The 57,671-nt window shown below is 30.6% G+C and carries 51 protein-coding genes (1 of these 51 running past the window's edge); 33 read left to right on the top strand and 18 right to left on the bottom strand.

Going from position 1 to position 57,671, the window contains the following annotated elements:
- A protein-coding gene (locus tag G6N05_RS14480) for a hypothetical protein (protein WP_166131312.1) crosses the window boundary here: on the bottom strand, window positions 1-225 show its beginning. It extends 966 nt beyond the left edge of the window; 225 of the gene's 1,191 nt are visible here — the first part of the coding sequence; its start codon is at window positions 223-225; the stop codon falls past the left edge of the window.
- Window positions 226-491: 266 nt separating this feature from the next.
- Here G6N05_RS14480 and G6N05_RS14475 point away from each other — a divergent pair, with 266 nt between their 5' ends.
- The 11 genes from G6N05_RS14475 to G6N05_RS14425 all read left to right on the top strand — a co-directional run bounded on the left by G6N05_RS14475 (window position 492) and on the right by G6N05_RS14425 (window position 10,255).
- Window positions 492-1,226: a hypothetical protein gene (locus G6N05_RS14475; RefSeq protein ID WP_166131309.1), complete on the top strand. Its 735-nt coding sequence runs from the start codon at window positions 492-494 to the stop codon at window positions 1,224-1,226.
- Between the two features lie 434 nt (window positions 1,227-1,660).
- Window positions 1,661-1,978 (top strand): hypothetical protein, encoded by a 318-nt coding sequence (locus G6N05_RS14470; RefSeq protein ID WP_166131306.1) that lies wholly within the window; start codon window positions 1,661-1,663, stop codon window positions 1,976-1,978.
- 95 nt (window positions 1,979-2,073) lie between these two features.
- Window positions 2,074-2,739, top strand: coding sequence for a sensor histidine kinase (locus tag G6N05_RS14465; protein WP_225875182.1), 666 nt, complete (start codon window positions 2,074-2,076; stop codon window positions 2,737-2,739).
- A complete protein-coding gene (locus G6N05_RS14460; RefSeq protein WP_166131299.1) occupies window positions 2,736-3,365 on the top strand; it encodes a response regulator transcription factor in 630 nt (209 codons plus the stop codon). The genes G6N05_RS14465 and G6N05_RS14460 overlap by 4 nt, the downstream gene beginning before the upstream one ends.
- Before the next feature lie 224 nt (window positions 3,366-3,589).
- Window positions 3,590-4,147: a hypothetical protein gene (locus G6N05_RS14455; protein WP_166131295.1), complete on the top strand. Its 558-nt coding sequence runs from the start codon at window positions 3,590-3,592 to the stop codon at window positions 4,145-4,147.
- A gap of 89 nt (window positions 4,148-4,236) precedes the next feature.
- On the top strand, window positions 4,237-4,662 hold the full coding sequence (locus tag G6N05_RS14450; protein WP_166131291.1) for a DUF6146 family protein: 426 nt from the start codon (window positions 4,237-4,239) through the stop codon (window positions 4,660-4,662).
- Between the two features lie 2 nt (window positions 4,663-4,664).
- Window positions 4,665-4,979, top strand: a complete 315-nt coding sequence (locus G6N05_RS14445) for a DUF6787 family protein (protein WP_166131288.1) — start codon at window positions 4,665-4,667, stop codon at window positions 4,977-4,979.
- A 1-nt stretch (window position 4,980) separates the two neighbouring features.
- Window positions 4,981-5,661 carry a hypothetical protein gene (locus G6N05_RS14440; RefSeq protein ID WP_166131285.1) on the top strand — a complete coding sequence of 227 codons (681 nt, stop codon included), beginning with the start codon at window positions 4,981-4,983 and terminating at the stop codon, window positions 5,659-5,661.
- Window positions 5,662-5,759: 98 nt separating this feature from the next.
- On the top strand, window positions 5,760-8,591 hold the full coding sequence (gene uvrA, locus G6N05_RS14435; protein WP_166131281.1) for an excinuclease ABC subunit UvrA: 2,832 nt from the start codon (window positions 5,760-5,762) through the stop codon (window positions 8,589-8,591).
- A 13-nt stretch (window positions 8,592-8,604) separates the two neighbouring features.
- On the top strand, window positions 8,605-9,456 hold the full coding sequence (locus G6N05_RS14430) for an alpha/beta hydrolase (protein WP_166131277.1): 852 nt from the start codon (window positions 8,605-8,607) through the stop codon (window positions 9,454-9,456).
- A gap of 73 nt (window positions 9,457-9,529) precedes the next feature.
- Window positions 9,530-10,255 carry an LOG family protein gene (locus G6N05_RS14425; RefSeq protein ID WP_166131274.1) on the top strand — a complete coding sequence of 242 codons (726 nt, stop codon included), beginning with the start codon at window positions 9,530-9,532 and terminating at the stop codon, window positions 10,253-10,255.
- Between the two features lie 88 nt (window positions 10,256-10,343).
- Here G6N05_RS14425 and G6N05_RS14420 read toward each other — a convergent pair whose 3' ends face one another.
- From G6N05_RS14420 to G6N05_RS14385, 8 genes are all read right to left on the bottom strand, one after another.
- Window positions 10,344-11,357: a DUF6588 family protein gene (locus G6N05_RS14420; protein ID WP_166131269.1), complete on the bottom strand. Its 1,014-nt coding sequence runs from the start codon at window positions 11,355-11,357 to the stop codon at window positions 10,344-10,346.
- Between the two features lie 3 nt (window positions 11,358-11,360).
- The gene (gene gyrB / locus G6N05_RS14415; RefSeq protein WP_166131265.1) at window positions 11,361-13,301 is read right to left on the bottom strand and encodes a DNA topoisomerase (ATP-hydrolyzing) subunit B; all 1,941 of its coding nucleotides are present in this window, start codon (window positions 13,299-13,301) and stop codon (window positions 11,361-11,363) included.
- 373 nt (window positions 13,302-13,674) lie between these two features.
- On the bottom strand, window positions 13,675-15,291 hold the full coding sequence (asnB, locus tag G6N05_RS14410) for an asparagine synthase B (protein ID WP_166131262.1): 1,617 nt from the start codon (window positions 15,289-15,291) through the stop codon (window positions 13,675-13,677).
- 231 nt (window positions 15,292-15,522) lie between these two features.
- Window positions 15,523-15,975: a hypothetical protein gene (locus tag G6N05_RS14405; RefSeq protein ID WP_166131256.1), complete on the bottom strand. Its 453-nt coding sequence runs from the start codon at window positions 15,973-15,975 to the stop codon at window positions 15,523-15,525.
- Window positions 15,976-16,022: 47 nt separating this feature from the next.
- The gene (locus tag G6N05_RS14400; protein ID WP_166131252.1) at window positions 16,023-16,472 is read right to left on the bottom strand and encodes a hypothetical protein; all 450 of its coding nucleotides are present in this window, start codon (window positions 16,470-16,472) and stop codon (window positions 16,023-16,025) included.
- A 105-nt stretch (window positions 16,473-16,577) separates the two neighbouring features.
- Complete coding sequence (locus G6N05_RS14395; RefSeq protein ID WP_205729770.1) at window positions 16,578-18,368, bottom strand: porin family protein; 1,791 nt, start codon at window positions 18,366-18,368, stop codon at window positions 16,578-16,580.
- 59 nt (window positions 18,369-18,427) lie between these two features.
- The gene (locus tag G6N05_RS14390; protein ID WP_166131248.1) at window positions 18,428-19,288 is read right to left on the bottom strand and encodes a hypothetical protein; all 861 of its coding nucleotides are present in this window, start codon (window positions 19,286-19,288) and stop codon (window positions 18,428-18,430) included.
- Window positions 19,289-19,344: 56 nt separating this feature from the next.
- The gene (locus tag G6N05_RS14385; protein ID WP_166131244.1) at window positions 19,345-22,356 is read right to left on the bottom strand and encodes a tetratricopeptide repeat protein; all 3,012 of its coding nucleotides are present in this window, start codon (window positions 22,354-22,356) and stop codon (window positions 19,345-19,347) included.
- A 149-nt stretch (window positions 22,357-22,505) separates the two neighbouring features.
- Between G6N05_RS14385 and G6N05_RS14380 the strand changes: the two genes are divergently transcribed.
- The 7 genes from G6N05_RS14380 to G6N05_RS14350 all read left to right on the top strand — a co-directional run bounded on the left by G6N05_RS14380 (window position 22,506) and on the right by G6N05_RS14350 (window position 29,678).
- On the top strand, window positions 22,506-23,189 hold the full coding sequence (locus G6N05_RS14380) for a cell division ATP-binding protein FtsE (protein WP_166131240.1): 684 nt from the start codon (window positions 22,506-22,508) through the stop codon (window positions 23,187-23,189).
- Window positions 23,190-23,244: 55 nt separating this feature from the next.
- The gene (locus G6N05_RS14375; RefSeq protein WP_205729769.1) at window positions 23,245-23,775 is read left to right on the top strand and encodes a DUF4199 domain-containing protein; all 531 of its coding nucleotides are present in this window, start codon (window positions 23,245-23,247) and stop codon (window positions 23,773-23,775) included.
- Window positions 23,776-24,717, top strand: coding sequence for a glycosyltransferase family 2 protein (locus G6N05_RS14370; protein WP_166131235.1), 942 nt, complete (start codon window positions 23,776-23,778; stop codon window positions 24,715-24,717).
- 95 nt (window positions 24,718-24,812) lie between these two features.
- Window positions 24,813-25,310 carry an ORF6N domain-containing protein gene (locus G6N05_RS14365; protein WP_166131231.1) on the top strand — a complete coding sequence of 166 codons (498 nt, stop codon included), beginning with the start codon at window positions 24,813-24,815 and terminating at the stop codon, window positions 25,308-25,310.
- A gap of 4 nt (window positions 25,311-25,314) precedes the next feature.
- Complete coding sequence (locus G6N05_RS14360; protein ID WP_166131228.1) at window positions 25,315-27,042, top strand: phospho-sugar mutase; 1,728 nt, start codon at window positions 25,315-25,317, stop codon at window positions 27,040-27,042.
- A complete protein-coding gene (locus tag G6N05_RS14355) occupies window positions 27,042-28,871 on the top strand; it encodes an ABC transporter ATP-binding protein (RefSeq protein WP_166131224.1) in 1,830 nt (609 codons plus the stop codon). The genes G6N05_RS14360 and G6N05_RS14355 overlap by 1 nt, the downstream gene beginning before the upstream one ends.
- A gap of 105 nt (window positions 28,872-28,976) precedes the next feature.
- Window positions 28,977-29,678, top strand: a complete 702-nt coding sequence (locus G6N05_RS14350; RefSeq protein ID WP_166131219.1) for a hypothetical protein — start codon at window positions 28,977-28,979, stop codon at window positions 29,676-29,678.
- A gap of 152 nt (window positions 29,679-29,830) precedes the next feature.
- Here the strand turns inward: G6N05_RS14350 and G6N05_RS14345 are convergent, their stop codons facing one another.
- The 3 genes from G6N05_RS14345 to G6N05_RS14335 all read right to left on the bottom strand — a co-directional run bounded on the left by G6N05_RS14345 (window position 29,831) and on the right by G6N05_RS14335 (window position 34,800).
- Entirely contained in the window at window positions 29,831-30,523 is a 693-nt protein-coding gene (locus G6N05_RS14345; protein ID WP_166131216.1) for a hypothetical protein, read from the bottom strand.
- 129 nt (window positions 30,524-30,652) lie between these two features.
- Window positions 30,653-33,121: a TonB-dependent receptor gene (locus G6N05_RS14340; protein WP_166131212.1), complete on the bottom strand. Its 2,469-nt coding sequence runs from the start codon at window positions 33,119-33,121 to the stop codon at window positions 30,653-30,655.
- Window positions 33,122-33,123: 2 nt separating this feature from the next.
- Complete coding sequence (locus G6N05_RS14335) at window positions 33,124-34,800, bottom strand: M23 family metallopeptidase (RefSeq protein WP_166131207.1); 1,677 nt, start codon at window positions 34,798-34,800, stop codon at window positions 33,124-33,126.
- A gap of 285 nt (window positions 34,801-35,085) precedes the next feature.
- On the opposite strand from G6N05_RS14335, the gene G6N05_RS14330 reads away from it, so the two are divergent.
- Window positions 35,086-35,763, top strand: a complete 678-nt coding sequence (locus G6N05_RS14330) for a hypothetical protein (RefSeq protein WP_166131204.1) — start codon at window positions 35,086-35,088, stop codon at window positions 35,761-35,763.
- A 369-nt stretch (window positions 35,764-36,132) separates the two neighbouring features.
- Here G6N05_RS14330 and G6N05_RS14325 read toward each other — a convergent pair whose 3' ends face one another.
- The 4 genes from G6N05_RS14325 to G6N05_RS14310 all read right to left on the bottom strand — a co-directional run bounded on the left by G6N05_RS14325 (window position 36,133) and on the right by G6N05_RS14310 (window position 41,898).
- Complete coding sequence (locus tag G6N05_RS14325; RefSeq protein ID WP_166131200.1) at window positions 36,133-37,611, bottom strand: oligosaccharide flippase family protein; 1,479 nt, start codon at window positions 37,609-37,611, stop codon at window positions 36,133-36,135.
- Window positions 37,612-37,735: 124 nt separating this feature from the next.
- Entirely contained in the window at window positions 37,736-39,028 is a 1,293-nt protein-coding gene (locus G6N05_RS14320; RefSeq protein WP_166131197.1) for a glycosyltransferase family 4 protein, read from the bottom strand.
- A 59-nt stretch (window positions 39,029-39,087) separates the two neighbouring features.
- Window positions 39,088-41,517 carry a YfhO family protein gene (locus G6N05_RS14315; protein ID WP_166131194.1) on the bottom strand — a complete coding sequence of 810 codons (2,430 nt, stop codon included), beginning with the start codon at window positions 41,515-41,517 and terminating at the stop codon, window positions 39,088-39,090.
- Between the two features lie 123 nt (window positions 41,518-41,640).
- Window positions 41,641-41,898: a DUF4834 domain-containing protein gene (locus G6N05_RS14310; RefSeq protein ID WP_166131190.1), complete on the bottom strand. Its 258-nt coding sequence runs from the start codon at window positions 41,896-41,898 to the stop codon at window positions 41,641-41,643.
- A gap of 94 nt (window positions 41,899-41,992) precedes the next feature.
- Between G6N05_RS14310 and G6N05_RS14305 the strand changes: the two genes are divergently transcribed.
- The 13 genes from G6N05_RS14305 (at window position 41,993) to G6N05_RS14245 (ending at window position 52,378) form a co-directional block, all read left to right on the top strand.
- Window positions 41,993-42,949: a transporter gene (locus G6N05_RS14305; protein WP_166131187.1), complete on the top strand. Its 957-nt coding sequence runs from the start codon at window positions 41,993-41,995 to the stop codon at window positions 42,947-42,949.
- On the top strand, window positions 42,949-44,067 hold the full coding sequence (locus tag G6N05_RS14300) for a GTP cyclohydrolase (RefSeq protein WP_166131184.1): 1,119 nt from the start codon (window positions 42,949-42,951) through the stop codon (window positions 44,065-44,067). The genes G6N05_RS14305 and G6N05_RS14300 overlap by 1 nt, the downstream gene beginning before the upstream one ends.
- 16 nt (window positions 44,068-44,083) lie before the next feature.
- Window positions 44,084-44,656, top strand: a complete 573-nt coding sequence (locus G6N05_RS14295; RefSeq protein ID WP_166131181.1) for a hypothetical protein — start codon at window positions 44,084-44,086, stop codon at window positions 44,654-44,656.
- Between the two features lie 12 nt (window positions 44,657-44,668).
- Complete coding sequence (locus G6N05_RS14290) at window positions 44,669-44,986, top strand: YbaB/EbfC family nucleoid-associated protein (RefSeq protein ID WP_166131178.1); 318 nt, start codon at window positions 44,669-44,671, stop codon at window positions 44,984-44,986.
- Window positions 44,987-45,138: 152 nt separating this feature from the next.
- Window positions 45,139-45,558 (top strand): SET domain-containing protein, encoded by a 420-nt coding sequence (locus G6N05_RS14285; protein WP_166131174.1) that lies wholly within the window; start codon window positions 45,139-45,141, stop codon window positions 45,556-45,558.
- The gene (locus G6N05_RS14280; RefSeq protein WP_166131170.1) at window positions 45,555-46,061 is read left to right on the top strand and encodes a GNAT family N-acetyltransferase; all 507 of its coding nucleotides are present in this window, start codon (window positions 45,555-45,557) and stop codon (window positions 46,059-46,061) included. Before G6N05_RS14285 ends, G6N05_RS14280 begins: the two co-directional genes overlap by 4 nt.
- Window positions 46,062-46,424: 363 nt before the next feature.
- Window positions 46,425-46,847: a hypothetical protein gene (locus G6N05_RS14275; protein WP_166131166.1), complete on the top strand. Its 423-nt coding sequence runs from the start codon at window positions 46,425-46,427 to the stop codon at window positions 46,845-46,847.
- 43 nt (window positions 46,848-46,890) lie between these two features.
- The gene (locus G6N05_RS14270; protein WP_166131162.1) at window positions 46,891-47,163 is read left to right on the top strand and encodes a hypothetical protein; all 273 of its coding nucleotides are present in this window, start codon (window positions 46,891-46,893) and stop codon (window positions 47,161-47,163) included.
- A gap of 403 nt (window positions 47,164-47,566) precedes the next feature.
- The gene (locus tag G6N05_RS14265; RefSeq protein ID WP_166131157.1) at window positions 47,567-48,112 is read left to right on the top strand and encodes a GNAT family N-acetyltransferase; all 546 of its coding nucleotides are present in this window, start codon (window positions 47,567-47,569) and stop codon (window positions 48,110-48,112) included.
- Between the two features lie 401 nt (window positions 48,113-48,513).
- Entirely contained in the window at window positions 48,514-48,963 is a 450-nt protein-coding gene (locus G6N05_RS14260; protein WP_166131152.1) for a hypothetical protein, read from the top strand.
- 198 nt (window positions 48,964-49,161) lie between these two features.
- Window positions 49,162-49,998, top strand: coding sequence for a tetratricopeptide repeat protein (locus G6N05_RS14255; protein WP_166131148.1), 837 nt, complete (start codon window positions 49,162-49,164; stop codon window positions 49,996-49,998).
- 82 nt (window positions 49,999-50,080) lie between these two features.
- Window positions 50,081-51,349, top strand: a complete 1,269-nt coding sequence (locus tag G6N05_RS14250; RefSeq protein ID WP_166131144.1) for an SMP-30/gluconolactonase/LRE family protein — start codon at window positions 50,081-50,083, stop codon at window positions 51,347-51,349.
- A 303-nt stretch (window positions 51,350-51,652) separates the two neighbouring features.
- The gene (locus tag G6N05_RS14245) at window positions 51,653-52,378 is read left to right on the top strand and encodes a hypothetical protein (RefSeq protein ID WP_166131139.1); all 726 of its coding nucleotides are present in this window, start codon (window positions 51,653-51,655) and stop codon (window positions 52,376-52,378) included.
- 405 nt (window positions 52,379-52,783) lie between these two features.
- Here the strand turns inward: G6N05_RS14245 and carB are convergent, their stop codons facing one another.
- A complete protein-coding gene (carB, locus tag G6N05_RS14240) occupies window positions 52,784-55,639 on the bottom strand; it encodes a carbamoyl-phosphate synthase large subunit (RefSeq protein ID WP_166131135.1) in 2,856 nt (951 codons plus the stop codon).
- Between the two features lie 99 nt (window positions 55,640-55,738).
- A complete protein-coding gene (gene rpmH / locus G6N05_RS14235) occupies window positions 55,739-55,900 on the bottom strand; it encodes a 50S ribosomal protein L34 (RefSeq protein ID WP_091315350.1) in 162 nt (53 codons plus the stop codon).
- Between the two features lie 149 nt (window positions 55,901-56,049).
- Between rpmH and G6N05_RS14230 the strand changes: the two genes are divergently transcribed.
- Window positions 56,050-56,565, top strand: coding sequence for a DUF2892 domain-containing protein (locus G6N05_RS14230; RefSeq protein WP_166131131.1), 516 nt, complete (start codon window positions 56,050-56,052; stop codon window positions 56,563-56,565).
- Window positions 56,566-57,671: the final 1,106 nt, after the last annotated feature.

The raw sequence follows: 57,671 nt of genomic DNA, 5'->3' as shown, positions 1-57,671 counted from the left end.
TAGTGGTCTGAATATTCCATTTCCGCCATTTACATCATTGCCACCTAAAGTTGACCCTTGAAAACCGATAGCTGGATTAGCTGCTGTGTTTCCAGAAGCTGCTAAAATTCTTGAACCTCCAGCATTAGGAGAAAACAATGAAGTTCCTGTGATTTGTTGTGCGGATACTTCTGATACGGATAAAGCAATGATCAAAGTTGCACATGTAGTTTTAAAATTTTTCATAATTTTTTTATTTAGTTTCCCCTACTCTATAATTGGCTTTTCGGGTTCCGCCCATTTTTATTTTTGCTCGAAAAGAACATGACAAAATTGCGTTCGGAATGCGAAAAAATTGATGAGTAAAGCACTAGAATTAATTTGTTGAATCACTAAAAAAATATCCGTTATTTAACGGTAATTAAAATGCGTAAACAACTAGTACTTCATTTATAAAAAATTGATTTCTTTGTATCGATTTAAAAACTAATATTTAAACTAAAACAAAAATTATGACATTAATTACAATTTTAATTACCGCTATTATTTCAGCAGCAGCCATGTATTTTTATCTAAGAAGAAATCAAGTGAGTCCTACAAAAAATTCACAGATTTGTAATGATTACAGTAATTACAAACCGAGTACTTTACAAACAGGTCTTGTAGGTGATATGATTTCTATTTACAGAAAAAAACAACACAAAACGATTACTACTAATTTACTTCCAGAAGATGCGCACACGATTTGGTTTGACTTAGAAACCATCAAAAAGTTCATTTTTCATTTTGAAAAAAATGTTCAAAAAAATGGAATTTCAAATGCTGAAAAATTAGGATTACGCATCTATTATGCTTCTTATCCAAAAAAAGAAACATGGAAGAATGAACAATATCAAGAATTAACTGGTTTTTTAGGCAATCCACTTACTGAAAAATATGAAGAAAAACATACCTTAGTTATGTTACCTACTATAAACATTAATGGTAAAAATACTGATTTTAATCCTTTAAATATTGATACCTATACTACTGGATTACCCATTTATAAAAGACCAAATTCGGATATTGATACCTTTGTAGATCAATCGGTTGCTGCTAAAGTTTCTGTTATGGCACTTACCGCGGATTCTAATAAAACGAATTCGACAGGTAGTCAAACACAAACGGTTACTACAGGAGGTACTATGGCTCAAAATCATGGTGCGTTATATCCACCATTCAGTGTAGATGGTGCGGCTTTTCCATGATCAAATTAATTATTTCTATTTCTATTGAAAAATAAAATTTCAATTTTTTAAAACCTTATTTTAATAGTTATATTGCCGAACATAAAATACCCTTTATAAACATGACGCCAATACAAACCATTTTATACCAATTTCTCGATATAACGGAAGGTATCGCTGCAATAACCGGAATAATTTATTTTAAAAAACTTAAAAACAGTTATTGGAAATGGTTTGTTTTGTATTTACTTTTTATTGTTATTGCAGAAACATTTAGTAAGTATTATTTAATTGATCTTCCTAAAATAAGAAAATATTATTATGATTATTTTGTTATACCTATAGAGTTTTTATTTTTTTATTGGCTATTTGCCAAAAAATCTTTAAACTCAAATCGCTTATTTAACTGGAGTTGTTTTATTTATTCCATATTTTATATCTTACACTTGTTTCATATGGATCAAGTAAGAATAATAAGTTCTATGAGCTACACGGTTGGTGTTTTTTTATTAGCGATAATGGTTTATTTAGAATTTATTAAACAAATTAAATCAGACGAAATCATTCATTTTCAAACTAATAAAATGTTTTATATAAATATGGGAGTGATGTTGTTTTATGTAGGAACTTTGCCTTTTTTTGCTTTTGACAAATTTATTTATGAACACTTATTTGAGGTATGGAATTATTATTTTACGTTTTTTTTAATTTCAGTTAACTTGATGTATATTCTCTTTACTTTATCATTCATATGGGGAAAATCGAAACCATAGTACCAATTATTTTATTTAATTTATTTTTTCTTCTTTTTATATTGGGAATTTCAATTTTCATTCATCAGTATAAATTAAAAAAGAAAGAACATCTTATGCTTCTAAATCATAAAGAGGAAGAACATAAGCAAGAACTGTTAACCACACAGTTAGAAATTCAGGTACAAACCATGGAACATATTGGTAGAGAAATTCATGATAATATTGGACAAAAATTAACCTTAGCGAGTTTATATACACAACAATTAAGCTATGAAAACAAAGCGCCTCACATAAGTGAAAATATTGAAAGTATAAGTCAATTAATTAATAATTCATTATCTGAATTAAGAGAACTTTCCAAATCTTTAACAAGTAATTCAATAGAAAGTCTCACATTAATCGAATTAATCGAACAAGAATGCTTTAAAATAAACGCTTTACAAATTTGTCAAGTACACTTTACCTACAAACTAGAAATTACTAATTTAAATTATCAAATAAAAAGTATTTCTTTACGGATTATTCAGGAGTTTTTACAAAACAGTATTAAACATTCGAAATGTAAAAACATTACTATTGACTTATATTTTAAAGAGAAATTAATGTATCTTATTTTGAAAGATGACGGCATTGGTTTTAATAGTAACAAGCTTAAAACAAAAGGAATAGGCTTAAACAACATGAAGAAAAGGATTGAAATTATTGGTGGAACTTACACTTTAGAAAGTAAAACAAAAGAAGGAACTCAGGTAACTTTACTAATACCTATAAAAGAATGAAAAAAACAATTGTTATTGTAGATGATCATATTTTAATTGCGAAGGCTTTAAGCGGAATTATTGCCAATTTTGAAGATTTTGATGTACTTTATGAATGTGAAAATGGTTTAGATTTACAAAAAAAAATAGTCAAATCAAGTCCAATTCCTGATATCGTTTTATTAGATATAAGTATGCCTGTAATGAATGGTTTTGAAACTGCATTATGGCTAAAAGAGCATTATCCTCAAATTCAAATTATGGCTTTAAGTATGCAAGACGACGAAAAAAGCCTAATAAAAATGGTGAAAAATGGCGCTAATGGCTATTTATTAAAAAACACACATCCCATAGATTTAGAAAAAGGGTTACTTACCATGACTAAAACAGGTTGCTTTTATCCGGATTGGGTTGCCACAAAAGTTATTGCGAGTTTAAATAACGAAAATAAATCTATCAAATTTTCTGATAGAGAAAAAGAGTTTTTGAAATATGCAAAAACCGAAATGACGTATAAAGAAATTGCTGAAAAAATGTTTTGTAGTCCAAGAACTGTAGAAAGTTATAGAGATAGTTTATTTGAAAAATTAGAGATTAGAACAAGAGTTGGATTAGCTGTATATGCTATAAAAAATGATTTAGGTTAAACAAAATAACAGAATTAAAGCCAGTACTTTACAGAGAATACTTAAACTAATAAATAACCAACAAAATTGTTTGTTTTTAAATAACTCAATAAAAATGAAAGTACAAAATCAAACATTAGATGTAACTATTTTTAAATGTTTTCATTTGAAAGATAAAATTTAAAGTTAAAACCAATTCATTTATTTTTTTATTATCTTTATTCCAACTAAAAAAATAAAAACCTATGTTTGATCAATTAACTGAATTAGTAAAACAGTATGCAGGTGATGCCGTTGTAAACAACCCTGCCGTACCAAATGAACAAAACGAAGCCGTATTGGAAGAAGCCAATGGTTCTATCCTTTCGGGTTTAAAGGATATGGTAGCTAGTGGAAATATTGGCGATTTAGCAGGAATGCTTTCAGGTAAAACACCAATTGACATGAATAATCCTGTAGTAGCAGAATTAGCTGGAAAAGTAACTGGAAATTTAGGTGAAAAATTCGGATTATCTCCTGATGCTGCTGGAAGTGTGGCTGGTGGATTAATTCCTCAAGTTTTGAGCGGACTAGTAAACAAAGCTAAAGATCCAAATCAACCTGGATTTAATATTCAAGACATAATTGCTGGAATTTCTAACGGTCAAGGTGGCGGATTAATGGATATGGTAACCAAATATGGCGGACAGTTTGGTTTAGACCAAGATGGTGACGGACAAGTTGGAATGAGCGATGCCGTTGCTGCTGTTACTAAAAAATCTGGTGGCTTAGGCGGATTATTAGGAAAGCTTTTTGGAAAATAAATTAGAACAAAATTTTATTTAAATTCAATATAAATTAGTCTCGATTTTTCGGGACTTTTTTTTATCTTTATAACTTGAAAAACCAAGTCATGAAGAAGTTACTTTTTTTTGGTATTATTGCTTCCTTTTTCATATTTTCTTGCAACTCAAATAAAAAATTTAGTTCAGAAAATACAGAAAAACTAAAAAGTGACACCATTCATATTTCAAATCCAGATTTAGAATATGATGTGATTATTATTGATGCAGGTTTTTCAACTTGGTTTAATTCCTATGCAAAGCCAAAAGGCTTTTATTCTCAATCTTATTTAGAAGCGAGAAATAGAACTTGGATAATGGAATGGAACAATAGAGCCAGAAATCCTATAAGATATGGAAACATATTCGACATGACAATAGATTATGACAATACAACAAACTATGGTTATCACGTAAACTATATGATTTATAACTATTTGGTTTATTTTCAATTAACAAACAAACAACAATTAGGCGGATTTCAAGCTAGATTATAAATATGAACAAATTGAAGCAACGTTGGAAAATTACAAGTAATTTTCAGCTTTTTATTATACTTTTAGTTTTCGCCATTACGGGCTCTACTTCTGCATTAATTGCTAAACCCATATTAGCTTTTATCGGTATTACCAAAGAAAGTGTTAGCTTATGGTTGTATTGTCCGCTTTATATAATTGTTATTTTGCCTTTTTATAAAATAATACTTTTGATAATCGGAACACTTGCAGGACAACACACTTTCTTCTGGAATTTTATCAAAAAAATGTTAGACAGAATGGGTTTAGGATTTATCCATAGAATTTTTGAGAAATAGTATGAAAAATAAATTAATTAGAATTTTTAGGGTTATTTTTTTAACTAGTTGTTTTTTTAATTGTAAAGAAGAAGTAAATACTGTAATTAATGAATCAACATCTCAAAAACATTTAAATTTAAATGCAACTGATTCATCTAAAACAACAACTAAAGATAGTATTGAATTAACAATATTAGTTAGAAAAGTTTATAACTGGCATGAAACAAAATTTCTTGAAGATTTTCCTTATAAACATCAAAACGATACAATTTTCACAGGAATAGACTGGGAAGAATATAATAAAAACATCAAACTTCATAAAAACACAAATTTATTTACGGACGAGTTTTTCAGAAGACATAAAAGCATCGCAAAAATAATTGACAATTCAATCAAAAAAGCTGGCATTGAGTGGAGAAATAGTAATGATGGAATTCCTTTATGGCACTCAAACGCAGATGATTGGTGTGCTTGCCAAGATAATCCTGATGATTATTGGAAAATCTTAACAATAGATAGTTTGAAAATAAATAACAACTTAGCTAGTTTTATTTGGACTTGGGATAAAAAAGATGTTAAAGACAAACATGAATATTTAGTTACTGCTAAAAAAATCAATAATGTCTGGAAAATAAATAGTTTAGAATGGCAAAATCAGAATTATTCAGTTGAAGAATTCGATAAAATGATGAATGATTAATAATTCAATTAGCTTTCTCATTTTATCTTTTTTATTCACAATTATACAACTAATTTCTTCTCAAAAAATCGTACTTTTGCAAAAATCTACTTAGTTGTATGCAACACACAGAAAATTCTATTGAAATTATTGGGGCTCGTACTCATAATTTAAAAAATATTGATGTTACTATTCCTCGTGAAAAATTAGTCGTAATTACTGGTTTATCAGGCTCTGGGAAGTCGTCATTAGCGTTTGATACGATTTATGCTGAAGGGCAACGTCGCTACATCGAAACCTTTTCTGCGTATGCGCGACAGTTTTTAGGCGGATTAGAACGACCTGATGTAGATAAAATTGACGGATTGTCTCCAGTTATTGCCATCGAACAAAAAACAACAAACAAAAGTCCACGTTCTACAGTTGGAACTATTACCGAAATTTACGATTTTCTTCGTTTATTATTTGCTCGTGCTTCAGACGCATATAGTTACAACACAGGCGAAAAAATGGTTTCGTATTCAGATGAACAAATTAAAAATTTAATTCATGAAGAATTTGACGGGAAAAAAATCAATATTCTTGCTCCTGTAATTCGTTCACGTAAAGGACATTACAGAGAATTGTTCGAACAAATTGCCAAACAAGGTTTTTTAAAAGTTCGTGTAAACGGAACGATTAAAGATTTAGAATATGGCATGAAAGTGGATCGTTACAAAACCCACGATATTGAAATTGTTATCGATAGAGTGGCTGTAAAACAAGACGAAGACACCGATAAAAGATTAACTGAAAGCATCAAAGTAGCCATGCATCATGGTGACGATATTATGATGGTTATCGAACAAGATAGTCAGGAAGTTCGTTTTTATAGTCGAAGTTTAATGTGTCCGACTTCTGGAATTTCGTACCCAAATCCAGAACCAAATAATTTCTCTTTCAATTCACCAAAAGGTGCTTGCCCGAACTGTAACGGTTTAGGAGTTGTTAATGAAATCAATCTTCAAAAAATTATTCCTAATCCAAAAGCAACTATCAAAAGTGGTGGATTTGCTCCATTAGGCGAATATAAAAGCACATGGATTTTTAAACAACTAGAATTAATTGGCGAAAAATTCGGATTTAAAATTACGGATGCTATTGAAACCCTTCCAGCGGAAGCGATGGATATGATTTTATATGGTGGAAACGAAAAGTTTTCAGTGGTTTCTAAAGTCATGGGAATTACAAAAGATTATAAAATTGATTTCGAAGGAATTTCAAATTTCATTAAAAATCAGTTTGAAGAATCAGAATCGACTAGTATCAAACGTTGGGCAAAAGAATTTATGGACGAAAACGAATGTTCTGAATGTCATGGAACGCGTTTACGTAAAGAAGTTTTATATTTTAAAATCAACGAAAAAAGTATCGGCGATTTAGTTCACATGGATATTGTGGAATTAAAAAAATGGTTTGCTGATTTACCTGAACATTTATCAGAAAAACAAGTTGCCATTTCACACGAAATTCTGAAAGAAATAACAGCCAGAATTAATTTCTTATTGGATGTTGGTTTAGATTATTTGTGTTTGAATAGAAGTTCGAAAACCCTTTCTGGTGGTGAAGCACAACGTATTCGTTTGGCGACACAAATTGGTTCGCAGTTAGTCGGCGTTTTATATATTTTGGATGAACCAAGTATCGGATTGCACCAACGTGATAACGAAAGATTAATCAAATCATTAGAAAGCTTACGCGATATTGGAAATTCAGTTATAGTTGTGGAACACGATAAAGATATGATTGTTCGTGCCGATCACGTAATTGACATTGGTCCGAAAGCAGGAAAATATGGTGGACAAATTATTAGTCAAGGAACGCCAGCAGAATTATTAAAAGAAAATACCATTACTGCTCAATATTTGAACGGTAAAATGGAAATTGAAGTTCCGAAAACCCGTAGAGAAGGAAACGGAAAGTTTTTAAAACTATCTGGTGCAACAGGAAATAACCTGAAAAATGTAACAATAGAAATTCCTTTAGGGCAACTGATTTGTGTTTCTGGAGTTTCTGGAAGTGGAAAATCGACGTTAATTAATGAAACGCTCTACCCTATTTTAAATGCGCACTTTTATAATGCGGTAAAAAAACCAGCGCCTTATAAAAAAATTGAAGGATTAGAACATTTAGATAAAGTTATTGATATTGACCAAAGTCCGATTGGAAGAACACCTCGAAGCAATCCAGCGACGTATACAGATGTTTTTTCTGAAATCAGAAGTTTGTTTACGATGACTTCTGAGGCGCAAATTCGTGGCTACAAACCAGGTCGTTTTAGTTTTAATGTCAAAGGCGGAAGATGTGAGACTTGTGAAGGCTCTGGAGTGAGAACGATTGAAATGAGTTTCTTACCAGATGTTTATGTAGAATGTGAAAGTTGTCAAGGAAAACGTTTTAATAGAGAAACCTTAGAAATTCGTTTTAAAGGAAAATCGATTTCAGATATTTTGAATATGACGGTGGATGAAGCTGTGGAATTCTTTGAAATGATTCCGAAAATTTATCGAAAAGTAAAAACCATTCAAGATGTTGGTTTAGGTTATATTACGTTAGGCCAACAGAGCACAACACTTTCTGGTGGAGAAGCGCAACGTATTAAATTAGCGGGAGAATTATCTAAAAAAGATACTGGAAATACGTTTTATATTTTAGATGAACCTACAACTGGTCTGCATTTCGAAGACATTCGTATTTTAATGGATGTGATCAATAAATTGGTAGATAAAGGAAATACCGTTTTAATTATTGAACACAATCTAGATGTTATTAAATTAGCCGATTATATCATTGACATTGGTTTAGAGGGCGGAAAAGGCGGCGGAGAAGTTTTATGTAAAGGAACACCTGAAGAAATCATTAAAAATAAAAAAAGTTATACCGCTCATTTTTTGAAAAAAGAATTATCATAAAATAGACTTCAAAATGAAGATAAACATATTTATTTTAGTAATCATATCACTATTTATTTCTTGTAAATCGAATAAAGCTATAGTAGAAACGGAATCTCAATATTTTACAGATTCTATGTATAGCAAGTCATTATTAGAATACAGAAAACATAATATTTACTTGCCGAAAGGTTTTAATTCGAAAAAAAACTATCCAATTGTATATGCAACAGATGGTTTTACTATTAATGAAAATTCTTTTTTAAAGAAAAGTTTAGATTCTTTAATAGAAAATAATCTAATAAAACCAATAATTTTTATTGAAAGTCATTGTAATACAAAAATTGCAGACAGTACAAGTTCTACTTTTGCAGATGGAAGAAAAGTAAAATTAAATTTTAGAAATTTTGAATATGTAAATAATGATTCCGACACACAAGAGCTAAAGCATTTATCGAATAGATTTAAAAATCATATGTTTTATTTTGAAAATGAACTCTTAATAAGCATAGAAAAAAAATTGTATCAAAAAAAGTTAAAAAAAGATAGATTTTTTTATGGATATTCAAATGGTGCTGGTTTTGGAATGGAATTATTAAATAGAAATACAGAGTTAATTGGAACGTATTTATGTTTTTCAACATTTGGAGGTGGAATTAAAACCAATACATGGAAAAAGGAAATAAAATATCCAAGTCTTTATATGATTTATGGAAGTAAAGAACCCGATTTTCTTAAAGAAGAAAGTCAAATTATGAAAAAAATGTATTTAGATTCAAATTCATTTGCAGAAATCCGTTCGTTTGAAGGTGGACATGATTATAAAATATGGAATCAAGAATTAATTAAATTATTGACAAAATTATTTTCTATAAATAATAAATAACTATCTTAGCGGTCGACTACTTCACACAACAACACTGCTAAAAAATAAATTTAAACTTATTATTACGTATAGTATGGCAGCAGATCAATATCAAAATGATGATGAAAGAATCCAAGATAAATTAAAACAAAAAACTTGGAACGAAATTAGAGCAAACGATTCTTGGGCAATTTTTAAAATTATGTCGGAATTTGTAAATGGATACGAAACTATGGGTCGAATTGGTCCTTGTGTATCTATTTTTGGTTCAGCAAGAACAAAACCAGACGATAAATATTATTTATTAGCAGAAAAAATTGCCTTTAAAATTTCTAAAGCTGGTTACGGTGTCATTACCGGTGGAGGACCTGGAATAATGGAAGCTGGTAATAAAGGTGCTCACCACGGTGGCGGAACTTCTGTAGGTTTAAATATTGAATTACCTTTCGAACAACATTACAATCCTTATATCGACAGAGATAAAAACTTAAATTTCGATTACTTTTTCGTGAGAAAAGTAATGTTTGTAAAGTATTCTCAAGGGTTTGTAGTGATGCCAGGTGGTTTCGGAACTTTGGATGAAATGTTTGAAGCGATTACTTTAATTCAAACTAAAAAAATTGCCAAATTCCCTATTATATTAGTTGGAACAGAGTTTTGGACTGGCTTAATGGATTGGGTAAAAGCAGTTATGATTGATAAATTTAAAAATGCTTCACCAGAAGATTTAAATTTATTTAAAATTGTAGATACGGAAGATGAGGTTGTTGAGGTTTTAGATACTTTTTACAAAAAGTACGAATTATCTCCAAACTTCTAGCTTCGAGAACCTCAGCTACCAAGTTCGAGAGCCTCAGCTACCAATTTAAAAATATAAAAAATCCCATCTGTTCAAGATGGGATTTTTTTTAATTCACTTTATAAGAAACACCAGCATTGAAATTTACAAACTTTCCGAAAGCAAAAGCACTTAGAATACTAAAATCTTTTAAACTATAATTAACGGCAACTTCTCCAATATAGTTAGTTTTTCTTTTTTCAATAGTGTTTAACAATTGATTAATAATATACTGTGCAGGAATTATGTTTTCAATTTCGCCTTTTTCGCCACTTACCACATAATTGAAATTACTTGTATTTACTATAAAACTTCCCAAAATCTCAAACCTTTTAATTTCTTTTGAAACGGATAATTGATAATGATAGGTGTCTACAATTCCGTTCAAGTTATTAATTCCTAAATTCCCGTAAGATGTATTAACATCTAAAAAATCGAAACTAATATCTTCATTAGAATAAAATGACATCGCAGAAATGTGAATTTTTTTACTTTCCAATTTAGGAAAATACTGACTCAAATTATGTTTTAATCCGAAACCATACACTTTGTAATAACCTCTTTTTAAATTGGTTTTAGTTGAAAAACGACCAATAATTTCTGAACCACTTGGCAAAGCAAAAGAAACATCCAAATACGGATAAGTAATTGTTTCTTGATTGACTCCTTTTGGCGTTTTCAATCTAACTTGTTGTCCATCTAAATCACCAACTAAATAAAATGAATCGTCATTTCCTAAAGCGGTTGGCACCTCAGCAGAAGCTTCAGTTCCTTCTAGCTTTAAAAATTTAAAATCAGAATTATTAATGATAAAACTTCTATCCGACTTAGGTACAATAAACGTATTACCATGTAAACCTACAGTAATTTGCCAATTTTTTTTCCTTTTAGCTGAATTCATCCAAGCTGAGGAAGCTTGATACACCGCGCCATCAGTAGCTGGAATTAGATACTGCTTTGAATACAAAAGGGCATCTTCTAAAAGATACCCTATTTGTTCAAATTGTGTTGGAGTTGGTGTTTGCGCTTGTATTGAATTAGAAAATCCAAAAAACAAGATACAAATTACAAAACTACGCTTCATATATTATACGTCAATTTTAGCGTAAGCTGCATTTTTCTCGATAAATTCTCTACGTGGTGGTACTTCATCACCCATTAACATAGAGAAAACTCTGTCAGCTTCACCTAAATTATCAATAGTTACTTGACGGAAAGTTCTGAATTCAGGATTCATTGTAGTTTCCCACAATTGTTCTGCGTTCATCTCTCCAAGACCTTTATAACGTTGAATACTTGTGCTTCCTCCCATTTCTAATGAAATTCTATCACGTTGGTCATCGTTCCAAGCATATTGTTTTTTGTTTCCTTTTTTAACTTGATATAAAGGTGGTGCTGCAATATAAACGTGACCGCCTTCAATTAATTCTTTCATGTATCTAAAGAAGAATGTCAGAATTAATGTAGAAATGTGAGAACCATCGACATCGGCATCACACATAATAACTACTTTATGGTAACGTAATTTTGATATATTTAATGCTTTACTATCTTCTTCTGTACCAACCGTTACACCTAAAGCAGTAAATATGTTTCTAATCTCTTCGTTTTCAAAAACTTTATGTTGCATGGCTTTTTCCACATTCAAAATCTTACCTCTTAAAGGTAAAATGGCTTGGAAAAATCTATCACGACCTTGTTTTGCTGTTCCACCTGCAGAATCTCCCTCTACTAAGTAAATCTCGCATTTTTCAGGATCTTGTTCAGAACAATCAGATAATTTTCCTGGTAATCCGCCACCACCCATTACGGTTTTACGTTGTACCATTTCACGAGCTTTTTTCGCTGCGTGACGTGCTTGAGCTGCTAAAATTACTTTTTGAACAATTGTTTTAGCGTCATTAGGATTTTCTTCTAAATAGTTCTCCAACATTTCTGCAACGGCTTGCGAAACGGGTGAAACTACTTCTCTATTTCCTAATTTAGTTTTAGTTTGCCCTTCGAATTGTGGTTCCTGAATTTTTACAGAAATAATAGCTGTTAATCCTTCACGGAAATCATCACCCGCAATTTCAAATTTTAATTTTTCTAATAAACCAGAAGCATCGGCATACTTTTTCAATGTACGAGTTAATCCCATACGGAAACCTTGTAAATGCGTTCCTCCTTCGTGAGTATTGATATTATTTACGTAAGAAAAAATATTTTCAGTGTACGAAGTATTATAAATTAAAGCTACTTCAACAGGAATTTCCCCTTTTTCATTTTCCATGCTAATTACATGAGAAATAATTGGCTCTCTGTTTCCGTCTAAAAACTTAATAAACTCTTTTAAACCTTCTTTTGAATGAAACGTTTCAACTGGTTGACTTCCGTCATCAGCTAAATGTCTTTTATCCGTTAATGTGATTGTAATTCCTTTATTCAAGAAAGATAATTCACGTAAACGAGCCGCTAACGTATCGTAAGAATATTCTAAAGTTTGTGTAAAAATCGTAGCATCAGGTTTGAAAGTAACAATTGTTCCTCTTTTCTCTGTTGTTCCAATTTGTTTTACAGGATATAAACTTTTTCCTTTTTCGTATTCTTGTTCATATACTTTTCCATCTCTGTGAACTGTAGCACGTAAGTGGTCAGAAAGTGCATTAACACACGAAACCCCAACTCCGTGAAGTCCTCCAGAAACTTTATATGAATCTTTATCGAACTTTCCTCCTGCTCCAATTTTAGTCATTACAACCTCTAAAGCAGAAATTCCTTCTTTTTTGTGAATGTCAACTGGAATACCACGACCATTATCTTCAACTGTAACAGAATTGTCTTCGTTGATAGCAACATGAATCGTATCACAATGTCCAGCTAAAGCCTCATCAATGGAGTTATCTACAACTTCATAAACTAAATGATGTAATCCTCTAACACCAGTATCTCCAATATACATTGATGGACGCATTCTTACATGCTCCATTCCTTCTAATGCCTGAATACTGTCTGCTGAATAACTACCTTTTTTATTTTCTTCACTCATAATAAATTGTTCTTATAAACTATTTTTATATCAACAAATATAACGAATTGATTAAAAAATCGGAATTAAAAACTGCTTAAAACGTATTTAAGTTATCAACATTTGTTAATTTCTGACAATCTCTTCTTAAATAAGCCAAAAAGAGTGTAAAATTAGATTTTAGTGTTTTTTTATTTCAAAACCAAATGGAAGAAAATAAAAAAAGGCTCTTAAAACTAAAATTTAGAGCCCTTTAAAAGTTAAATTGATTCAATTATTAAAACCTGTTTTTATTAAATGTTACTATTTCGTCATTTTTAAGTTATTTAAAAAAAAGAGCATCAAGAAAAAAATCTTGACACTCTCCTATTAAACACAACACAACTTGTCTTTTTTATACTTTTTCTATTTCCGATGCAATTAAAACATCAGCTTTAACGTGAGCTGAATTAGCTCTACCACTTGGATCTTGGTTTTCTTGCCATTTCGGAATCCATTTTCTTACTGTTTCTGCCGCACTAACTTGTGGATAGAAGTTCTGGAAAATTCTTCTGTAAAAGAACGCTTCTTTTGTAGTTGGTGTATTGTATGGAAACAATTTTGCCGCTTTATCAAAATCTTCATCCGTTACTTGAGACGTACAATATTCAATTAATGTATCAATCCAGTTATATCCTACTCCATCTGAGAATTGCTCTTTCTGACGCCATAAAACTTCATCTGGAAGATACGGTTTTTTTGGTGTATCAAACGCTTTTCTTAAAATATATTTTTCAATGCCATCATATGTTTTTGGCTGTTTTTCTTCTGGTTTGATTTTTATGGCTAATTCTAAAAACTTTTTATCTAAAAACGGGACACGAGCTTCTAATCCGTGTGCCATTGTAGATTTATCGGCGCGTAATAAATCGGCTGTAAATAATTTTTGCACTCTGTCAATTGTTTCTTGCTGAAATTCTTCAGGACTTGGCGCATTTCTAAAATATAAATACCCGCCAAAAACCTCATCAGCACCTTCACCAGACAATACCATTTTAATTCCTTGTTCTGTAATTGCTTTAGATAAGAAATACATTGGCGTACTTGCACGAATTGACGTTACATCATACGTTTCTAAATGCCAAATTAGTTTTTCTAAAATTTCAATTCCTTGTTCAATTGTGAAATGAATTTCATGGTGTTCTGTACCTATAAATTCTGCTACTTTCCTAGCGGCTTTCGTGTCAGGAGAATCGGCATCTAAACCTATAGAAAACGAATGAATTTTTTGCCCAGTTCCTTCTAATAATCGGCATGCAATTGATGATGTTAAAGACGAATCTAATCCGCCTGAAAGTAATACTCCAAATGGAACATCTGCCATTAAACGTTTTTTAACAGCTTTGGTTAATTTTTTTCTTATTGCTTTGTAATCAACTTCTTCCACAGCTTTAGAAGCATCTTCCCATTCTGGTTGATAGTATTTTACAAACCCTGTTTTTTCTGTATAAATATGTCCAGGAGGAAATGTTGAAAACGTGGTACATTGGTCGGCAATAGCTTTCATTTCTGAAGAAAAATATTTTCTTCCACGCTCATCAATTCCGTAATATAAAGGTTTGATTCCAAGTGGATCTCTAGCTGCAATATAATCGTCGCCATCAATCACTACAAAAGCAAACATTCCATCTAACAGATTACAAAAATCGTAACCAAATTCTTCATATAAGTGTACAATAACTTCCGAATCTGAAGTCGTTCTGAAAGTATGATTTCTTAAAATTGTATTTCGTAATTTTTGGTGATTGTATATCTCACCATTATGTATCATCCAAGCTGTTGAAGTTCCTTGAATAGGTTGAATTCCAGTATGTAAATCGACGATTGATAAACGTTCATGTGCTAAAAAGTGACCGCTTTCAGTAATATGAATATCACTTTCATCTGGTCCACGATGGCTCATGCGCTTAGATAATTGTTGTACTAATTTTTCGTCTTTTCCTTTTCCGATAATAGCTAATATTCCGCACATAATATTCTGTTTTAATTTATTTCTTTAAGCAAAATTGCGTTTTAAAGTTTAATTACGAAACCAAAAAACGTATTTTGATTAAAATTTTAAACTAAAAATTGATATTTTAAATAAATATAAAACAAAAACAGAACAATAATGAAGATTTACTTAAAATTATAAAAATTAGCCCCGAAAGCACGAAATCGCAAAGTTTTGTATAGTAAAATGAGTTTAGCTAAAAGCTTGAAATTAAATAATCTCTAAAATTTTATAAATCACATTGTTTACAGGAAATTCAGAATTAATGGTTTTATGCATCAATTGAATTCCTAAAGGAGACTGTGGTGAAATGGCAAAAACTGCCTGATTATCAACAGTGATTTTAGGCAAAGCTGTACATACAAAAACGGTTAAATGATTGGTTTTTACCAAACTTCCTAAAACAACATTATCGGTAACTTGTTCCATATCTAATTTAGATAAAATAGCTTGTTGTTCTATCGCTTCTTTTAGTTTATTGGCAATTTTTTCTTGCTCAATATGGAGTTTAGATAAAGTAGTTTCGTGTTTATCACCAGCAGAAGATTTAGCATCATTCTGCGCGTCTTCTGTTAAAGAATTGATTAAATCCTGATAAATATCTATTTTATCTTGAAGTACTATTTGATATTGAGAAAGTATTTTTTGTTTGAAGTTTTGCATGGTTATTGGTACGCGGATTTTACAGATTGTGCGGATTTACTATGATTTTATTTTTCAATGATTTCTATTTCTTTAATTTTTTGAAGTAAAAATTCTATTTCTTCTGAATTTTCATTATAAGGTCTAAAAACTATATAATTATCTTTTATTTTTCTTTCTACAAAAAAATCCTTCAAGTAATTTGCTCCATTTTCTTTTTTCCCACACTCAACTATATAAAGATTTTTATCTTCTAAAAGAACAATATTACATTCTTTATAAATATCTTTAATTGATTTTTTATGAAGATATATACTCAAAACCTTCCCATTAAAAATAACATCATAATGATAGGCTTTATTATCATCATATAAAATTTTATCAACTTCGTATTTTTCTTTAATTTTCAACTTAAAATAAATATTCTCTTCCTGAAAAGAATATTTTTCAGAAACACCACAACTCATCAACAGAAAAGCGGAAACAACTGATAATATTATTTTAAAATATTTTTTCATAGAATATTATTTTTTGAGATATTTTCAGCATGACAAACTTTGCGGACAAAACTTTATAAAAAACCTTGCGGACCTTGCGAAAAACTTTGTGTCTTTGCGGTAAAACTAAAAATCAAACTTATAGCTCGCACCACCTAAAACCTGTACACCTTGCACTGGGAAATTTACCCAACGGTTATACTTTTGGTTCGCTAAGTTGTTTCCTTTTAAGAAAAAAGTCAGTCTTTTATTGTATTTGTAGCCCACGTTTGCATTCAAATCAAAATAACTATCTAAAGTTACTTTTTCTTGATTAAAAGTTGGAATGACTAATGTTTTATCTTGAACAGTAACTAAATCCATTCTTTCACCAACGAAGAATAATTGCATACCACCATACCATTTTTCTGTGAAATCGAGACTTAAAGTAGACTCTACTTTTAACTGTGGTAAATTATAGGCTTCGTCCAAATTTGAAGTCTTGAACGTATTATAAGTTCCGCTTAAAGCCAATGAAGCACTCTTAGAAAAATCGGCTTTAATTTCTCCAAAAAGACTTAATGTATTCAAATTATCATACACTACATTAAACGAATTTCCGTAATGATAACCTTGTTTTTCCACAATTGTTGAATCATAAACATTTGAAACAAAAAACGGCTTATTTTTTTCATTATTAATTCCACCACGAACGTTGAAAGAAACCGCATTCGCTAATTTCCCTTTCATTCCCACATAAATATCGTAAGAATTATCAGTTGGAGCAACATATAAAGTTGGTGATACGAACGGATTTCCATCTACAAAATCAGCATATGAATTTTGTTGTAAATTTCCTTCAGCACCAGCATAAGCAATCATTAAATCGCCTACTAAACGGTAAGAAGCTTTTACATTTGGATATACAAATAATTTTCCATCCGAAGCACCATTGAATTTATTAGAAGTATAAAATATTCCAGCTCCTAAATGCACAGAAAAATCGTCTTGTTGGTATAAAAAGCTAGGTTTTGTTCCGAAAATTACATTGCTGTATTTCATTTCGCCTTCGTTATAATAATCTTTTTTGAAATTCCCACCTACATAATCCACTACGAAAGAAGCTCTAACTTTGCTATCCATAACTTCGAAATCGAACGCTGGTTTTACAAAAAATCTATTTTCTCCAGAACCAAATTTATCCGAAAAACGTTTGAATTGCATTGAAGCATCATTAAACAATCCGTCGTTAAATTCCATTCTTCCACCAAGTGAAATCGTATTATAACTTTGTGTCGGTTGGATAGCATTGATAGTCGCATCATCAAAAATGATACTTTCTGGCAATCCGTACCAATTTACAACTTGATTTTTCGCACCTAAATCGACATTCCAATTCATGTCTTTAGTTCTACTTCCGTAAGTAAAATCTAAACCAGTAGTGTAATATTTATCTTCTAAAACTAATCCTTTTATGCCACCTTGCGAAGATAAATGACGTAACAATCCACCAACATAATCGGTTCTACTTAATTGATGTGCTATAAATACTTCCGCGTTTACCGTTCCATAATTTCCTGCACCAAGTGAAGCGTAATTTGAAAATCCTTTTTCTAGTTCTTCCTTATCCACATCAGCTGCTCTTCCTTTTGAAGGAACGAAAGTTGACGCTACCGGAAATGAAAAAATTTGATATTTAATTGGAATTTTTGGTTCCACTACTTCTTCTTCTACTGCTGGCGTTTCTTTTACTTTAAAAGCATCAGAAATTGTTGGCGTATAAGGTTTTACAATATTTACAACTTCACTACCAATGTTTTCGTCTTTCTTTTGAGAAAAACCAACTTGAATAGCTGAAAAGGCGATGATACTAAAAATTACTTTTTTACTCACACTAATTGTGTTGTTTTTTTGGTGTTCGTGAATCTTTGATTTCATATTTTATTTTTTTAACCGCAAAGACGCAAAGGTTTTCGCAAGGTTCGCAATGTTTTTTTTTAATTTACTACTTTTAATAGTTTGTCTAAATCTGGTAGATAATAATAACCTATTTCTCTATCAGAAGTAACATAGAATTTATCTCTTCTTTCAAAAAAATAAAATACTTTACTATTATTAATTTCTTCTAAACTATGATTCTTCAAAATTTCCCCATTATTATTAATGAAAAAGAATTGACTATTTGAATGAAAAATAACTAAACCTAAACTTGTTAATTCATTTGAAAAAAGCAAATTATCTTCTATAGAATATAAGGTTTCAATCATATCATTTTTTAAATAATAATACTTATTTTTTAACCAATAACATTGAAAAAATTCATCATGAAAAATCTCAATTTTTGAATTTAATAAACCAATATATTTCTCATTCAATTTTTGATTATTGATTGAATCAATAATTTTAGGATTTGTAACGATATGTGAGCCAACTTTCTGATTAGTTTCAACATCAAAATCATCTATTTTAAATTCTAATGATTTTAACTTTTTTCTATTCTTTATTGCAAATTCAACTATATTAATAAATTGTTCAATATCAATATTTGTATCTGTTATTTTAATTTTTAAATAATTTTCATTTCTGAATTTTCTGTATTCTAAAAAAACTTCATCATTTTCAGAATAATATCTTCTAATTTGATGATTATACTCTATTAGAATATCTTCGATATAATTTAATTCTTTTGCAACTTTATCAATTATCTGAACAATTACTTTTGTTTTATTAAACTCTCCATATTTAAACGCACTTCTCATATAAATTCTTGTATTACCGCAAGAATCTTGAGCAATAGCATCTTTATGAGCAAAACTCAAATTAAAAACAAAAAATAAAACAAATACTAAGTTCTTCATATATATTAATTTCCGCAAAACCTTTTAAACTTTTAAACCTCAATAAACTTTTAAACTTACTTTGTTACTGACGAATTCGTCTTAGCTTCTTCCGTTTTAATTTTATCTAATTCCGTTTGACATTCTGTAACTACATCTGGAAATTCTGTAAAATTATCGATGATACTTTGTAAAATTTCTGTGGCTTGGAAACTGTCTTTTAATCCGTAATAGTTTTTTGCCATTAAGAATAAACTTTTCGCACCGAAATATTTATAACCAGAATACGTACTTGAATATTTTTCAACCGCTTTGTTTGATGCTTCAAATTTTCCTTCTTTGTTTTTGAAATACGCATCGTAATACAAAGCTTCCGCAGCTAATTCCCCTTTTGCTATTTTCTGTAATTTCGCGTAAGCTTCTTTTGCTTTAACGTCATTATTTGTTTTTATTGCGGAACGTGCGATGATAATTTGTGCATCACTTTTAATTTTATCATCCATTTTTGGATTTTTCAATACTTTATCAGCATAAATCTCAGAATTTACAAAATCTTGTTTTTCGTAATAACACTTCATTAAATTAGCTTGTGCGAAAGTGGTATTTTGAGGAAATTCTGCAATCGCTTCTAATTGTTTTAATACAGAAATCGCTAAATCACAGTTTTTATCTTTCAAATGAATTTCTGATAATCGTACTAAAGCTTGTTCTGTAAATTCGTTTCGGGCTTGACCAATTACATAATCGTAATGTGGAATTGCGTTTTTCTCCAATTTATCAGCAAAATATAATTGTGCTAAATAGAAATGTACTTTTAAAGCGTGTAATCCATTTGGAAATTGCCCCAAATAACTGTTAAAACCATCAACCGCTTTTTTCGAACTATTAGCTAAATATTGTTTTTCTGCCGATTCGTACATGTCGTTATCCAATTCGGCATCCGTAACTTCTACGAAAGAAAGTGTTTTTACCCAAGCTGCATATTCCGCCACATTTCCGTTTGCTTTGTAAATACTTTTAGCAGTTTCAACGGCTTCTAAAGATTCTGGAGAATTTGGAAACTCAGCCACTACTTTTTTGAATTTTGTAATTGCCGCATCATCTTTATCCGTGTTGTAATAAATCAATCCTTGTTTTAAGATTGATTTGGCAACATACGCACTGTTTTTATTATTGTTGATTAAGTTATCGAATGTCGAAATCGCTTTATCGTTTTGCTCTTCAGCGGTGTACGTATTGGCTAATTCATACAAAGCATCATCCAAATACTGTGATGTTTTATAAGTTGTTACAAACTTGTTCAAATCTTCAATTTTCTTATCATTTTTATTCACAAATCCGTAGCTCATTCCTTTTTGGAAAGCTGCATAATCTGCATCAACACATTTTAGTTCAATCGCTTTATTGTAGGCATCCATTGCTGGCCAATACTTTGACGAAATGTAATTACAATCTGCCAAACGCAAATACGCATCTGTCAATCGGTTTTTATCCTCTTTTGAATTCGTAATATAAGTATTGAAATACGGAATGGCATTTTCATATTCTTTAATCTTAAAATAAGCATAAGCCAAGTTGTAATTCACCGTTTTGTTTTCTGGAGTTTCACTTGCCGAAGCGTTATTTAAAAATTGTTTGTAGGTTAAAACCGCTTCTGAAAATTGATCTAAACTGTATTCGCATTCCCCTTTCCAAAAAGTAGCTCTTGCAGTTATTTTTTGATCTTTATTTTCCGTTAACGATTTTTTAAATAACACATAAGCATCTTGATATTTTCCATCAGTATAAACTTCCAAACCTCTATAAAAAGCCACTTTTTGATACGCGGCTTTGTTTTCTGGAGTTTTATTTTTTTCCAATAAAACCAATGCTTCGGTATAATTTTTTGATGTGATGTACGAATTAATCAATAAACTTTTTAATTCTGGATTATTCAAATTCGCTGGATATTTATCCATAAATGCTTTCAGAATTTCTGGAGTTGAAACATAAGGATTTCCAATTTCGTAACTCAATTTCGTATAATTTAACGCGGCATCTTCTTGAATTTTAGTATCAAAAGTCATTTCCGAAGCCGTTTTGAAAGCGTTTAAAGCTTGTTGTTTTTTATCGGTATTCAAATAACTTTCTGCTAAATGATAATACGCATTTTGCGCTACAAAATCGTTTCCTTCAATAATTTTATTGAATTGCGTTATCGCTTTTTCGTACTCTTTTTGTTGGTAAAAAGCGTAACCTAACTGATAATAATCGGTATTCGTCCATTTTCCGTTTTTACCTCTGTAGGCTTGTAAATAAGGTAATGCTTTGTCGTATTTTTTTAAATTGAAATAACTTTCTCCAATAATTTTAGATAATTCACTTTTTTCTAAAGCGGAAGATTTTTTCAATTGTGGTTCTCCTAAATCGATAGCTTTTTGAAAATTTCCTAATTTGAAATTCATATCTGCCTGAAAGTAACCCATTTTTTCTTTGTACTTGTCTTGGTCAGAAACTTGTCCGAAAAGTTCATTCGCTTCTTCGTATTTATCTCCTTCGTAAGCCAAATACCCCAAATAATATTTTGCTTGGTTTCCGTATTCCTTAGAATTCGCAACTTTATTTAAATATTTCGAAGCGTCTTTATTATTTTTAGTGGAAAAACTCGCATAACCGCGTTGAAAATTTGCTTTTTCAAAATCGGCTGCAGATAAATCTGGTTCGTGAATGTTTTCGTACCATTTTAACGATTGTGTATAATTTCCTTCTGCAAAATAATATTGTGCCACTTCCAAATAAGCCGAATTTCTTTTCGTACTTGTTGGATGATTTTCTATAAAAGCTTCCATCAAAGCATCTGCACCAGATTGATTGATTTTTATTGCACAATTTGCAATGTAATAATCACAATCAGATATTATTTCTTCTGAAATTGCCGTACTTTTTACCTTATCGAATAAAATTTGTGAAGCTTGAAATTGATTCTCTTTGTATAATTGAACTGCTTTATTGAAGTCTTGGTTTTGTCCTAAATAAACTGCAGATTGCTGAGCAATAGCGCTTTGAGAAATAAAAAGCAATAATAAGGATAACTTGGTTAAAATATTCATAGTAATATTCTTTATTTAAGTTCAAATATATCAAATCGATATGACTATAAACGCTAAAATTATCTTAATTATTGTAATTGAAATTATTTAGTTCAATAATTTTGTTTAGCCGTGAAATGTTTATATTTTTACACATTAATTAAGTAATTATGAGCCAAACGATTTTATCACTAAAAAACGTTTCTATATATCAAGAAAACAATTTAATATTATCTGATATTAATTTAGAAGTTCAAAAAGGAGAATTTTTATATTTTATTGGAAAAACAGGTTCTGGTAAAAGTAGTATTATGAAAGTACTTTATGCCGATTTACCTTTAAAAGAAGGAGAAGGAACTATAGTTGATTACGATTTAAACACACTTAAAGAAAAAGATATTCCTTATTTAAGAAGAAAAATTGGAATCGTTTTTCAAGATTTTAAATTATTATCTGATAGAAATATTAAAGAAAATCTACTTTTTGTTTTAAAAGCAACGGGTTGGGTTGATGCAGTTGAAATGGATAAACAAATTCAAGAAGTTTTAGACCGAGTTGGAATGGGAAATTTCGCCAGCAAAATGCCACATCAACTTTCTGGTGGTGAACAACAACGTGTTGCTATTGCAAGAGCTTTATTAAACGATCCCGAATTAATTTTAGCAGATGAACCATCAGGAAATTTAGATCCTCAAACGAGTATTGAAATTATGGAAGTTTTAAGAAAAATTAATGCTAACGGCAAAACTGTAATTATGGCTACTCATGATTATGCTTTATTACTAAAATATCCATCAAAAACCTTAAAATTTGAAGATGGTAAAGTTTTTGAAGTAGTACAAAAATCAGTGTAACATTTTTAACAAATTTTATACTAATAATACAAACTAACTAAAAACTAAAAAAATTATGAACGAAGCTATTAAAAAAAACGGAATTAAATTTGGAATTATCTCTGCAGTTATTTCAATTGTTTTAACTGTATTAATGTATGCTATTGACATTAATTTATTTGCCAATTCTTGGATTGGAATTGGAATGGTATTTTTCTATTTAGCACTTGGAATTTATGTTGTTTCAACAACAAAAAAAGAAATGGGTGGAACCATTAATTTTAAAGAAGCATTTACTGTTTACTTCTTATACTCGGTAATTGGTATCGTAATTGCAAATATCTTTAATTACATCTTATTTAATTTCATCGACCCATCTGCAAAAGAACAAATTTTAGAAATCACAATTAATAAAACAGTTGAAATGATGCAAAAATTTGATACTCCAAAAGATATCTTGAAAGAAACAATCAAAGGAATGAAAGAAAACGATCAATATTCAATTGCAAACATTATTAAAGGAAGCGCAATGGGAATTGTCTTTTCTTCAATAATCGGATTGATTATAGCAGCAATTATGAAAAGCAAAACAACATATAACGAATAAATGAATATATCACTAGTAATTCCCTTATTAAACGAACAAGAATCGTTACCAGAATTATCTAAATGGATTGAGAAAGTTATGACTAGTCATAACTTTTCTTATGAAGTATTGTTTATAGATGATGGTAGTACCGATGCGTCTTGGCAAACTATTTTAGACTTACAAAAAGACAATTCCAACATCAAAGGAATTAAGTTTTTACGTAATTATGGTAAAAGTCAAGCTTTGCATGCTGGTTTTGCAAAAGCCTTGGGAGCTGTAGTAATTACTATGGATGCCGACTTACAAGATAGTCCAGATGAGATTCCAGACTTGTACGATTTAGTTCAAAATCAAGGTTTTGATTTAATTTCCGGATGGAAGAAAAAACGCTACGATTCTGTCGTTTTTAAAAATATTCCATCTAAATTATTCAATTGGGCGGCAAGAAGAATTTCTGGTGTCAAACTAAACGATTTCAATTGCGGATTAAAAGCCTACAAAAATGTAGTGATTAAAAACATCGAAGTTTCTGGTGAAATGCACCGTTACATTCCTGTTTTAGCTAAAAATGCAGGTTTTGCAAAAATTGGAGAAAAAGTAGTCATTCATCAAGCTAGAAAATACGGAACATCAAAATTTGGTATCGATAGATTTGTAAACGGATTTTTAGATTTAATTACAATTTGGTTCATTTCAAAATTCGGAAAACGTCCTATGCACTTCTTCGGATTGCTTGGAAGTTTAATGTTTTTCATTGGATTGGTTTTAGCTTTATACATGGGAATTGACAAATTATTTTTTCATACAACTTCCCGTTTAATTACCAACAGACCAGAATTTTATATCGCATTAACCACAATGATTATTGGAACGCAATTATTCTTAGCTGGGTTTTTAGGAGAAATAATTTTACGCACCAAAAGCAACGAAGAACGCTACAAAATAGCGGAGACGTTATAGTTTTAAGGTCACAAATTGTGACCTTAGAAAATAATAAATCTTGAGGACGCAAATTGCGACCTCAAGATTAAAGAATAACTTAATTATACGCCAAAATGAACAATTTAGAGATTATTACGAATAAAATTCACATTATTCGTAATCAAAAAGTGATGTTAGATTATGATTTAGCAGCACTTTATGAAGTAGAAACAAGAGTTTTAAAACAATCAGTAAAAAGAAATATAGAAAGATTTCCAGAAGATTTTATGTTTGAATTAACTGAAAATGAAATTGAAATCGTGGTATCACAATTTGTGATACCATCTAAAAGTTTCTTAGGAGGTGCAAAACCTTTTGCTTTCACAGAACAAGGATTAGCAATGCTTTCAGGAGTTTTAAAATCAGAAAAAGCAATAAAAATAAATATTGCCATTATGCGAACTTTTGTGATTTTAAGAAATTCGCTTCTGAATTTAGAAGAAATAACTTCAAAAGTAAAAGAAATTGAAAACCAATTTCCTGAAATTTACAAAATTTTGAATTATTTAATGAACAAAGAAGATTTAAAAACAGAACAAGAAGACCGAACTATAATTGGTTATAAAAAATAAGATTATGCACATAGAACAAAATATATTAGATCAAGTTAACGAATGGCTTACGCCTACTTTCGACCAAAACACACAAGAAGAAATAAAAGATTTAATGACTTCCGACCCAAAAGGTTTAGAAGATGCTTTTTATAAAAACTTGGAGTTTGGAACTGGAGGAATGCGCGGTGTTATGGGTGTTGGAACCAATCGTATTAATAAATATACTTTAGGTAAAAACACGCAAGGCTTGTCTAATTATTTGAAAAAATGTTTTCCAAATGAAGATTTAAAAGTCGCTATTGCCTACGATTGTAGAAAAAACAGTGATACTTTAGCGAAAGTGGTGGCTGATATTTTTTCAGCGAATGGAATTAAAGTGTATTTATTTTCAGAAATGCGCCCTACTCCAGAATTATCTTTCGCTTTAAAACATTTAAATTGTCATTCTGGAATTGTGTTGACAGCTTCTCATAATCCACCAGAATACAATGGTTACAAAGTATATTGGCAAGATGGCGGACAAATTGTACCACCTCAAGATGGTGAAATTATTGCTGAAATAGAAGCATTAAAATATTCAGACATTAAGTTCTCAGCAAATGAAAGTTTAATCGAATACATCGATACTGAAATTGATGAAGCGTTTGTTAATTCAACTGTTGAGAATGCAAGTTTCAATACGCCAAAAGCAGCTAAAGAAAATTTAAATATTGTTTTTACACCTTTACACGGGACTTCTGTAAAATCGATTCCTGCCGTTTTAGCGAAAGCAGGTTATACGAATGTGAATATCGTTAAAGAACAAGAAACTCCTGATGGAAATTTCCCAACAGTAAAATCTCCAAATCCGGAAGAACCAGAAGCTTTAACAATGGCATTAGCTTTAGCAGATAAAGTAAATGCAGATATAGTTATTGGAACAGATCCTGATTCAGACCGATTAGGTGTAGCTGTTAGAGATAACGATGGAAAAATGATGTTGTTAAATGGAAACCAGTCTATGGTGGTAATGACAGCCTTTTTATTAGAACAATGGAAACGCGCTGATAAAATCACAGGTACAGAATTTATTGGTTCTACAATTGTTTCTACTCCAATGATGTTAGATTTAGCAAGTGCTTACGGAATTGAGTGTAAAGTAGGTTTAACAGGTTTTAAATGGATTGCAAAATTCATTAAAGACTTTCCAAATCAGAAATTTATTGGCGGTGGAGAAGAAAGTTTCGGATTTATGGTTGGTGATGCCGTTAGAGATAAAGATGCCGTTGCAGCCTGTTTATTAGTTTGCGAAATTGCTGCTCAAGCCAAAGCAGCCGGAAGCAGTTTATATAAAGAACTGATTAACTTATACTTAGATTTCGGATTTTATAAAGAACATTTAATATCTTTAACTAAAAAAGGTAAAGAAGGTTTAGCCGAAATCAACCAAATGATGGTAGATTTACGTGATAACCCAATGGAAACTATCAACGGTCAACGTGTAGTATGTATTGAAGATTACCAAAATAAAACTGCTCGCGATTTAATAAATAATGAAACTTTCGATTTAGATATTCCAAAATCGAACGTGTTAATTTATTATTTAGAAGATGGTACAAAAATTTGCGCCAGACCAAGTGGAACAGAACCAAAAATAAAATTCTACTTTAGTGTGAATGCTATTTTAGAAGAAGCAACCGATTTCGAAGAAGCAAATACATTTTTAGACACAAAAATTCAGAATATAATTACTGAAATGAAATTAAACTAATGGATCAGAATTTAAAAAAAATAATACCTTTTGCTTTAAAGTATAAGAGAAATGCCGTTTTAAACATCATTTTCAATGTTTTTTATGCTTTTTTCTCTACTATTTTAATGGTTTCATTAATACCAACTTTAGATGTTTTATTTGATAAAACTACAAAAGTTTTAACCAAACCAGTATATACAGGAATTGGTAGTATTAATAAATATGGTCAAGAATATTTAGGTTTTTACATTACAAAATTAAACGATGACTACGGGGCGCAATATGCGTTAATGTTAGTAGTCGGAATAGTAATTATTACAGCTCTTTTAAAAAATATTTTCAATTATTTGGCTTCTTTTCAAGTTACGATTCTTAGAAATGGTGTTTTAAGAGATTTACGTGAAAAATTATATGCTAAAATTATTCATTTGCCTATTTCCTTCTATTCCAATCAAAGAAAAGGTGATGTAATGACAAAAATGTTAGGTGATGTTGGTGAAGTTCAAAATTCATTTTTTCAAATTTTAGAATTAGTCGTTAGAGAACCTTTAACTATAGTGTTTTCAATTATTGCCATGTTAGCTATTAGTGTGAAATTGACTTTATTTGTTTTTGCTTTTATTCCAATTTCTGGATTTATTATTTCTAGAGTTGGAAAAAATTTGAAAGCAAAATCCGTAAGAGCACAACAAGAACAGGGTTTATTCATTTCTACTTTAGACGAAACCTTAACGGGATTAAAAGTGGTCAAAAGTTATAATGCGGAAGGTTCTTTCATTCAAAAGTTCAATGATTCTTTAGAAAGGTTATTGAAATTATCAACAAGTATCGCAAATAAAAACAACCTTGCCTCACCAATGAGTGAATTTTTAGGAATTGTTACTATTGCGGTTTTACTTTGGTTTGGAGGACATATGGTTTTAGTGGAACATACACTTAAAGGAACTGATTTCATTGGTTATATCGCTTTAGCATATACTATTTTAACTCCTGCAAAAGCAATTTCTAAAGCCTCTTATCAAGTAAAAAGTGGTTTAGCTGCAGCCGAAAGAGTTTTTACTTTATTAGAACAAGAAAATGTAGTGGTTAATAAACCAGATGCATTCGTAAAACATACTTTTGAGAAAGGAATTTCTGTAAAAAACATCAATTTTGCGTATCAAGAGGAAAATGTATTGAAAAACTTTTCTTTTGATGTGGAAAAAGGAAAAACAATTGCTTTAGTAGGACAATCGGGTTCTGGAAAAAGTACCATTGCGAATTTATTAACGCGTTTTTACGATATTAATGACGGTTCAATTACCGTTGATGGCGTAGAAGTTAGAGATTGGGATATGCATGCATTACGTGGCTTAATTGGTTTAGTTACACAAGATTCTATTTTGTTTAACGAATCGATTAAAAACAATATGTTAATTGGTAAGCCAAACGCAACCGATGAAGAAATTATTGATGCGTTAAAAATTGCGAATGCTTACGAGTTTGTGTCAACGCTTCCAAACGGAATTAATACAAATATTGGTGATGCTGGTGGAAAATTATCTGGTGGTCAAAAACAACGTTTATCTATTGCAAGAGCGGTTTTGAAAAATCCGCCAATTATGATTTTAGACGAAGCCACTTCTGCTTTAGATACAGAAAGTGAAAAATTGGTTCAAGATGCTTTAGAAAAAATGATGCAAAACAGAACTTCTATTGTAATTGCACACCGTTTATCAACCATTCAAAAAGCAGATAACATTATTGTAATGCAAAAAGGTGAAATTGTAGAGCAAGGTAAACATGCCGAATTGATTGCTAAAAATGGTACGTATGCGAGGTTAGTAGCTCTACAATCATTGGAATAATATTTTAGATAAAATAGATTTGTTAGAGAGTTAGAAAATTAGAGATTATAAAATAATTTTAAGTCAAAAAATCCAAAAAGTAAAAAAATCTAAGAAATCTAAAAAATGTATAAAAAAAACGACAACATTAAGTTACCTGAAGATCCAGACACTATTGTTTGGAAATACTTAGACTTGTCGAAATTTTTAGATTTATTGATGTCGCGAAAATTGTTTATGTCGCGTTCTGATAAATTTGAAGACCAATATGAAGGCACATTTTCCGAACCTACTTATGAAGAAATCAAAAAACTATCGGAAAACAATCCTGAGTTTTTACAATATTACAAATCGCATCGTGAAAAAGTAGTTGTGAGTAGTTGGCACATTAACGAATACGAATCGTTTGCGATGTGGCAAATATTTACACAAAACAATGAAGGTTTAGCGATACAATCAACTATTGGTAGACTACAAAAAGCTTTAAAACCCGAAATTAATTTTAGCCAATTTATTGGTGAAGTGAATTATATCGACTATAAAAAAGAATACATTCCGTTTGATGATATGTTTTTCCCGTTTATGTTTAAACGAAAAAGTTTTCAGTATGAAAGAGAAGTCAGAATTATTTCCGATTTAACTGAAAATAATATTAAAATTAACGATGGATTAAAAATTGATGTGGATGTCAATCAATTAATTGAGAAAATATATATCCATCCAAAATCGGAAAACTGGTATAAAAAACTAGTGATTGAGCTGGTTTCGAAATTGGACTATACCATCGAAATTGAAAAATCGGATTTAGAAAGTGATATTTTAATTTAGTTTTATTTTACCGCAAAGTCGCAAAGTTACTCGCAAGGCACGTAAAAATTATTTACAACATTTGTCATGCTGAAAGTAACTCAAAAAACTACAATATCGAATAAATAAATCTTAGCGAACTTAGCGAAAACCTTTGTGTCTTTGCGGTAAAACTACAAAGGAAAATACTCCGAAACCTTACTATCTTTTAAGTTTAAGATATGATAATGAATTTTATCTTTCTTATCGAATTCTCCATTTTTGTTGGCATCTTCAATAGTTCTGAAGAAAATTTTATTGGTAGATTCAATATGTTTCCAATCAACTAATTCTTGTAAATCTGTAGAGATCTTTGTGAAGTTTTTACCTAATTCCGTACTTGTATATAAAGATTTAATATCATTAGAATCAATAACACCATCTTGATTCGTATCGGCATCAGCCAAAATATAAACTAACATTTTATTGCTCTTGATAAACGAAACACGTTCAATAAGCATTACTTTTTCTGTTAAAACATGTAATGAATCGGAACCAACAGCTTGAAATTTTAAGTTTTGTAAATAACCCGTAATTTCATTTTCCATCGAATTAGAAACATTAAAACCAGCTACACCTTCATAAGAAGTTGTTTCGTAACTTCCTTTTTTGTTAATATCACCAAGTGTTAAATTCCCAATAGTATAAACTAATGCACTAGATCCTTCAAATTGAATAGGCAAATCAGCAACTTCTAACTTTGTAGTGTCTTTTTCTGGAGATTTAGCTTCTTTTTCCGTGTATTTTACCTTTGGTTTTGCTTTTTTTTCTTGACAAGAAAAAATCAGTACACTTGAAGCTATAATGATATATATATAATTTTTCATGAGTTTCGGTTTGAGTATCAAATATACTAAATTCTTAATCATTTATTTTTAAAGAAGATTTTATTTTTTCGTCACTGATTTTAAAGATTATTTAAATCCGTTTAATCTGTCAAATCTGTGTTCCCAACCTTAAATCCTCATGCTCAATTTCAAATTAAACGTTCTTGTTGTTAAATAATTTGGTACACCGTATTGTGTTTTCGTATACACATCACGCACCCAAGTATTCGTAATTGAATTTTGGTTGTTAAACATATTATAGATTTCAAAACCTAAACTAAATTCTGAAAAGTTAGCTAACCATTTTCTGTGAGCGCCTAATTTTGCATCTTTAAAAACATAAGAAAATCCAGCATCAGCTCTACGGTAATCGTTCAAACGTGATTGATAATCATAAGCATCTGCATAAGCTGGCGAACCACCTGGTAAACCGGTATTATAAACCAAATTCAAATACATTTTTAAACTTGGAATGTTAGGCATATAATCTTGAAATAGGATAGCAAATTTTAAACGTTGATCTGTTGGACGCGCAATATTTCCTCTTCCATTTTGATTTTCTTCTGTTTTTAAATACCCAAATGTGAACCAAGATTCAACTCCAGGAACAAATTCTCCATTTAAACGTCCGTCAATTCCATATACATAAGCTGTCGCATCATTATTCGCTCGGTATCGAATACGCACATTGTCGATTGTATAGGTGTTTACATCATTTATAGTTTTATAATACGCTTCACTGACTAACTTAAAGGGTCTTTCCCACATTTTAAAACTATAATCGTGACCTAATACAAAGTGAATAGATTTTTGATCTTTTACGTTTGGATTTACGCTTCCATCATTTGCACGTAATTCTCTATAAAACGGCGGCTGATTGTACACTCCGACAGAAAAACGAAAAATCATTTCTTTTTCCCATTTCGGTTTCAAAATAAACTGAGCTCTTGGTGAAAATGTGAATTGATTATCTCCAGAAATACCATTATTAGAAACTATCCAACTTTGTCCACGAACTCCAGCATTCACATAATACGTATGCTCGCCCAATCTTCCTTCGTGATTCCAATTTAAATACGCACTTAAACGATTAATTGTCGTGTTATTTTTAGCTCGCACATTTTGGTAAGGTGCTAAAGGTCCGTAATATGGATTATACGGTTGGTCATTCACATACTCTAACAACGGATTTGGCAATGAAAACCCAGCAGAATCAATAACTTCCCACTCTACTACTCTATCTCTAATGTTTTCGAAATTGTGTTTGAAACTCCATTCAACAGCATTATTATCATTTAATTTATGATTTCCTTTTAATTCGTTTGTTACAATTAAGGCATCTAAATTATTTCTCGCGTGATTTAATTGCGAACCAATTCCACGAGAAAAAACAACATCTCCAAAAGTTTCAGAACCAATATTGGCATCCACTTCACCTAAGCGATATTGGGCTAAAATATCATAATATTCTTCTTCAACTGTGTGATAAGCCGAAGAAATATATTTGTATTTATTGTTTTTATTTGGTTCATAAACCGATTTAATTGCACCAAAGAATGTAGTGTATTTATCTTTTTCTTGTCCTTCATACTGAATTAATAAAGCAATTGGCTCACTAATTGTTCCAAAATTGGTTTGTCTTGTTGTAGGTTGATAATTGTAATTATTTTGAGCAATATTTCCTAAGAAACTAAAGTTCCACTTCGTATTTAAATTGAAATTAAACAACGATTGTACATCTAAAAACGAAGGTTTATAATTGGTTTCTGTTTCCTGACTTTTTACTAAAAGTGAGTTGTTTCTATAACGAACACCTGTAATATTACTCCATTTTTGATTTTTAGAAACACCTTCTGCAAAAATACTTCCACCTAACAAACTCGCTTCTAAACCTGCATGAAAGGATTTTGGTGTTCTGTAAGCAATATCCAAAACAGAAGATAATTTATCTCCATATTTAGCCTGAAATCCACCTGCATAAAAATCTATATTTTGTACTAAATCGGTATTCGTAAAGCTCAAACCTTCTTGCTGACCAGAACGAACTAAAAACGGACGATAGACTTCAATTTCATTTACATAAACTAAGTTTTCATCGTAATTTCCACCACGAACGGCATATGAAGTACTTAATTCATTATTAGAATAAACTCCTGGCAATGTTTTAATTAAATTTTCTACACCAGCATTAGCGCCTGGAATTCTTCTAATAATTACTGGTGAAACAGCTGTAGCTCCGTTAATTTTTCTGTTTTTACCCGAAATAACAACCGTTTCAATGGTTTCTGTAATAGTTCCTAAAATCGGATTCCATTCAAAATCTTCATTTGGTTTTAATTTTACTTTATAAGTCGATTTTTTTAAAGTCTCGCTAGAATAAATGATCGTAATTTCTGAATTCGCATCAATTTCTAAAATGTAAAAACCATTGCTATTTGTAACCGTATTAGATGTTGGCGAACTTACGGAAACATTTTCAATTGGCTCATTGTTCTCATTTAAAACGATTCCTTTTATTCGCGCCTTTTGAGCGAAAGAAAAAGAAGAAATTAAAACAAAAAATAAAATAAATCGAATTGACTTTAAACTCAAACTCATAATTAGTATATAAAATTGGATGAAAATGTGGCTGTATTGTCTAACTTATCTGTAACCACAATTTTAATATCATTTTTTCCTGAAATCACTTTTTCATCTTTTAAATTATGAACTAGTTTTTTCGTTTTATAATCGTATTCCATTAAAATCCATTCGCCATTTAAATACGCATTGTACGAATCAATTCCGGAAATTGCATCACTAATAGAAACACTTAACGTAGTTAATTTAGAAATATTGCTGCCTTCAATAAAGTTTGGATTGTAAATTCGAGGTGCTACATTATCAAATCCGACTTTATATTTCCCAAATGCTTTCACTTTCGTAGAAACTTTATTCGCTTTTCTAAAAGATGAGTTATATTCTAATTTCATACCCAAAATCGTACCTACAAAAGCTTTTTTCTGTTCTTCTTCAGATAAATGTGACATATCTAAAGTTACGGTTAATCCGTTTTGAATGGCTTCGTAATTGTTTTCAATATCTAAAATATTATCTTTTTCGCTAACATTCAAATAGGCATTTTCATATAAAGCATTTACTGGAATATAAACCGCCGTTTTTTCGAATTCGAAATTATAATCGGATTTTGTTTTTATGTAAAAATTTCCTTTTGAAGTAATGGGAGCTGGATTTACTTCTTTTTCAAATAAAATGGGAACATTTACAATTGTTTTATTTCCGTGAAAATCAAAAACTTCAATTTTATACGTATAAGCTACATTCGGTTTAATATCTAAAATTCCATTTTTTGTATTTCCGCTTACTAAAGATAAAGGATAACTTTCTTTAATATATAATTTCTGGAAACGCTGTTTTAGTTTTTTATATCGATTAAAATCTATAAAATAATTGATGTGCTTCGATTCATCAAAAGCAAAAGTATCAAACTCAAATTTAAAATTCTGTGAACCGTTTACATAACTCACTACCTTATAAATTCCGTTTTTATTGTAGTTATTGGTCGACAAATCATAAGAATTAAGTGCGAAACCTATTTTTCCACTTGCTACGACTTTTGAAGCTAAAAACGAACCATCCACTTGTTTTTGTAACGATAAACTAACTGGATTTTTACTTTTATTTACCGAAGTTGAATCGTTTGCTGGATAAACCATTAAACTTGAAATCACAGGATTCATTTCGTCTTTAATTAATTTATTCATTCCAAAAGCCATCGGATTGATGATTTTTTCTGTAGCCGTATCTCTAAATTCAAAATGCAAATGTGGACCACCACTTCCACCTGAATTTCCTGATAAAGCAATAATTTCAGATTGAGTAACTTTTAAAGTACTTGGATATAATTCTACTTCGTAACTTTTTTGACGGTATTGCTGTTCTTTTACGTACGCTTCAATTTTATCACTAAATTTTTGAAGATGACCGTAAACTGTAGTATAACCATTTGGATGTGCAACATATAATGCTTTACCGTAACCGAATGCAGAAACTTTTATTCTAATAATAATTCCATCTGCAGCAGCATAAACTGGTAATCCTTCTACATTATTAGTTCGAATATCTAATCCGGAATGAAAATGATTCGGGCGGAGTTCTCCAAAGGTTCCGGATAAATTTATTGGAATATCTAAGGGTGATCGGAAATAATCTTTTGGATATTGAGCAAAAATTACTTGACTGGCTAATACTAATAAAATGGCTATCGACTTTTTCATTGTGGTTTTAGATTTGTGCTAAAATACTAAATTCAAATGCAATGACAAAAACAAAAATCAAAAATCAATAGCAAAATTCAATATCGAAAATCAACATCAATATGAAAAATTTACATCAACATCAAAAACAAACAAATAAAAACCTAAATATCAACAAATTAGAAATCATTAACAAGTCGTTATCATATCGTTATCACTTATAATTTGGGCTTTGGCACAGCAATTGAAAACACCTAATTAACGAAAACAATTCGTAAAATGTTTAACAATTAAAACTTAGAAATCATGAGAAAAATTACATTTTTAGTTGCCAGTTTCATATTAATGTTAAACGCAACTTTTGCACAAGAAATAAGAACTGACAGACGTGGAAACGGAAATGGTCATTATAACGGACATAACAATTATTATGCTATTGATTATAGAGATGCTGAACCAATAGAATTTAGAGAAAGAGGCATTTCATTTTACGTTTTTCCGAACGGAGATTTCGATTTCAACACAGGAAACAGTAGTTATATAGCAAGACGTGGTGGAGTTCCAACTACAAACCTTGAAAACAGAGGCGTAAGAGGTATAAAAATTGAGCACGACAACTATGGAAGAGTTAGACGTATTGGTAATGTTTTTGTCAACTACGACTACTACGGAAGAGTAAGAAGAATTGGTAGTGTTTATATGACTTACAATAGTTTTGCCTTAACAAGAATTGGTGGAATGCGATTATTTTATAACTACCATGGAGAAATTGTAGGTGTTACAGGTTTTGTAAACGGAATGAACTACGGTTACCAATACAACCCTTGCCCAGCAGGTTATAGCGGAGGTGATTATCACGATGATGATTACGGAAATGATGACGATGGTGATTTTTACTACTACAAAAAAGATGGTAGCAAAGAAAAAATGAAAAAAGAAGACATCGATGGCGTTAAAAAAGACGCTGTTGAGAGAAAAGGATAGTTTATAGTTGGTTGATTGATTGAAGAATCCCGTAACGTGAAAACGAAGCGGGATTTTTTTTGTTTGGTACGCGGATTTGGCGGATTTATATTTACGTATAGTTTGTCATGCTGAAAGCATCTCACGAAATGATTTGCACGCAGATTGAAAGAATTCAAAGGATTATTTTGGATTGTGGTTAAGGATTTATATTTACGTATAGTTTGCCATGCTGAAAGCATCTCACGAAATGATTTGCACGCAGATTGAAAGGATTCAAAGGATTTTTTTGGATTGTGGTTAAGGATTTATCTTTACGTATAGTTTGTCATGCTGAAAGCATCTCACGAAAAGATTTGCACGCAGATTGAAAGGATTCAAAGGATTTTTTTATATTTTAATTTTTAAGAATTTCTCCACTGTATTTCTAATCACAAAATTAATATCGCTAGACACTTTGAAATAATAGTGTAATGACAAGTATAAAACTGAAATGATAGCTGATTTCAAACCAATATTTACAATTGGATGAAAAGGAAATTCCCAAAAATAAAATCCTAAAAATAAAACTAATGCAATTATAAATGAAACGATGGTGTTTTTCGTAAACGGAAATAATTTCATTTTAAAAACTACAAATAATAATTTAGCTAAACTGTACATTCCAATGGCGATTAGTGTTGCTAAAGCTGCACCATCAATACCAAATTTTGGTATGAAAATTAAATTTAATCCAACGATGACAAATACTAATAAAACCCCTAAAACTAATACCGCTTTGTAATATTTAGAATTAAAAATGATAGAATTATTATTCCCTAAAATCACATCAAAATATTTAGATAATCCAATCGTAAAAACCACAAATAAGCCTTGATCATAACCTTCATCTGGCAAAAGTGCATACAATTGCTTAATGTTTACTAAAATGCCAATATAAATTAAACCACCAATTACTTGAAGTGTTACTGACGATTTTTTATACAATTCATTTAATTCTTGCCATTTGTTTTCACTCATCAATTTAGCCGTAATTGGATACGTAATTTGATGCATCGCTCGTTGAGGAACGGAAATTACCATAGCCAAATAAACCGCTAAAGAATAAAATGCAATGTTTTCAATTTTTAAGAATTGATTAATCATGTATTTATCGATATCTAACAACATATTGGCTACACTTGCTGATAAAATAATGAAAATGGTAAATACAAAAATGGACTTTGTGTTCTTTGGAAACTTTTTACTTAACTGAATTTTCTTAGTTTTATTAGCATAATAAATGATCACTAACAAACTAATTCCGTAAACTAAAACCAACGAATGAATAAATTCTGGTAACGTTATGACTTTAAAATACACTCCAAAAAGGGAAATGGTAACTAAAATTCTAACAAAAACTTCTTTTACAAACGAACCAAAAACTGATTTCATGTGTGCTCTTAACCAAGCATAAAAAATTTCAAAATACCCAATAAACATAGCGATTAATGGAATTTCCCAAACAAAATCGTAAACTATTGCATTTTTTGCCGATTCATACAAAGCTATATTTTCATAAAAAGCATAAAACAAAGCAAAAAACGGTATAATTATTAGCAAAGGCAATAAAAGCATATAGCTAAAATAACTGCTTAAATCTTCTTCTGTCTTATTATTCTCATTAAAAAATTTAATTAAAGTATTCTGAATTCCGAAAGATAAAATCGGATATAGAATATTAGCTGCAGATAAAACATAATTGGTTAAACCTAAATAATCTTTACCCAAAAAAACAGGATACATATACAAAACATTAATCGCACCAATTGCAAAACCAATAAAAGTTACAATGGTGTTTTTAATAGATTGCTTAATTACGATTCCCATATTTTTTTAGTATTCAGTGTACAGTTTTGAGTATGAAGTTTTAATTTATTTCAAAAATCAGAATTCGTTGTTCGAAATTCGTTTCTAGTTTTTTACTTGTCTCTTTTTACTTTTTACTTTTGCCTTATCCCTTTTGCCTCAAAACTCCGGCTAACTTCTCAGTCAAACTTTTTCTGCTAAATTGTTGTAAACCGACAGCATTTACTTTTAGATTTTTGGCTAAATATTGATTAAAATAGGTCGAAATTTGATTTTTTAGTTCGTTTTTCTCGGAATATTGATAAAAAACTCCTGTATTTGTCTGTTTAATGATGTTTTCAAAATCAGAGTTTTTTGGTCCGATGGCTAATATTGGTCTTTCGGAAACCATGTATTCAAATAGTTTTCCTGGAATAATGCATTTGGTGTCTTCCGAATCAATTTCTATTAGCAATAAAACTTGTGAACTTCTTTGATGCACCAAAGCTTCTTCATGTGAAACATAACCTAAATTCTGCACAAAATTATCTAACTTAAAATCTGAAATTGATTGCAACACTTCTTTACTGACTGCTCCAATTAATTTCAATTTAAAAAACGTAGCAAAATCTTTATTTTCTTGAATTAATTCCGATAAAGATTCCCATAAAATTTGCGGATTTCTTTCAGATAAAAACGAACCAATATGTGCCAACGTAAAGTTTTCGTCTAAAGGTTTCTTTTCGATTTTTTCAATATCATACCCATTAGTAATGACTTCAATTGGCTTATTCGTTATACTTTCAAATTCTGTTTTTGTGGTTGGCGAAGTGACTAAAATCGTATCACTAGTATTCATGACTTCTTTTTCCAAAGCTTTGTGCTTGGCACTCGCCCACTTTGATAATTTCAGTTCTTTATGATAGCCAATGGTTGTCCAAGGATCACGAAAATCGGCAATCCAATTTACGTTGAGTTGTTTTTTTAAATCTAAACCAATCAAATGCAAACTATGTGGCGGACCAGTCGTTATAATGGTTTCAATATTATTTTCTTGAATATATTTTTTAAGATATTTGACTGAGGGTTTCACCCAAAAAACACGTGCATCTGGAATAAAAACGTTTCCACGAACCCAAAGCATGGTTTTTTCAATAAACGATTGTTTTTTCTTTTGCGTAATGATTCCAGCGCCTAACTTTTTCGTTTTATTTTTCGATAAAAATGAAGCTAAAGCATAGGGTTCAAAGATTTTATTTTTCAGAATAACGGTTGCATCAGAAACTTCAGAAAGTAATTTTTCATCGATTAAAGGATAACTCGGGTTTTCTGGAATATAAACAATCGGTTCTACACCAAAATCAGGAAGATATTTTACAAACTTCAACCAACGTTGCACGCCTGGTCCACCTGCTGGCGGCCAATAATAAGTGATAATTAAAACTTTGTTTGAACTCAAAATAGTATGTTGAAAAATAAATCTGACAAATTTTAAAATCTATCAGGTTTGGTATAATATTATTTTATCTCAGTCAGATTCTTATTCTGTTTTCTCCAGTAAAAAACACCTAAACCAATAGTTAAAAGCATTAAAAGTGTTGAAATCAAAGAGATCATACTTCCTTTTTTTACCACTTGAGGTTCAAATTTGAATTCGATTGTATGTTTTCCTGCTGGAATTTTTAAACCACGTAAAACGTAGTTAACATTGTAAATTTCAGTATCTTTTCCATCAATAAAAGCTTTCCAACCATTTTCGTAATACATTTCAGAAAACACACCAAATCCATTTTTAGAATTGTTTGAAGTATATTTTAAATGATTTGGTTTGTATGAAGTCAGTTCAATAGTTGAAGTTGAATCTTTACCAGTTTCAAAATTTAAAGCAACTTTTGTTAAAGCTGGTTTCATATAAGTCGCTTCCTCTTTAGTTTTCAACTTATTTAGAGCTTTCATTTCTTCATCTGCAGAATTAACTACATTAACTTTTGAAACAAACCAAGCATTTCCGTTTGCACTTGGGTTTTCTAAAGCTTGAGGTCTTCCTTCTTCATCTCCTTTAATAATATATTTTGTGTTTAGCATGTTCCAAACTTCCATATTATTATTGGCAATTTGGTAATCAAAAATTTCTTGGAATTTCTTAGGTTTTACGGCACTATAACCACCAACTGATTGATGAAAAAACGAAGCTCTTCCACTATTAATGTTTCCATCTACGTCAAAAACTCTAAAATTAGTAGTATCTTCTAAAATATGTAAATCAGCATCAGTTGGCTCACCAAAAGGTCTTTCTATTTGACTTTTCGATACAAAATCATCCGCTTTTACATAGTTTTTATCAACTACAAATAAATCTAAAACCATTACTAAACCTACAATAACTACAGTTGTAAATTGTGAAAATGTTTTCTTTAAGAATAAAAACATCGCTCCAAAAGCAACTACCAATAAACCAAATGCTCTGTAAATTGTAGAAAAATACATTTCTTGTCTGTCTGCAACGATTAAGTCTAAAACTATTTTTTCAATTTTAGCTTCACCTTCATTATAAAACTTGAAATATGTTTTACCTAAAATATAAATAATTGCTAATAACCCTGCAGTAATTCCAAAACTATAATTTAATGCTTTTTTACGTTTCTCTTCATCATCTAAATTTAAGAAACTATGGAATCCTAAAATAGCTAAAGCTGGAAAACACAATTCTAAAATAACTTGAATAGATGAAACTGCTCTAAACTTATTATATAATGGCACATAATCAATAAAAAATTGAGTTAATCCATTTAAATTTTTACCGAAAGAAAGCAATAATGAAAATATAATTCCGGCTAATAACGCATATTTTATTCTTCTGTTTTCAACAAAAAAGGCTAAAACAGCTAAAAAGAAAACGATTATTCCAATATATGCTGGAGCAGCAACACCAGGTTGGTCACCCCAATAAGTAGAAGCTTGTCTGTTAACCATATCAATTGCTTCAGATTCTGGCACACCGCTTTCGATAGCATAATTCACTAATTTTGAATCTTTATCAAATTTATCACCTCCAGAACCAAATAATTTTGGTGCTATTAAATTCAAGCTTTCAGCAATTCCGTAACTATATTGTGTGATATATTCATTACTCATAGCATTATCATTGACTTTCTTTTTACCAGTTTCGTCAATAGTTAATTCACTTTTTCCACGAGTAGAATTTTGTGCATATTCAGAAGTGGCCAACAATCCAGTAGCATTGACACCCATTGCTAAAACGGCAGCTCCTAAAAAGATACCAAATGATTTATACAAATCAGAAAATTCTTTATTTTTTATCGCTTCAAACGCATAAACTGCTACAATAAAAGCAATTAAAAATAAAAAATAATACGTCATTTGGAAGTGGTTTGCCTGAATTTCCAAAGCTGCTGCTAAAACCGTGATAATTCCTCCAATTAAATAACGCTTATTTAAAACATAAATAATTCCGGCTAAAAGAAGAGGGATATAAGCTATAGCATGTGCTTTGGCATTATGCCCTACTCCAATAATTATTATCAAATAAGTTGAAAAACCAAAGGCTAAAGCACCAAAGAAAGCGAGTAAAGGTTTGACTCTTAAACTCAATAATAAGACATAAAAACCTAAGAAATATAAAAATAAATAATCGGCAGGACGAGGTAAAAATCGTAAGGCACTATCTAAACTTTTAATGTAATTATGAGGATATTTTGCACCTAATTGATACGTTGGCATTCCACCAAACGCGCTATTTGTCCAATATGGCTCATCATGGTATTCGTTTCTAAAGTCGTTTTGTTCTTTAGCCATACCAGTGTATTGCGCAATATCAGATTGTAATATTTGTTTTCCAGACAAAACTGGATAAAAATAAATAACAGCAATTACTATAAAACCAAAAATGGCATATAAATGTGGCGCAAATTTTTCTAATTTCTTCATTTTAGTTTAAAAAATAATATAGGTTTTGTCAATCTGAACTTGTTTCAGATTCTTAAAATACGAAAATAAAAAAACGATAGATTCTGAAATAAATTCAGAATGACAACCGTTAGTTTTTAATTTTTATTCAACTTCTTCGTAATCGATATAATCACCTACAACTTTCTTTTCCTTTTTAGGAACTTCTTGTTGGTTTTCTACTGGCGATTGATATTGTTGTTGCTGTTGTTCAAATTGTTTTTTAATATGTTCTTCTGCTTTTTTCGCGACTTTTTGCATCAAATATGGTGCTAACAATCTCATTGCGAACTTAAATAAATAATAAAACAAAATGATGTAGAATAAAGTTCTAATAAATCCCGGCACACTTGCTGTATCCATAATTGTATTTTTTTTGTCAAAAATAAGGAATATATCAAATCTAATACTTAAAATTATGATAAAATATTTACATTTGGGTTTTAAAATAAATTTTATGAAAGCGACTAATATATTTTTGTTTGCAACACTTATTGCTTCTACAATTTGTAATGCACAATTTACAGACGAGGTGAACTCCAATCGTCCAGGAAAATCAATGATGGCATTTTCTGTAGGTAAAAGCGTATTTCAAACTGAAACTGGAGTAAATTATATAACTGAAGATCACGAAAATCTTAAGTACAAAGCTAAAGGATATAATGCAGATTTTGCCATGCGATGGGGATTATTCAAGGAAGAATTAGAAGTTATTGCTGAGATTCAATATCAAAAAGATGCCTATCAACAATTTGGTGTAACTACTGACAGAAGTGCCTTGCGTCAAACAGTTTTTGGAGCTAAATTTTTATTTTACGATCCTTTCAAAAAAGGTCCAGAAAAACCTAATTTATACAGTTGGAAAGCCAATCACCGTTTCAAATGGAAACAATTTATACCTGCTTTTTCTGCGTATGCTGGAGTGAATTTTAATTTTTCAGAAAACAATCTATTCTCAAACACAACTGTTATTGAACCTAATTTTAGTCCGAAAGTAATGGCTATCGCTCAAAATCATTTTGGAAGCAGAACGGTTTTAGTAACCAACTTAATCTACAATAAAATAGGAACTGAATTCGCCAGTATCGACTACATCTTAACCTTAACTCGTGGAATCAACCAAAACTGGTCGGCATTTATTGAAAACCAAGGATATAATGGAAAATATTATAGTGATGGAATTGTGCGTGTTGGTGCAGCTTTTCTTCACGAAAAAAACATGCAATTTGATGCTTCAATTGGTACGAATATAAAAAGTACTCCTGGAATTTTCTATGGAGGAATTGGATTCACTTGGCGTTTTACTAAAAACTACAAAGAAGTGAAAATGGACAAGCCAGGAACAAGAAGTAAAATGGACAAAAAAATGGACAAAAAAGCAGATAAAAAGAAACGAAAAGACGAAGTGGAATAATGATTGAAATAAAAGAAGTTTTCTCTAAAAAAGAAATGAAGGAATTTGTAAAATTTCCTTTCGAATTATATAAAGACAATAAAAATTGGGTGCCACCACTAATTCAGGAGGAATTAGAAACTTTTGATAAAACTAAAAATCCTGTTTTTAAAACGGCTGATACACATTTTTATTTAGCCTATAAAAACAATAAAATTGTGGGTCGTGTTGTGGCGATTATCAATTGGGACGAAGTCAATATTCTTGGTAAAAAGAAAGTTCGTTTTGGTTGGTTTGATGTGATTGATGATATTGAAGTTACGAAAGCACTCTTAGAAAAAGTTGTTGCTTTTGGTAAGGAACATAATTTAGAAAATATTGAAGGTCCAATGGGATTCTCCAATTTAGATAAAGTAGGTTGTTTAATTGAAGGTTTCGACCAAAGAGGCTTGATGATTACTTGGTACAATTTTCCTTATTATGCCACACATTTCGAACAATTAGGTTTTACTAAAGAAAAAGTATATTTAGAAAGTAAATTTCCATTTTCTAATATTGATCCGACTAATTTTCAACGTATTGCCGACATGATTGAAAAAAGGTACGAATTGACTCATTTGAACTTTACCAAAACCAAAGACATTATGCCTTATGTGGACAAAATGTTTACTTTGTTCAACGGGAGTTATGCGTCTTTGCAATCTTTTGTACCAATCAATGATATTCAAATCGAATATTTTAAAAAGAAATACATTTCATTTATCAATCCCGAATTTATAAAATTTGTGATGGATAAAGAAGGTAAAATGGTAGCTTTTAGTATTGTAATGCCCGATTTTGCAGAAGCCTTACAAAAAGCCAAAGGAAAATTATTTCCAACCGGATTTTATCATTTATTACAAGCTAAAAAGAAATGCAAAACAGCTGTGTTTTATTTAATAGGAGTTTTACCTGAATACCAAAGTAAAGGTGTGACTTCTATCATATTTAATGAAAATCACATCAGTTTTAAAAAATTAGGAGTCGTAAATTGTATGCGAACACCTGAATTAGAAGACAATCATGCGGTTCATAATTTATGGAAACATTTTGATCCAGAATATCACAAGAAACGTTGTACTTTTATTAAGGAGTTGTAATAAACATTAAATAAAAATGGTTACAAAAGAGGATCTAGAAAAACGATATTGCAATTTATCGAATGAACAATTATTAGATATTATTGGAAATAAGTTTAGTTATACAGAATTAGCTGTAACAGTTGCAATTGAAGAAATTGGCAAAAGAAAAGTAACGGAAGAAGACATAAAATTATACAAAGAAAAAAAAGTCATTGAATTTAATACATTAGTACAAAAAAATATTGTTGATGATTTATCTCTTATTCAAAAAAACTTATTTTTCTTTATTTGGATTCCGTATATAACCTTTTTCTTTAAAAGAAGATTTATTGATGATGATTTCGAACTTAAGCTATTACAAGCAAATTATTATTCATGGTTTGGTTTCATAACTTGTATGATAATAACATTTGGGTGTACTTATCTTAAACTTTCAGATTATAATTTAATATTTTGGCTATTGAGTTTCCCTTTAGCATATTATTATGATGAAAAGTTTAATAGAGAAAATCAAATAAGAAAATTACAAAAGATGTTTCCAACATCAAACGAAGAAATTGATAATGAAGATGAATTATTCGAAAAAAAAGAAGATATAACAACTTAAAAAACAAAAAAAATGGACTTAATGGGAATGATGGGTAAATTAAAAGAAACCCAACAAAAAATGGAAGAAACTAAAAACAGATTAAACAACGTTTTAGTGGACGAACAAAGTAACGACGGTTTATTACAAGTAACTTTAACAGCCAACAGAGAAATTAAAAACTTCAAAATTTCAGATGAATTATTACAAGACAAAGAAATGTTAGAAGACTATTTGGTTACGGTTTTAAACAAAGCCATCACAAAAGCTACAAACGTAAACGAAGCAGAAATGGCTGCCGTAGCGCAATCAGGAATGCCAAGTATTCCAGGAATGGATATGTTTAAATAAAAAAACACTAATTTCATTTGCCACGAAATTGAAGATTCAACGAAACCAATTCGATTTATTCGATAATTCGTGGCAAACTATTAAATTATTCAACCCAACCAAAAAACTTTGCGCCTTAGCGTCTTCGTGGCAAAACAACTTCACAACTTAAAATGGATAACCACATCAACGCTTCAGAAGAAGATTATTTATACATTCAGCAATCTCAAATTCCAAATTCGGGAAAAGGCTTGTTTACGGCTATAAAAATCTATAAGGACGAAGTTATTACGGTATTCAAAGGCAAAATATTATCCGACAAAGAAGCGGAATCTATCGCCAAATCTGGACACGATCAATATTTTATTAATTTGCTTGATGGAACTATTCTAGATTCCAATCCTGTAGAATGCTTTGCAAAATATGCCAATGATGCTTCTGGATTTAGCGTTTCAGAATTTAAAAACAATGCCAAAATTGCTTTAGATGACGAAAAAAATGTATGTTTAATTGCCCTGAAAAACATCAAAGCTTCAGAAGAAATTTTCTGCAGTTACGGAAAATCATACTGGAAAAAACACGGGAACAAATGATTTCAAAAGCCACATTAATTCATGTAACCGAAATTACAAACCTTGTAAATTCGGCATATCGCGGAGAAACTTCTAAAAAAGGTTGGACAACTGAAGCCAACATTTTAGAAGGCACACGAATTACAGAAACAGAACTAATTGAAATTCTTCTAGACACCAACAATACCCTTTTAATCTATCAAGAAAACAACAAAATTATTGGTACCGTTTTATTAACCAATAAAAAAACCAAATTGTATTTAGGAATGTTAACCATTTCTCCCGAATTACAAAACTCAGGTTTGGGTAAAAAACTATTACAAGCTGCAGAAGATTTCGCACACTCGGTACATTTACCAAAAATTGTAATGACAGTAATTACTATTCGTGAAGAACTAATTGCTTGGTACAAACGCAATGGTTATTTAGATACTGGAGAACGTGAACCTTTTCCTGCAAATTTTGACGATGTTGTTTTACATTCTGAACCTCTGACTTTTATGGTTTTAGAAAAGCTTTTATAATACCTTTCAACAATTTAAAATTACTAGTTTTCAAATCAAAAAACCCTTATTTTATTAAGGCTAGCACTTCCCTACCCCAATAATTCTTTATTTTTTTCTCGACCGTAAACATTAGTTTAAAAAACCGTAAAATCGAAACAAAGTTGTTGCTTAAATTTGTTAAAACAAAATTCAAATTCATAGCTAATGATTTTTCTAATTCTAAAATTGCTTTGCTTACTAGTAAAATTTTAACAGTTTAATAATTACATTAAACTCAGATATTTAGTATTGCAAAAAGATAAGTATTCTTTAACAATAGGAAAACTAACCATTTATAAATCAACAATCAAAATGTTAGAATATAAATTAAAATATTAAAATATGACAAAAAAACTATCCAATAGCAGTATAGATTCTATCCCAACAGAATTATTATATTTTAAAACAAAATTTAACAAAGTCATAGACGAAAGAATAAAATTAGGGGAAGAATTATACAACAGACAAGTCTACACGCAATCCGATTTAAAAAACAATAAAGACGATTATTATACTTGGAGCAAATACAACTCCGAGTTTTTGAAAAATGCGTTTAATAAAGAACATAACGAATACAAAAAAAGTTATGATGATGCAGATGCTTTCTTTTTCGGATCACTTGGTTTACGAAACACACCGTTAGATAGTTTAAAAAGTTTAAAAGACAAAATAAACTATAAAATTTGCATTTTGAAAAAAATTCGTACTAAAACGGAGTACATGAAAAATCAGTTGCCTATTAAATCCATTCGAATGGCTATATAATTTTTGTAAATTTTCAACTCACTAACCTCAAAAGTGTATTTCTATGCAAAAAAACATAAATGTAATACTTTCATTAGTAAATATGTCTGAGAAAAAGCAGCATTACAAACCCATAAGAAACTTAACGGAGATAAATACATTATTTAAAAACAAACCCATTGTTTTCAATATTGCCAATAAAAAATATGCCCTAATTTATAATCCAGCTAACTACGAATTACAAGTAAAAGCCCAATACCCTACACCTGCTATAATTGCCACATTCAACCAAACTTCTAGCTTAGAACAAATACTGCACACGTTTGGGAAATTATGAAAAAGTACCAAAGAGTATTTTGTTAAAACTATAATTTGAATTTTATTTGAGCTTCTCCATATTTTTAAAGTAAAAAAAATCCAAATTTCTTAACTGAGATTTGGATTTTTTAATTTACAAAGTTAAAACTCTGCTTTATATGTCATCCTGAACTCGTTTCAGGATTTCAAGAAAAACTCGTTTGTATGGATTCTCAATATAAGCTTTGTGAAATTAATTTATAAAAATTTAAACAAATAAAACCCAATATCTAGTTTGTAAAAAAATAATTATATATTTGAAAAGCGCTACTTTATATAGAGTATTCTCCTTAATTTAGGTGGATTGTAGAAACTTTGTTACAATATAGACAAGTTATGTGGCATTTTACTCAAAAATCGTTTGATAGAAATAATTACAAAAGATGAACATAAATTTAAATACTGAAAGATTAAATATAAAACCAATTTCTATACTAAATATTGAAGACGTTTATAAGTTACAATCATTAGAGGAAACGGCAAAGTTTAATACATCGGGAATTCCCAAAAATATAAACGAAACAAAAATTACTGTTGAAAATTGGATTGTCGAAAATGCCAAAGAAGACACCAAACGATTTACTTTTTCAGTTGAATTAATTGATGAAAATGAATTTATCGGTTTGATTGGAATTAATTTAGGGAAAGAACATTATAAAAATGCGGAAGTTTGGTTTCAATATGATTATAAATTTTGGAATAAAGGTTATGCAACAGAAAGTTTGAGAAAAATAATAGATTTTGGATTTGAAAACTTGAAACTACATAGAATTGAAGCTGGTTGTGCAATTGAAAATATTGGTTCAATCAGTGTTTTAGAAAAAGTTGGTATGCTTAGAGAAGCTCATACAAGAAAATTATTGCCTTTAAAGTCTGGATGGTCAGATAATTATGGATATGCAATTTTGTCGACTGATGAAAGAAAATAATCTATAAAAAAACTAGCCACTAACAAACGCTTGGCAAGATTGCGAATTTTGCAGTAAATTCACGTTTTACATTTCGCCAGAAATCTTTTATTAGCAAGAAATAATCGTTCACGCAGCCGCTACTGCGCCAAGCCAGAACGTTTAAGCAAGCCTAAAACGCCATAACAAATAAAAATGACGCTTTACAAATAGCACTTATCACAATTAAAACCTAAAATAGGACAAATATGAAGTGGACATATAGTATCAAGAATAAACTTTTAGCGTCAATTGTGCTGCTTGCATTATGCTTGTTAGTACTTTTAAGTAATTATCTTGACAGGATACATACTCAAAATGTAAAGAGCTCAATATCTACAATGTAAGAGGACAGACTAGTTGCAGAAGACTACATACTAAAAATGACAAGTAATATTTATCAAATTAGAGAAATATTAAATGCTGACTTAAATAACACTTCGAAATCTAACGCTATCAAAAAAATAATTGAAAATTTCAATTACACATATAATGCCTACAGCAAAACAAAGCTTACAAAACTTGAAAAGGCAACAACAGTTGAGTTGACTAATTACTTTAAAAAAATGGAACAAAAAGTACTAAGCCAAAATTTTCAACCTACTGATTATACAGAAAAAGCGCTTTTATCTTTGACCAAACTTTCAAATATTCAATTAGATGAATCGAAGTCAATCATGAAGAAAGTTGAATCACAGTATGCCACAATTAAATCATCCTCTCAATTTGCTTTCGCAATCATTATAATAATTCTATTTGTACTACAAATAATGGTTTTTTCAGGAGAATCAATATTACCAATAATTAAGACAAAAGATCCAAGGCTCAATTAAAACAACCGCTTCACAAATTCTCCCAACTTTGAGCAATAAACAACCAAAAAAAAACAAAACCGTAAACATTAGCGCCAAAAACCGTAAAATCGTATCAAGTATTTGGTATATTTTTGTGGGCTTGCGAATGACTTAAGTTTTATATGCATCACGAAGTTGAGTATATTTGTGAGTTAGTAGCCATTAAAATTACACCTTATGAAAAAACACCTAATATTTACAATATATTTTATTTCAATTTTCAGTTTTGCTCAATCGAAGTTAATCTTTGATAAGAAATTTGTACAGTGCGAAGACAAATGGGTAGCATTCCCAGCTGATTCTACAGGTTCATATAACTTAGGATTTATTTACATAGATTCACAGGCTGGATTAACATTTGATTATGAAGGCTCCTTTAAAATAGATGAAAACGGTAAATTCAATTTTAAAAAAAGAGAAATGGAAGGTTCAATGAAATATCGTTTAGAACCTAATAATGTATTGGTAGCTTTTATTCCTGAAACTAAATTTTCAGAATTAGGTATCAAAAAAGTTCCTGATTGGCTGAAATTTTATAAAGAAAATGAAAATACAGTTGAACGTCAATATCGATGGGGATATATGTATAATGGTTGGGGTGAATGTGAAAAAGCGCTAGAGTTTTTAAATAAAGCTTATAAACTTAATCCTAAATACGAAGGGCTAAAAGTTGAACTAGCATATTCCTACAACTGCTTAAAAAACTATAGCAAAGCAATTGAAATTTTAATGCAATCTCTTAAAGAAGAAACCGTAACCGCATATACAATTAAAGAACTGATTTATTCACAAGCTAAAAATGGAGATTTACAAGACGCAGAAAATACATTTAATCTTTTTTTATTAAAAATATCTGATACAACCTATAAGTCAGAAAATGCATTTAATATCCTACAAGGTTATTATTTAAAAAAAGATAATAAAAATTTTCAAAGATGGTTAACTGAATCAAACATTAAAAGTGACAAAAGATTTGAACAATATGTTGAACAAATGATTACTAATTTAAAATAAACGTCTGCAACAAGCATTTGGAAAGATTGCAAATTTTATAGTAAAACCCGATAGCGCATTCTATGATAAAAAACAAAAAACCATGAGCAAGATTCTATTTTTTATTACCACATTGTTTATAAATACTCTTGTGTTTTCTCAACAAGTAACAACAGTTGCAGGCACTACTTATGGTTATTTAGATGGACCAGGATTGCTAGCACAATTTAATGACCCTAGGGGAATTTGTATTGATAGTCAAGGAAATATCTTCATAGCCGATGCTGATAATAACCGAATTAGAAAAATAGAACCAAGCGGAAATAATACTGTAACAACCTTTGCTGGTAGCGGTGTTGAGGGCTATGCTGATGGTATAGGTACAAATGCAGTTTTTAAATCTCCAAATGGAATGTGTATTGATTCACAAGGAAATATATATATTACTGATGCTCTTAATTTCAAAATTCGTAAAATTACGCCTGCAGGAATGGTTACTACAGTTGCAGGCACAACTCAAGGTTTTGCAGATGGTGCTGCAAACACCGCTAAATTTAGCTATTTAGAAGGAATTTGTATTGATGCTCAAGGAAATTTATTTGTTGCCGATGGTGGTAACAACCGTATTAGAAAAATTACACCTGCTGGAATAGTATCAACAGTTGCAGGGTCAACAAGTGGTTATCAAGACGGTACTGGAACTACTGCAAAATTCGATTATCCATCAGGTATTTGTATAGATGCAAATAACAATTTTTTTATTTGTGAACTATTTAACCAAAAAATTCGAAAAATAAATTCATTAGGTATTGTTAGTACTATAGCTGGAAGTACACCAGGCTATGCAGATGGTCAAGGAACGGCGGCAAAATTTAGTATGGCAACAGGAATTTGTGTAGATGGATCAGGAAATCTATTTGTAGCAGACCAAGCCAACAACCGTATTAGAAAAATAACTCCGTCTGGTTTAGTATCTACTTATTCAGGTTCTGTTCAAGGTAGTTTAGACGGAGATTTGTCAACAGCTTTATTTCTTATGCCAACTCATCTTATTTTTGATGCTTCATCCAACTTATATATTACAGAAATTGGAAATGATAAAATACGTAAAATATCAAATGGTTTAAGTACAAATGATTTTGACTTATTTAATTACAGTTTATATCCAAACCCTAATAAGGGTAATTTTAGTATAAACAGTTTACAAAGTGGCAGTCTAGAAATTTATGATATACTCGGGCAATTAGTTTTTACAAAAAAAGAAGTTAATACTACAAATCAAATTGAAACAAATTTAAAAAAAGGAATTTATTTGGTAAAAATAACTAACGAAGATGGAAAAACTGTAACTCAAAAAATGGTAATAGAATAAATTTTTACCCCCCCGCTCCCCCCCGCTACCGCGCGAATCCTTTCGCGTGGTAACAAAGCAAAAAAACAAAACCACACAAAAAAATCCAAATTTCATCCCTGAAATTTGGATTTTTTTATGCTTGTATTTTACAAAACCCCGCTACCGCGCGAATCCCTTCGCGTGGTCATTTAATAAAAACCACAAAACAAAAATTAACATTTTTTACGAAATAGCCGTAAATAAAATATTCTCAACGTAATAATTTTGCTCGCGATTAATATAATCGTAGTAAATAACCTATAAAACACAAAACACAAAATTATGGCATCAACATCAGAGGTAGGACACGTAAAAAACGTAGCAAACTTAGGCACAGGCATTCAAATTTTACAAGAAATGGGCGCTATGTACAATCCCTCAAACATAAACATTCAACTAGACAATCTAATCGCTATCAAAATAGCCATTGATAGTGCAATCATCACCTTAAATAGCAAAATTCCAAGCTACAAAAACGCAGTAGCCAACAGAGAAGTCGCTATCGAAAAATTAGGAAGAACATCTACAAAAATACTCAACTTCTCAAAGTCATTAAACATCACTGCAACCGATAAAGAAAACATCATGAACCATGTGAAAAAAGTCCGTGGAGATAACAAAGCAAAAGCCATAAACCCAGAAACCTCAGAAACAACCGGAATCTCAACCTCACAAATGAGTTACGACAGCAGAATCGCAAATCTGGCAACACTTATCAATTTAGTAGCCTCTCATCCAGAATATCAACCCAACGAAAGCGATATTAGTGTGGATAACCTACAAACCTTTCAACAAGAATTAAGCACATTAAGTAGTTTCGTAAACGCAGCAGGAAACGAACTAATAACCGCCCGCTTAAACAGAAACAAAATCTTGTATCTAACTGATAACAACATCATAAAACTAATGACAGAAGCAAAAGCTTATCTAAAATCATTAGGACAAGAAGCGCAACCATATCATAAAGCATTCATAAAATTAAAATTCAGAGGTCTAAATCAAAATTAATAGCTTAGAAATCTCTATTAACGCATGGTGAAACTCTAAATGCGAATGGTAAAACTCTATTAACGCATGGTGAAACTCTAAATGCGAATGGTAAAACTCTATTAACGCGTGGTAAAAGTCTAAATGCGAATGGTAAAACTCTATTAACGCATGGTAAAAGTCTAAATGCGAATGGTAAAACTCTATTAACGTATGGTAAAAGTCTAAATACGAATGGTAAAACTCTATTAACGTATGGTAAAAGTCTAAATACGAATGGTAAAACTCTATTAACGTATGGTGAAACTTTATAAACACCATATAAAACCAAAAAATCCAAACCTCGTAATTGAGATTTGGATTTTTTTTAATGTTATATAGTAACCAATGTGTCACACTGAGCCTGTCGAAGTGCTCCCGAAGACACTACTTCGTCAAATACATTTTTCTTCTTGCGTATAAATCGTAAAACTGATCGTCTTTTAAATCATCAATAAACAAAATACTTTCTCCTGTACTCTTCATCTCTGGTCCTAAAGCTTTATTCACATTCGGGAACTTACTAAAAGAGAAAACTGGTTGCTTAATCGCATACCCATTTAATTTCGGTTCAAAAGTAAAATCAGTTACTTTATTATGACCTAACATCACTTTCGTAGCATAGTTCACATAAGGCTCACCATACGCTTTCGCAATAAACGGCACCGTACGAGACGCTCTTGGATTCGCTTCAATAATATAAACGATATCGTCTTTAATCGCAAACTGAATGTTAATCAATCCAACTGTTTTTAAAGCTACAGCAATTTTCTCCGTATGATCTTTAATTTGTTGCATCACAAATTCACCTAAGTTAAACGGTGGTAAAGTAGCATTACTATCTCCAGAATGCACCCCACAAGGCTCAATATGCTCCATAATTCCGATAATGTAAACATTTCCATCGGCGTCGCAAATCGCATCTGCTTCTGCTTCTATCGCACCATCTAAATAATGATCCAATAATAATTTATTTCCAGGAATCGATTTTAATAAATCAATGACATGCTCTTCTAATTCTTGTTTGTTAATTACGATTTTCATCCCTTGTCCACCCAAAACATAAGAAGGACGCACTAATAATGGGAAATCTAACGTGTCTGCTAATTGTGTAGCTTCTTCCGCACTCTCCGCAATCCCGAATTGTGGGAAAGGAATTTTTAATTCAGTTAATAAATCTGAGAATCTTCCTCTATCTTCCGCTAAATCTAACGCATCAAACGAAGTTCCTAAAATTTTAATCCCATATTTAGATAATTTTTCCGCTAATTTCAAAGCAGTCTGACCACCTAACTGTACAATTACACCTTCAGGTTTTTCATGCTGAATGATGTCGTAAATATGTTCCCAGAAAACCGGTTCGAAATACAATTTATCCGCCGTATCAAAATCAGTAGAAACCGTTTCTGGATTACAGTTAATCATAATCGTTTCATAACCACATTCTTTCGCAGCTAAAACCCCATGAACACATGAATAATCGAACTCAATTCCTTGTCCAATTCTATTCGGTCCAGAACCTAAAACCACTACTTTCTTCTTGTCGGTTACAATACTTTCGTTATGAACGTATCTTGTACCATCTGCTTTTTCAATCTCTGCTTCAAAAGTCGAGTAATAATAAGGCGTTTGTGCTTTAAATTCTGCCGCACAAGTATCCACTAATTTATACACACGTTGAATGTTCATTTCATCGCGTAATTTGTGAACCTGACTTTCCAAACAACCCATCATATGAGCAATTTGTCTGTCTCCGTACCCTTTTTGCTTAGCTTCAAGTAATAATTCTTTTGGTAAAGAATCAATTTTATATTTCGAAATTTCTTTCTCTAAGTGGAATAATTCTTCATATTGTTTTAAGAACCACATGTCAATTTTTGTGATTTCATGAATTCTACTTAATGGAATTCCCATCGCAATAGCATCATAAATAACAAAAACTCTATCCCAACTTGCAAACGTTAGTTTTTCAATAATTTGGTCGTAGTTGCTATATCCTTTTCCGTCAGCTCCTAACCCATTTCGTTTAATCTCTAAAGATTGAGTCGCTTTGTGTAAAGCTTCCTGGAACGAACGTCCAATTCCCATTACTTCTCCAACAGATTTCATTTGAAGACCTAAAGTTCTATCCGCACCTTCAAATTTATCAAAGTTCCAACGTGGTATTTTTACGATTACATAATCTAAAGTCGGCTCAAATAAAGCAGAAGTCGATTTAGTAATTTGATTTTGTAATTCATCTAAGTTATATCCTAAAGCTAATTTCGAAGCGATTTTCGCAATTGGATAACCCGTAGCTTTTGAAGCCAATGCCGAAGAACGAGACACACGAGGATTGATTTCAATCGCCACAATATCTTCTTTTTCATCTGGTGAAACCGCGAATTGTACGTTACAACCTCCTGCAAAATTCCCGATAGAACGCATCATTAAGATGGCCATATCACGCATTCTTTGAAAAGTTGTGTCCGATAAAGTCATCGCTGGCGCCACAGTAATAGAATCTCCAGTATGAATTCCCATTGGATCCATATTTTCAATCGTACAGATAATAACCACGTTATCATTACTGTCACGTAATAATTCTAATTCGTATTCTTTCCAACCCATTAAAGCTTTGTCAATCAAAACTTCGTGAATCGGTGAAGCTTCTAAACCATAAGTTAAAGCTGCATCAAAATCTTCTTTTTTATAAATAATCGCCGCTCCAGTTCCACCCAAAGTAAACGAAGGACGAATTACCAAAGGAAAACCGAATTCTTGCTCAATCTCTTTCCCTTTTAAGAAAGAATTAGCCGTCTTAGCAGGCGCTTGAGGAATCCCGATTTTATTTAATAAGTTTTTAAACTGTTCTCTATCTTCCGTAATATTAATCGCATTGATATCAACTCCAATTAATCTTACGTTAAAATCTTTCCAAATTCCTTTTTCATCTGCCTCAATACACAAGTTTAACGCAGTTTGTCCACCCATTGTTGGTAAAACAGCATCAATTTGAGGATGTGCTTTAAGGATTTCTATAATAGATTTAGTGGTAAGAGGTTTTAAATACACATGATCCGCCATAGTTGGATCAGTCATGATAGTTGCAGGGTTCGAATTGATAAGAATAACTTCAATTCCTTCTTCTCTTAAAGAGCGCGCTGATTGTGATCCAGCATAATCAAATTCGCAAGCTTGTCCGATTACAATTGGTCCAGAACCAATAATTAATACCGATTTAATTGAATTGTCTTTTGGCATGTTGTGTGTTGTTGTTGTGGGTTGTATTACTTCGCAATTATAAAAAAAGGTGCTACTATAAAAATAGTAACACCCTGATATTTTATTTAAATAAAAACATTATTTTTTATGTCTTGGTTCACAAGATACAGTCAATTTATGTCTTCCTTTAGCTCTACGACGAGCAAGCACTTTTCTTCCGTTAGGAGATGACATTCTGTCCATGAAACCGTGCTTATTTCTTCTTTTTCTCTTTGATGGTTGAAACGTTCTCTTACTCATTGCTAGTATTTTTAAATTCTATATAATTCTTTAATAAATGGCTTTCTTTAAACCGAGTGCAAATATACAAAGACTTTTTTCAAATACAAATACTTTTTTAAAAATATTTTTAATAGATTTTATTACCTTTGCAATCTAAACTAAAAATCATGTTCAATAAAAACATAAAACTTATTGTTGCTGCGAGTATTATAGCGTTTGCAATCTATCAATTTACAGAAGGAAATATAGGAAATGGTATTTTCTTACTACTATTATCAGCTATTTTTATCTTATTTTATTTTAAAAACGAGTTAATTATCTTGTCTTTTCTACAATTAAGAAAGCAAAATTTTGAAGGAGCAAAGAAATATTTAGATATGATTAGCAATCCAGATACGGCTTTAGTAAAAAAACAACAAGGGTATTACAACTACCTAAATGGCTTAATGGTTTCTCAAACTAACTTACATCAAGCTGAAAAATACTTCAGAAAAGCAATTGAATTAGGTTTAAGCATGGATCAAGATTTAGCCTTAGCCAAATTACAATTAGCAGGAATTGCCGCTTCAAAAAGAAGAAAAATAGAAGCAGAGAAATTATTAGGTGAAGCTAAAAAATTAGACAAACACAATATGTTGAAAGATCAAATTGTAATGATGAAACAACAATTGAAAAGAATTTAATACTTTAAGAGTCCCAAACGGGACTCTTTTTTTTGCTTAATTTTAAAAAAAATGATGTTTTTCACACTAAAAACAGTTACGAAAATCACTCTTCAATAAATTATTTTATCTCCTAAAGATAAAATACTTTCTATACAATATTCCAATCTGCACGAATTAACAGCAGTACTTTAACCTACACAGGATACAATCCACCTTTTAATAAATACACTTCATTTACAAGTAATTAGAATCAATCCCAAAATTGCTTAAACAGACAAACACAAAACAGAATAAAGAACAAATGAAGAATAAAAAAACAATAAAGAATACTTTTATCTTAAGAAACGAAATTAGAATAATTCCATCCATTTAGTAAGAGAATTTTATATAAAAAACATCCACAACATCCAATTCCCCTTCTTAAAAACGATTGAATTTACCTCTAAAAAACATAAATGCAGTCATAATTAGAGCATTTATTACCAAAAAACATATTTATTATTACTCATGTTTTCTTTTCTGGGCGTTCCCTCGTTGCACAAGTATTACTTTAACCACAGGTTTAGTCTTACAACGAGGTCGTGTGTTCCGCTATATCTTTTATTTTGTTGCAAACGTTTGGTATTGAAACATGTAAGCAACAAAAAAAAGGATGCCACTCCACCCACTAACGCATAGATTTTCATAAGATATAAACTGCTATAAACAAAAAAGAATCTGAAACAAGTTCAAATTAAACAAAAAAATCGTCCCATCGGGAAGACATATAGGTTAAAAAGGATGCCACTCCACCCACTAACGCATAGAATTTCATAAGACATACTTTCCTATAAACAAAAAAGAAACTGAAACAAGTTCAAATTAAGCAAAAAAATCGTCCTATAGAGACGATATTTAAAGATTAGGTTATCAAAAAAAAGAGACTTTTAACACTAAGAAAGGAGACATTCAGCAACAAAAAAGCCACTTCACCCAATTTTACACTCCTATTCATAAGTTAAAAACTGCTAAAAACAAAAAGAATCTGAAACAAGTTCAGATTAATCAAAAAAAAGTCCCATCGGGACTAGATTTAGGTAAAAAAAAGCCTCAATCTAAAAGATTGAGGCTTTAATAAAAGAAGG

This window comes from Flavobacterium bernardetii (assembly GCF_011305415.1).
Classification (GTDB): domain Bacteria; phylum Bacteroidota; class Bacteroidia; order Flavobacteriales; family Flavobacteriaceae; genus Flavobacterium; species Flavobacterium bernardetii.
Note: the sequence above shows the minus strand (reverse complement) of the source record. Positions and strands in the feature narration are given on the sequence as shown.

Excerpts from the sequence above, each read along its gene's own strand:
- G6N05_RS14475 (WP_166131309.1), top strand. The coding sequence starts at position 492 with ATGACATTAATTACAATTTTAATTACCGCTATTATTTCAGCAGCAGCC.
- G6N05_RS14470 (WP_166131306.1), top strand. The coding sequence starts at position 1,661 with ATGGATCAAGTAAGAATAATAAGTTCTATGAGCTACACGGTTGGTGTT.
- G6N05_RS14465 (WP_225875182.1), top strand. The coding sequence starts at position 2,074 with ATGCTTCTAAATCATAAAGAGGAAGAACATAAGCAAGAACTGTTAACC.
- G6N05_RS14460 (WP_166131299.1), top strand. The coding sequence starts at position 2,736 with ATGAAAAAAACAATTGTTATTGTAGATGATCATATTTTAATTGCGAAG.
- G6N05_RS14455 (WP_166131295.1), top strand. The coding sequence starts at position 3,590 with ATGTTTGATCAATTAACTGAATTAGTAAAACAGTATGCAGGTGATGCC.
- G6N05_RS14450 (WP_166131291.1), top strand. The coding sequence starts at position 4,237 with ATGAAGAAGTTACTTTTTTTTGGTATTATTGCTTCCTTTTTCATATTT.
- G6N05_RS14445 (WP_166131288.1), top strand. The coding sequence starts at position 4,665 with ATGAACAAATTGAAGCAACGTTGGAAAATTACAAGTAATTTTCAGCTT.
- G6N05_RS14440 (WP_166131285.1), top strand. The coding sequence starts at position 4,981 with ATGAAAAATAAATTAATTAGAATTTTTAGGGTTATTTTTTTAACTAGT.
- uvrA (WP_166131281.1), top strand. The coding sequence starts at position 5,760 with ATGCAACACACAGAAAATTCTATTGAAATTATTGGGGCTCGTACTCAT.
- G6N05_RS14430 (WP_166131277.1), top strand. The coding sequence starts at position 8,605 with ATGAAGATAAACATATTTATTTTAGTAATCATATCACTATTTATTTCT.
- G6N05_RS14425 (WP_166131274.1), top strand. The coding sequence starts at position 9,530 with ATGGCAGCAGATCAATATCAAAATGATGATGAAAGAATCCAAGATAAA.
- G6N05_RS14420 (WP_166131269.1), bottom strand. The coding sequence starts at position 11,357 with ATGAAGCGTAGTTTTGTAATTTGTATCTTGTTTTTTGGATTTTCTAAT.
- gyrB (WP_166131265.1), bottom strand. The coding sequence starts at position 13,301 with ATGAGTGAAGAAAATAAAAAAGGTAGTTATTCAGCAGACAGTATTCAG.
- asnB (WP_166131262.1), bottom strand. The coding sequence starts at position 15,291 with ATGTGCGGAATATTAGCTATTATCGGAAAAGGAAAAGACGAAAAATTA.
- G6N05_RS14405 (WP_166131256.1), bottom strand. The coding sequence starts at position 15,975 with ATGCAAAACTTCAAACAAAAAATACTTTCTCAATATCAAATAGTACTT.
- G6N05_RS14400 (WP_166131252.1), bottom strand. The coding sequence starts at position 16,472 with ATGAAAAAATATTTTAAAATAATATTATCAGTTGTTTCCGCTTTTCTG.
- G6N05_RS14395 (WP_205729770.1), bottom strand. The coding sequence starts at position 18,368 with ATGAAATCAAAGATTCACGAACACCAAAAAAACAACACAATTAGTGTG.
- G6N05_RS14390 (WP_166131248.1), bottom strand. The coding sequence starts at position 19,288 with ATGAAGAACTTAGTATTTGTTTTATTTTTTGTTTTTAATTTGAGTTTT.
- G6N05_RS14385 (WP_166131244.1), bottom strand. The coding sequence starts at position 22,356 with ATGAATATTTTAACCAAGTTATCCTTATTATTGCTTTTTATTTCTCAA.
- G6N05_RS14380 (WP_166131240.1), top strand. The coding sequence starts at position 22,506 with ATGAGCCAAACGATTTTATCACTAAAAAACGTTTCTATATATCAAGAA.
- G6N05_RS14375 (WP_205729769.1), top strand. The coding sequence starts at position 23,245 with ATGAACGAAGCTATTAAAAAAAACGGAATTAAATTTGGAATTATCTCT.
- G6N05_RS14370 (WP_166131235.1), top strand. The coding sequence starts at position 23,776 with ATGAATATATCACTAGTAATTCCCTTATTAAACGAACAAGAATCGTTA.
- G6N05_RS14365 (WP_166131231.1), top strand. The coding sequence starts at position 24,813 with ATGAACAATTTAGAGATTATTACGAATAAAATTCACATTATTCGTAAT.
- G6N05_RS14360 (WP_166131228.1), top strand. The coding sequence starts at position 25,315 with ATGCACATAGAACAAAATATATTAGATCAAGTTAACGAATGGCTTACG.
- G6N05_RS14355 (WP_166131224.1), top strand. The coding sequence starts at position 27,042 with ATGGATCAGAATTTAAAAAAAATAATACCTTTTGCTTTAAAGTATAAG.
- G6N05_RS14350 (WP_166131219.1), top strand. The coding sequence starts at position 28,977 with ATGTATAAAAAAAACGACAACATTAAGTTACCTGAAGATCCAGACACT.
- G6N05_RS14345 (WP_166131216.1), bottom strand. The coding sequence starts at position 30,523 with ATGAAAAATTATATATATATCATTATAGCTTCAAGTGTACTGATTTTT.
- G6N05_RS14340 (WP_166131212.1), bottom strand. The coding sequence starts at position 33,121 with ATGAGTTTGAGTTTAAAGTCAATTCGATTTATTTTATTTTTTGTTTTA.
- G6N05_RS14335 (WP_166131207.1), bottom strand. The coding sequence starts at position 34,800 with ATGAAAAAGTCGATAGCCATTTTATTAGTATTAGCCAGTCAAGTAATT.
- G6N05_RS14330 (WP_166131204.1), top strand. The coding sequence starts at position 35,086 with ATGAGAAAAATTACATTTTTAGTTGCCAGTTTCATATTAATGTTAAAC.
- G6N05_RS14325 (WP_166131200.1), bottom strand. The coding sequence starts at position 37,611 with ATGGGAATCGTAATTAAGCAATCTATTAAAAACACCATTGTAACTTTT.
- G6N05_RS14315 (WP_166131194.1), bottom strand. The coding sequence starts at position 41,517 with ATGAAGAAATTAGAAAAATTTGCGCCACATTTATATGCCATTTTTGGT.
- G6N05_RS14310 (WP_166131190.1), bottom strand. The coding sequence starts at position 41,898 with ATGGATACAGCAAGTGTGCCGGGATTTATTAGAACTTTATTCTACATC.
- G6N05_RS14305 (WP_166131187.1), top strand. The coding sequence starts at position 41,993 with ATGAAAGCGACTAATATATTTTTGTTTGCAACACTTATTGCTTCTACA.
- G6N05_RS14300 (WP_166131184.1), top strand. The coding sequence starts at position 42,949 with ATGATTGAAATAAAAGAAGTTTTCTCTAAAAAAGAAATGAAGGAATTT.
- G6N05_RS14295 (WP_166131181.1), top strand. The coding sequence starts at position 44,084 with ATGGTTACAAAAGAGGATCTAGAAAAACGATATTGCAATTTATCGAAT.
- G6N05_RS14290 (WP_166131178.1), top strand. The coding sequence starts at position 44,669 with ATGGACTTAATGGGAATGATGGGTAAATTAAAAGAAACCCAACAAAAA.
- G6N05_RS14285 (WP_166131174.1), top strand. The coding sequence starts at position 45,139 with ATGGATAACCACATCAACGCTTCAGAAGAAGATTATTTATACATTCAG.
- G6N05_RS14280 (WP_166131170.1), top strand. The coding sequence starts at position 45,555 with ATGATTTCAAAAGCCACATTAATTCATGTAACCGAAATTACAAACCTT.
- G6N05_RS14275 (WP_166131166.1), top strand. The coding sequence starts at position 46,425 with ATGACAAAAAAACTATCCAATAGCAGTATAGATTCTATCCCAACAGAA.
- G6N05_RS14270 (WP_166131162.1), top strand. The coding sequence starts at position 46,891 with ATGCAAAAAAACATAAATGTAATACTTTCATTAGTAAATATGTCTGAG.
- G6N05_RS14265 (WP_166131157.1), top strand. The coding sequence starts at position 47,567 with ATGAACATAAATTTAAATACTGAAAGATTAAATATAAAACCAATTTCT.
- G6N05_RS14260 (WP_166131152.1), top strand. The coding sequence starts at position 48,514 with ATGACAAGTAATATTTATCAAATTAGAGAAATATTAAATGCTGACTTA.
- G6N05_RS14255 (WP_166131148.1), top strand. The coding sequence starts at position 49,162 with ATGAAAAAACACCTAATATTTACAATATATTTTATTTCAATTTTCAGT.
- G6N05_RS14250 (WP_166131144.1), top strand. The coding sequence starts at position 50,081 with ATGAGCAAGATTCTATTTTTTATTACCACATTGTTTATAAATACTCTT.
- G6N05_RS14245 (WP_166131139.1), top strand. The coding sequence starts at position 51,653 with ATGGCATCAACATCAGAGGTAGGACACGTAAAAAACGTAGCAAACTTA.
- carB (WP_166131135.1), bottom strand. The coding sequence starts at position 55,639 with ATGCCAAAAGACAATTCAATTAAATCGGTATTAATTATTGGTTCTGGA.
- rpmH (WP_091315350.1), bottom strand. The coding sequence starts at position 55,900 with ATGAGTAAGAGAACGTTTCAACCATCAAAGAGAAAAAGAAGAAATAAG.
- G6N05_RS14230 (WP_166131131.1), top strand. The coding sequence starts at position 56,050 with ATGTTCAATAAAAACATAAAACTTATTGTTGCTGCGAGTATTATAGCG.